Origin of the sequence: Micromonospora sp. NPDC002389 (assembly GCF_040296095.1) — a bacterium.
In the GTDB taxonomy this organism is placed as follows: domain Bacteria; phylum Actinomycetota; class Actinomycetes; order Mycobacteriales; family Micromonosporaceae; genus Micromonospora.
The window spans coordinates 1-53,970 of the sequence record NZ_JBEOWP010000024.1; the positions used below are offsets into that span (position 1 = coordinate 1).

Annotated in this window: 44 protein-coding genes and 2 pseudogenes; 22 read left to right on the forward strand and 24 right to left on the reverse strand. The window is 70.7% G+C overall.

What is annotated here, in order from left to right; all coding sequences use genetic code 11:
* Nucleotides 1-75: 75 nt before the first annotated feature.
* Both ABT008_RS28585 and ABT008_RS28590 read right to left on the reverse strand, forming a co-directional pair.
* The gene (locus tag ABT008_RS28585) at nt 76-783 is read right to left on the reverse strand and encodes an ISAs1 family transposase (RefSeq protein ID WP_350700142.1); all 708 of its coding nucleotides are present in this window, start codon (nt 781-783) and stop codon (nt 76-78) included.
* Between the two features lie 166 nt (nt 784-949).
* Nucleotides 950-1,237: pseudogene (locus tag ABT008_RS28590) on the reverse strand (transposase family protein); the annotation flags it as partial.
* A 128-nt stretch (nt 1,238-1,365) separates the two neighbouring features.
* Here ABT008_RS28590 and ABT008_RS28595 point away from each other — a divergent pair.
* Genes ABT008_RS28595 through ABT008_RS28605 form a run of 3 tightly spaced genes read left to right on the forward strand, consistent with a single transcriptional unit; the run spans nt 1,366 to nt 2,965 of the window.
* The gene (locus ABT008_RS28595; protein ID WP_350700144.1) at nt 1,366-1,647 is read left to right on the forward strand and encodes a hypothetical protein; all 282 of its coding nucleotides are present in this window, start codon (nt 1,366-1,368) and stop codon (nt 1,645-1,647) included.
* Nucleotides 1,648-1,673: 26 nt separating this feature from the next.
* Nucleotides 1,674-2,408 carry an RHS repeat-associated core domain-containing protein gene (locus ABT008_RS28600; protein ID WP_350700145.1) on the forward strand — a complete coding sequence of 245 codons (735 nt, stop codon included), beginning with the start codon at nt 1,674-1,676 and terminating at the stop codon, nt 2,406-2,408.
* Nucleotides 2,402-2,965 (forward strand): hypothetical protein, encoded by a 564-nt coding sequence (locus ABT008_RS28605; RefSeq protein WP_350700147.1) that lies wholly within the window; start codon nt 2,402-2,404, stop codon nt 2,963-2,965. Before ABT008_RS28600 ends, ABT008_RS28605 begins: the two co-directional genes overlap by 7 nt.
* Before the next feature lie 177 nt (nt 2,966-3,142).
* On the opposite strand, the gene ABT008_RS28610 is transcribed toward ABT008_RS28605, so the two are convergent.
* Together ABT008_RS28610 and ABT008_RS28615 are read right to left on the reverse strand one after the other, a co-directional pair.
* Nucleotides 3,143-4,459, reverse strand: coding sequence for an ISL3 family transposase (locus tag ABT008_RS28610; RefSeq protein WP_350700149.1), 1,317 nt, complete (start codon nt 4,457-4,459; stop codon nt 3,143-3,145).
* 212 nt (nt 4,460-4,671) lie between these two features.
* On the reverse strand, nt 4,672-5,649 hold the full coding sequence (locus tag ABT008_RS28615) for a recombinase family protein (RefSeq protein ID WP_350700151.1): 978 nt from the start codon (nt 5,647-5,649) through the stop codon (nt 4,672-4,674).
* 425 nt (nt 5,650-6,074) lie between these two features.
* Here ABT008_RS28615 and ABT008_RS28620 point away from each other — a divergent pair, with 425 nt between their 5' ends.
* Nucleotides 6,075-7,274: an exonuclease SbcCD subunit D gene (locus ABT008_RS28620; protein ID WP_350700153.1), complete on the forward strand. Its 1,200-nt coding sequence runs from the start codon at nt 6,075-6,077 to the stop codon at nt 7,272-7,274.
* Entirely contained in the window at nt 7,274-10,321 is a 3,048-nt protein-coding gene (locus tag ABT008_RS28625) for an AAA family ATPase (protein ID WP_350700154.1), read from the forward strand. The genes ABT008_RS28620 and ABT008_RS28625 overlap by 1 nt, the downstream gene beginning before the upstream one ends.
* Nucleotides 10,322-10,508: 187 nt before the next feature.
* Here ABT008_RS28625 and ABT008_RS28630 read toward each other — a convergent pair whose 3' ends face one another.
* From ABT008_RS28630 to ABT008_RS28640, 3 genes are all read right to left on the reverse strand, one after another.
* Nucleotides 10,509-11,351 (reverse strand): hypothetical protein, encoded by an 843-nt coding sequence (locus ABT008_RS28630; RefSeq protein ID WP_350700155.1) that lies wholly within the window; start codon nt 11,349-11,351, stop codon nt 10,509-10,511.
* Nucleotides 11,352-11,411: 60 nt separating this feature from the next.
* Complete coding sequence (locus tag ABT008_RS28635) at nt 11,412-12,524, reverse strand: DUF6880 family protein (RefSeq protein ID WP_350700157.1); 1,113 nt, start codon at nt 12,522-12,524, stop codon at nt 11,412-11,414.
* Nucleotides 12,525-12,831: 307 nt separating this feature from the next.
* The gene (locus tag ABT008_RS28640; protein WP_350700158.1) at nt 12,832-13,200 is read right to left on the reverse strand and encodes a hypothetical protein; all 369 of its coding nucleotides are present in this window, start codon (nt 13,198-13,200) and stop codon (nt 12,832-12,834) included.
* A gap of 264 nt (nt 13,201-13,464) precedes the next feature.
* On the opposite strand from ABT008_RS28640, the gene ABT008_RS28645 reads away from it, so the two are divergent.
* Nucleotides 13,465-13,851 carry a hypothetical protein gene (locus ABT008_RS28645; RefSeq protein WP_350700160.1) on the forward strand — a complete coding sequence of 129 codons (387 nt, stop codon included), beginning with the start codon at nt 13,465-13,467 and terminating at the stop codon, nt 13,849-13,851.
* Nucleotides 13,852-13,856: 5 nt separating this feature from the next.
* Here ABT008_RS28645 and ABT008_RS28650 read toward each other — a convergent pair whose 3' ends face one another.
* A complete protein-coding gene (locus ABT008_RS28650) occupies nt 13,857-14,033 on the reverse strand; it encodes a hypothetical protein (protein WP_350700162.1) in 177 nt (58 codons plus the stop codon).
* A 385-nt stretch (nt 14,034-14,418) separates the two neighbouring features.
* On the opposite strand from ABT008_RS28650, the gene ABT008_RS28655 reads away from it, so the two are divergent.
* The 7 genes from ABT008_RS28655 (at nt 14,419) to ABT008_RS28685 (ending at nt 25,603) form a co-directional block, all read left to right on the forward strand.
* Nucleotides 14,419-15,654, forward strand: a complete 1,236-nt coding sequence (locus ABT008_RS28655; RefSeq protein WP_350700164.1) for a LacI family DNA-binding transcriptional regulator — start codon at nt 14,419-14,421, stop codon at nt 15,652-15,654.
* 406 nt (nt 15,655-16,060) lie between these two features.
* On the forward strand, nt 16,061-17,104 hold the full coding sequence (locus ABT008_RS28660; protein WP_350700166.1) for a cellulose binding domain-containing protein: 1,044 nt from the start codon (nt 16,061-16,063) through the stop codon (nt 17,102-17,104).
* A gap of 184 nt (nt 17,105-17,288) precedes the next feature.
* Nucleotides 17,289-18,671, forward strand: a complete 1,383-nt coding sequence (locus tag ABT008_RS28665; protein WP_350700168.1) for a non-reducing end alpha-L-arabinofuranosidase family hydrolase — start codon at nt 17,289-17,291, stop codon at nt 18,669-18,671.
* 211 nt (nt 18,672-18,882) lie between these two features.
* Nucleotides 18,883-20,547 carry a glucuronyl esterase domain-containing protein gene (locus ABT008_RS28670; RefSeq protein WP_350700170.1) on the forward strand — a complete coding sequence of 555 codons (1,665 nt, stop codon included), beginning with the start codon at nt 18,883-18,885 and terminating at the stop codon, nt 20,545-20,547.
* 321 nt (nt 20,548-20,868) lie between these two features.
* A complete protein-coding gene (locus tag ABT008_RS28675; RefSeq protein WP_350700171.1) occupies nt 20,869-22,203 on the forward strand; it encodes a glycoside hydrolase family 10 protein in 1,335 nt (444 codons plus the stop codon).
* 504 nt (nt 22,204-22,707) lie between these two features.
* Nucleotides 22,708-24,741, forward strand: a complete 2,034-nt coding sequence (locus tag ABT008_RS28680) for a beta-galactosidase (RefSeq protein WP_350700173.1) — start codon at nt 22,708-22,710, stop codon at nt 24,739-24,741.
* Between the two features lie 529 nt (nt 24,742-25,270).
* Nucleotides 25,271-25,603, forward strand: a complete 333-nt coding sequence (locus tag ABT008_RS28685) for a hypothetical protein (RefSeq protein WP_350700175.1) — start codon at nt 25,271-25,273, stop codon at nt 25,601-25,603.
* A gap of 190 nt (nt 25,604-25,793) precedes the next feature.
* On the opposite strand, the gene ABT008_RS28690 is transcribed toward ABT008_RS28685, so the two are convergent.
* From ABT008_RS28690 to ABT008_RS28700, 3 genes are all read right to left on the reverse strand, one after another.
* The gene (locus ABT008_RS28690) at nt 25,794-26,201 is read right to left on the reverse strand and encodes a hypothetical protein (RefSeq protein WP_350700177.1); all 408 of its coding nucleotides are present in this window, start codon (nt 26,199-26,201) and stop codon (nt 25,794-25,796) included.
* Between the two features lie 279 nt (nt 26,202-26,480).
* On the reverse strand, nt 26,481-26,939 hold the full coding sequence (locus ABT008_RS28695) for a hypothetical protein (protein WP_350700179.1): 459 nt from the start codon (nt 26,937-26,939) through the stop codon (nt 26,481-26,483).
* Between the two features lie 53 nt (nt 26,940-26,992).
* The gene (locus ABT008_RS28700; RefSeq protein ID WP_350700180.1) at nt 26,993-27,685 is read right to left on the reverse strand and encodes a DUF899 family protein; all 693 of its coding nucleotides are present in this window, start codon (nt 27,683-27,685) and stop codon (nt 26,993-26,995) included.
* Nucleotides 27,686-27,777: 92 nt separating this feature from the next.
* Between ABT008_RS28700 and ABT008_RS28705 the strand changes: the two genes are divergently transcribed.
* A complete protein-coding gene (locus ABT008_RS28705; RefSeq protein WP_350700182.1) occupies nt 27,778-29,181 on the forward strand; it encodes an NDP-hexose 2,3-dehydratase family protein in 1,404 nt (467 codons plus the stop codon).
* A 44-nt stretch (nt 29,182-29,225) separates the two neighbouring features.
* On the opposite strand, the gene ABT008_RS28710 is transcribed toward ABT008_RS28705, so the two are convergent.
* From ABT008_RS28710 to ABT008_RS28720, 3 genes are all read right to left on the reverse strand, one after another.
* Entirely contained in the window at nt 29,226-29,657 is a 432-nt protein-coding gene (locus ABT008_RS28710) for an SRPBCC family protein (protein ID WP_174537660.1), read from the reverse strand.
* A 101-nt stretch (nt 29,658-29,758) separates the two neighbouring features.
* Nucleotides 29,759-30,574: an ABC transporter permease gene (locus tag ABT008_RS28715; RefSeq protein WP_350700213.1), complete on the reverse strand. Its 816-nt coding sequence runs from the start codon at nt 30,572-30,574 to the stop codon at nt 29,759-29,761.
* A 5-nt stretch (nt 30,575-30,579) separates the two neighbouring features.
* Nucleotides 30,580-31,584 carry an ATP-binding cassette domain-containing protein gene (locus ABT008_RS28720; protein ID WP_350700215.1) on the reverse strand — a complete coding sequence of 335 codons (1,005 nt, stop codon included), beginning with the start codon at nt 31,582-31,584 and terminating at the stop codon, nt 30,580-30,582.
* Nucleotides 31,585-31,747: 163 nt separating this feature from the next.
* Between ABT008_RS28720 and ABT008_RS28725 the strand changes: the two genes are divergently transcribed.
* The 6 genes from ABT008_RS28725 to ABT008_RS28750 all read left to right on the forward strand — a co-directional run bounded on the left by ABT008_RS28725 (nt 31,748) and on the right by ABT008_RS28750 (nt 38,654).
* Nucleotides 31,748-32,572 (forward strand): SAM-dependent methyltransferase, encoded by an 825-nt coding sequence (locus ABT008_RS28725; protein ID WP_350700184.1) that lies wholly within the window; start codon nt 31,748-31,750, stop codon nt 32,570-32,572.
* A gap of 40 nt (nt 32,573-32,612) precedes the next feature.
* Nucleotides 32,613-33,845: a methyltransferase domain-containing protein gene (locus ABT008_RS28730; RefSeq protein ID WP_350700185.1), complete on the forward strand. Its 1,233-nt coding sequence runs from the start codon at nt 32,613-32,615 to the stop codon at nt 33,843-33,845.
* Nucleotides 33,842-34,594, forward strand: a complete 753-nt coding sequence (locus ABT008_RS28735) for a class I SAM-dependent methyltransferase (protein WP_350700187.1) — start codon at nt 33,842-33,844, stop codon at nt 34,592-34,594. The genes ABT008_RS28730 and ABT008_RS28735 overlap by 4 nt, the downstream gene beginning before the upstream one ends.
* Nucleotides 34,591-36,459 carry a nucleotide disphospho-sugar-binding domain-containing protein gene (locus ABT008_RS28740; RefSeq protein WP_350700188.1) on the forward strand — a complete coding sequence of 623 codons (1,869 nt, stop codon included), beginning with the start codon at nt 34,591-34,593 and terminating at the stop codon, nt 36,457-36,459. The genes ABT008_RS28735 and ABT008_RS28740 overlap by 4 nt, the downstream gene beginning before the upstream one ends.
* Before the next feature lie 219 nt (nt 36,460-36,678).
* Nucleotides 36,679-37,224, forward strand: a complete 546-nt coding sequence (locus ABT008_RS28745; RefSeq protein WP_350700190.1) for a pyridoxamine 5'-phosphate oxidase family protein — start codon at nt 36,679-36,681, stop codon at nt 37,222-37,224.
* Between the two features lie 86 nt (nt 37,225-37,310).
* Nucleotides 37,311-38,654 carry a cytochrome P450 gene (locus ABT008_RS28750; RefSeq protein ID WP_350700191.1) on the forward strand — a complete coding sequence of 448 codons (1,344 nt, stop codon included), beginning with the start codon at nt 37,311-37,313 and terminating at the stop codon, nt 38,652-38,654.
* Between the two features lie 55 nt (nt 38,655-38,709).
* Here ABT008_RS28750 and ABT008_RS28755 read toward each other — a convergent pair whose 3' ends face one another.
* Genes ABT008_RS28755 through ABT008_RS28795 form a run of 9 tightly spaced genes read right to left on the reverse strand, consistent with a single transcriptional unit; the run spans nt 38,710 to nt 51,607 of the window.
* Nucleotides 38,710-39,252, reverse strand: coding sequence for an EF-hand domain-containing protein (locus ABT008_RS28755; protein ID WP_350700193.1), 543 nt, complete (start codon nt 39,250-39,252; stop codon nt 38,710-38,712).
* A 29-nt stretch (nt 39,253-39,281) separates the two neighbouring features.
* Nucleotides 39,282-40,142, reverse strand: coding sequence for a class I SAM-dependent methyltransferase (locus ABT008_RS28760; protein ID WP_350700195.1), 861 nt, complete (start codon nt 40,140-40,142; stop codon nt 39,282-39,284).
* 26 nt (nt 40,143-40,168) lie between these two features.
* The gene (locus ABT008_RS28765; RefSeq protein ID WP_350700197.1) at nt 40,169-40,867 is read right to left on the reverse strand and encodes a copper resistance CopC family protein; all 699 of its coding nucleotides are present in this window, start codon (nt 40,865-40,867) and stop codon (nt 40,169-40,171) included.
* The gene (locus ABT008_RS28770) at nt 40,864-41,427 is read right to left on the reverse strand and encodes a hypothetical protein (protein ID WP_350700199.1); all 564 of its coding nucleotides are present in this window, start codon (nt 41,425-41,427) and stop codon (nt 40,864-40,866) included. The genes ABT008_RS28765 and ABT008_RS28770 overlap by 4 nt, the downstream gene beginning before the upstream one ends.
* 10 nt (nt 41,428-41,437) lie before the next feature.
* The gene (locus tag ABT008_RS28775; protein ID WP_350700200.1) at nt 41,438-41,887 is read right to left on the reverse strand and encodes an acyl-CoA thioesterase; all 450 of its coding nucleotides are present in this window, start codon (nt 41,885-41,887) and stop codon (nt 41,438-41,440) included.
* A 1-nt stretch (nt 41,888) separates the two neighbouring features.
* Entirely contained in the window at nt 41,889-47,678 is a 5,790-nt protein-coding gene (locus ABT008_RS28780) for a type I polyketide synthase (protein ID WP_350700202.1), read from the reverse strand.
* Nucleotides 47,679-47,710: 32 nt separating this feature from the next.
* A complete protein-coding gene (locus ABT008_RS28785; protein ID WP_350700204.1) occupies nt 47,711-48,682 on the reverse strand; it encodes an enediyne biosynthesis protein in 972 nt (323 codons plus the stop codon).
* On the reverse strand, nt 48,679-50,631 hold the full coding sequence (locus ABT008_RS28790) for a CRTAC1 family protein (protein WP_350700205.1): 1,953 nt from the start codon (nt 50,629-50,631) through the stop codon (nt 48,679-48,681). Before ABT008_RS28790 ends, ABT008_RS28785 begins: the two co-directional genes overlap by 4 nt.
* Before the next feature lie 4 nt (nt 50,632-50,635).
* The gene (locus ABT008_RS28795) at nt 50,636-51,607 is read right to left on the reverse strand and encodes a DUF1702 family protein (RefSeq protein WP_350700207.1); all 972 of its coding nucleotides are present in this window, start codon (nt 51,605-51,607) and stop codon (nt 50,636-50,638) included.
* A 412-nt stretch (nt 51,608-52,019) separates the two neighbouring features.
* Between ABT008_RS28795 and ABT008_RS28800 the strand changes: the two genes are divergently transcribed.
* Nucleotides 52,020-52,829, forward strand: coding sequence for a helix-turn-helix domain-containing protein (locus ABT008_RS28800; RefSeq protein ID WP_350700209.1), 810 nt, complete (start codon nt 52,020-52,022; stop codon nt 52,827-52,829).
* Nucleotides 52,829-53,818 (forward strand): adenosine deaminase, encoded by a 990-nt coding sequence (gene add / locus ABT008_RS28805; protein ID WP_350700211.1) that lies wholly within the window; start codon nt 52,829-52,831, stop codon nt 53,816-53,818. Before ABT008_RS28800 ends, add begins: the two co-directional genes overlap by 1 nt.
* Here the strand turns inward: add and ABT008_RS28810 are convergent.
* Nucleotides 53,809-53,970, reverse strand: a pseudogene (locus tag ABT008_RS28810) (AAA family ATPase); the annotation flags it as partial. The gene add and the pseudogene ABT008_RS28810 sit on opposite strands and share 10 nt — an antisense overlap.

The window sequence follows — 53,970 nt, forward strand, 5'->3', positions numbered from 1 at the left end:
ACCAACATCGCCAGAGCAACCCGCCGCGCCAACCGCCGCCCCCATGACCTCATCACCACCGTGACCAGCAGCTACTCAACTACGCAATGACCCTGGGGTGCTGTCGCGGGCGTGATGTCGGTTGGCGGCGGCGATGTTGGTGATCCCGGTCAGGCGTAGGGCGCTGATCGCGGCGTTGCGGAGGGCGGCCATGATTTCGGGGCCGGTGCCGGTGCGGATCTGGCTGCGGTCTTCGTCGTAGGTGACGTCGCGGACCCAGTGGATCTTGTTCTCGATTGACCAGTGCCCGCGGATCCAGCCGGCCAGCTGTGCCGGTTTCGCCTGGTGGGGTCGGAGGTCGGTGATGGCGTAGACGGTTTCGGTAGTGAAGCGTTTCGGCTGGTCCAGGCGGCGTCTGCGGCGGCGGATCTGGATGGCCTGGGTGGCGTGCGGGAAGTCGATGCCGGTGGAGATCGTCAGGATCTTGCAGCTGCGGATCTCGCGGCGGCCGTGTCCGCGGTCGGTGTCACGTGCGGTGTCCGGGACTGCCCGCCAGGGCAGTGCGGTGAGCTGGGCGTGTAGGTGGGGCTGGTTGCCTTTGACGGTGAGGATCCAGTGCGCGCCGCGCTCGGCGAGGTAGGTGACGTGTTCACGCTGGCAGTGCAGGGCATCGGCGGTGATCACCGTATCGCGTAGGTCGCTGATCTGGTCGAGCAGCGGCGCGAACCGGGTGATCTCGTTGGTCTTGCCGTCCACGTCGATGCTGGCCAGGACCACACCAGCGGCCTGGTCGCAGGCGGTCATCACGTGCCGGGCCGGAGTGTCGGTGGTACGGGAGCCGCGCAGGGGCCTTGCCGTCGACGGCGATCGCCCGGCCGGCCGTCGAGGTGGTGGCGGTGGCCCGACCGGCGAGCCAGACACCGATCGCCGCAGTCAGTAGCTGCGGGTCCATGGCCTGCAACAACCGACGGATCATCGCTTCCGACGGGCGCCGATCCGGGGTCATGCCCAAGGCGAGAGCCGTTGCCGCCGGCACGTCGGCGACCCATTCGGCGATCGCCGCATACGAGCGGTAGCCGGCAACCACAGCACACACGGCTGCGGTGACCACGACTGTCAGCCGGTGCCGGACACCTCGCCGGGCCCGTGGATCAGGCAGACCGGCGAGCGCTTCGGGCAGCCCACCAGCGGTTTCGGCAACGGTCAACACCGGTGCGCAGGACAGGGACGAGATCAGCGATGATGGCAGCGCGGGCATGACTCACTTCGGGCGATCAGCATGGCGTAGAGAACCTTGATGATCTTCTGAGCCGGTCATGCCCGTCTTGCTGCCACCACCAACGGCGCTTCTACTCCAAGCCTCACAAATCAGACACCGTCACGACTTTGCCGGGGCCCTGCCGCTACACCAACTCCACCACCGCCAAGACCGCCACCCGCTACTACAACCACGCCGGCGCCACCATCGCCGTACGCACCAGCAACAATCTGCACTGGATCATCGGCGACCACCATGGCACAGCCGAGCTAACAATCAACGCCGCCACCCTGGCGGTGTCCAAGCGCCGCACCCTGCCCTATGGCGAGACGCGCGGGAGCGGCACCGGAACTTGGCCGGCCGTCATGGATAAGGGCTTCGTCGGTGGAATCAAGACCCCACCGGCCTGACCCACATTGGTGCCCGAGAGTGCGACGTGTTCATCAGCCGATTCATCTCTGTCGACCCGGTCATGGACCGAGCAGATCCGCAAAAGATGCATGGTTACGCCTACGGCAACAACTCGCCAGCCACGTACACCGACCCCACCGGACTCTACTTCGAAGAAGGGGGCGGCCAGAACCGCCGTGGATTCGTCACGAAGACTGCCTCGGGGAAGAGTACAATACGAGTAAGCGGAAACTCGAAAAAGAAGAACGAGACTGTCAAGGATCTGCCGAAGCGGACGCCAAACCCTGCGCCTGGCCGCTCCCCATTTGCTGTCGCTCCCTCCCCGCGCAAGGGTGGGGAGGAAAAGGTAAGCCTGACAAAGGCGGTCTTCCAGTTTGCATTTGAGAGCATGGCGAGGATGCATACCGAGGATATTGGCCGGGCTACGCGTTGGCTGGTCACGCGCACCGGCGGACGATGTGAATACGTGTATGATATGTGGGCGTGCGAGCAAGGGCGATTGCCACTTGGCTCGGCAAGCGGTGGAACTATGTATGTTACCACGTTCGTATGGAGAAATAGCCCCCAAAATATGAACGATAAGCTCGCGGCGCACGAGAAGCACCACCGTGATGAGCAGTGGGGCCGGTATGGCCTCCTATTCCCGGCCCTGTACTTTCGAGCCGAGGCGATTGATGTTTGGATTGGCGGCGACGGCTGCAATAGGTTCGAAAAGGCCGCTGAAGTCGCCAGTGGTGGCGGAGGGAGCTACACGTGTTAAGGGCGCGAGTGGTTATCCTTTCGATAGGGATTTCGCTACTGATGGCCAGCTGTGGTGTCCTGCTGCCCAGCCATGACTACTATGCCGTCGGCGTAGCGCGGATCGGCGATCGAATCCACATCTACGCGCCGCTCTGCGACGGTGAGCAGGTGGTGGGGGTCGAGGCGATCGACAACCAGGCGGCTGCGAAGGTGCCGGACTTTGATCCTACGTCAATGCGGTTTACCTATTGGAAGGTCGCGGATCCAACGGAGGCGCCCATCGCCGAGGGGTGGATCACGCTTGGCGACAGCAGCGGCTATCGTACGACGACCATCGAAGCGGGCTCGAACATCGGACTCCCCGAGTTCGTTGGTATCACTCTGCGTCTCAACGTGAAGGGGGGGCAGCACACGGTGGCGGACGTGATAGTGATCTCCGAGGCGCCCGAATACCCGGCTGATGCTGACCCTCAAGTTGTCAAATACACCTATCGCGATAAGAGCGGCGGAGAGGGTCCGCGTAACGCACAGGAGATCCGTGAGGATTCCGGGTGCGCTGCAAACTATCCAGCGTGACGTGACGGGAAGGTGCGGAGGACTCCAGTTCCACTTCTGTGGGCCTCCGCACTTTCCTGTAGCGGGACTCGCCTAGGCGGGTGTTAATAGGCGGTCCCAAGACACCATCCGCATCTACCGCCTATCCGCTAACGCCCTCGAGGACGTCGAACACCTCGGCAAACCGGCTCTTCGAAGTTAAGCGGGGTAGAGGTGTCCGCGGTGGCGTCGGGTGGTGGCGGTGCGGGTGCGTAGTCGTTGGTTGGTGGGGTTTCGGAAGCCGTAGGCGTCGCGGGCGACGGTCTTGATGACCCGGTTGGTTCCTTCGGAGCCGGCGTTGGTGATCCCGGTGGTGAGGAACGCGTGGATCTGTGACCACCAGGTCTCGATGGTGGTGGCGAGTCGGTGGAGTTCGGGCAGTTCCGAGGCGGCGCAGCGGGTGTAGAAGCGGCGTAGCAGCTGGTGGACGTGTTCCCGGTCGGGGTGGGTGCGGGCGGTCGCGAGCAGGTCGAGCAGGTCTTCCTTGGCGTTCCACGCGGTGAGGATCGGGGCGCCGATCGTGGCAGGCAGGGCCTCGAGAGTGTCCACCAGGCGGTCGACGTGCTTGCCGGACATCCGAGCGGCCGAGCGGGTCAGCCGGTTACGCATCCGCCACTCGGGGTCGCTGCCGCGACCTCGACGCCCGCGCTGGCTGAGCGTGACCCGGCGGCGGACCTCGGTGACGGCCCGGTTGGCCAGCTGCACGACGTGGAAATGGTCCACGACCAGCACCGCGTGCGGCAGAACCTGCCGGATCGCGGCCTTGAACACGGTGCACATGTCGATCGCCACCGCCCGGATCTGCTCGCGCCAGGCTGGTGAGCGGGCGGTCAGCCAGCCGGTGACAGCAGCGGTGGTACGGCCTTCGACCTGCGCGAGGAGTCCTTGGCCGTCGGACAGATCCACGAAGCCGACGTGCCACCGGTCCGCGGTCGTGGTCCACGAGGCGGCCTGCTCATCCCAGCGCCAGTGCGGCTTGCCCCGGCGGACCTCGTCGATGCCGAGCACCGCGACCGGCTCCGGCTCGGTCGGCAACACCGCGGTGGCGTGGGCGGTGAACGCGGCCGCGACGACCGGCCACGAGACGCCGTGATCGCGGGCCGACTGCACGATCGTGCGGCCGCCGTCGGCGACCGCCGCACCCGCCGTCTGTCGCAACCGTGTGGTCAACCGGGCACGAGCCGGGACCTGCCCGACCTGCTCGGTGAACGACCTGCGCGGACAGGCCGGCGTCGGGCAGTACCAGCGTCGTTTACGCCAGCACAGCCGCACCGGCCGCCCGCCGACCGGCAGGTCCCGCGGCCGAGTCGTGGCCCACTGCTTCACCCGGACCGCCCGCTGCCCGCACCCCGGGCAGCATCGTGCCTGCTCACAACCAGTGGACAGGTCCACCACCGAGACACCGGTGGCGTCCAACTCGACCCGCTCCACCACCAGGCCGTCCAACCCCAGCAGCCGGGTCGTATCGTTGACCATGCTCGCAGCTCTTCACTTGTGACCATCCGAACTCGACACTCAGATGATCACCGATGAGCTGCGAGTCCTCTATATCCGGGTCGCCATCAGCCGCGAACCCCGCTCAACTTCGAAGAGCCGGCAAACCCCGACCGATCGACCCGCGAGGCGCACTGGAGATCTAGGAACCCCCAGTGAACACGGAAACCCAGGAGGTCCCGAACCGCAAAATGCTAACTAGACCGGCAAAGTAGACTGCGAGACAGGCGGATAAACATCAACGCCTGGCTATTTTCGGTGTGCTGCCGGTTCCAGACCTGCCGGCCGGTGTAGCGAGGGTTGGCGAGGATCGCCGCCACCGTGCGTAGCGTCCATCCCGTGCCGCTGCGGTGCGGGTTGCGGCCGGGATCGACGCGGGACGGGCAGGGCACATGCCGATCGTTGAGGTCGCGGGCGATTCCGGCGATGCTGCGGCCGGCGAGGCGCTGGGCGAACATCCAGTGCACATGCGGTGCAGCGGACGGGTCAGGTTCCAGCCGGTAGGTCATGCGTCCCCATTTGGCGTGTGCCCGGTTCGGGTGCGGGCCCGCGCCGGCCAGTCGGTAGCCGTAGGGCGGTCGGCCACCGAGATGACGGCCTTGCTCGACCACCTGGGCGCGCATCGCCGCCTTGGCCCGAAACCGGGAGCGTTGGACCTCTCGTTTCGAGTGCACGCCGAGCAGGGCCAGCAGCGACAGGTGGAACTCGTTGCTGGCGTCGACCGGCCCGTTGAGTTCGGGCAGCCACAGCTGCACGCCGTACAGGTTGAACAGCGGCGCTAGGTCGCGGAACTGGTTGCCGTAGAACGCTCGCTCGAACTCGCCCACGACCACCGCGTCGAACCCCCGGCCAGGGTCCGCGAGAGCTGCCAGTAGTCGTGCGGCTTGCGGGCGGCGCGTCCAGGGCACCTGACGGGACTCGCCGACGTCGAAGAACTCGGCCACGATTACGCCCCGGTCGTCGATCACGTCCTCGGCGAAGTCGCGTTGCCACCGCGCCGACGACAACCGGTCCTGGAACTCCCGCGTCGACATCCGGCCGTAGAACGCGAATGGGATACCCAGCGGCTTTGATGTTGCCTGGTACCGCGTCCGGGGGCGGCCCCGCCGGGGCGACTGCCGTATCCACCAGCCGAGCAGGTCAGGGCCGTCGAGTTCCGGCGTGTACTGCATCAGGGCCTCCCATACCGAGGCTTACGGTCAGCCCTCGGTATGGATGGAAAACGATGTAGTGGTTTGTTGGACTCGGCCACTCACCACACCCGTCGGCGCGGAGGAAGGGTAAGGCTATTACTCGCCTGGCGCGGTGCCAGTGTCGGCCGTGTGTCGGTATCCCCGCCCGAACTTGGTGGAGTCCTCTCTCCACCGAAGTGGAGGTAGCTCACCGCATGGTCCACACCGGGCGACCCTTCACCCGAGGTGTCCCCGCCGAAGTGTGAGACAGTGCGACCGGTCGGCTGTGGTGGTATGGCACGGGGCCCTCCAAGGCCAGTGGCGCCGACGGTGCCAAGTGGACTGCCCCGCCGGTCCTCCAGCCATGCCATATCAAAGGTTTCCCGTACGGACTGCCGGGACACACCCGATCTTCGTCCGGAAGTGTGGTCGGCTGGGGTGATGTGCCGCGGTCAATGGATGTTCTAGCGTCTCGGCTCGTGCGTCTTCTTCACACCTCGGACTGGCATCTGGGCCGCCATCTGCACGGCATCAGCCTGCACGACGCGCATCAGGCGTTCATCGACCACCTCGTCGAGGTCGCTCGGAGCGAGCGGGTCGATGCGGTGCTCATCGCGGGTGATCTCTACGACCGGGCAGTGCCGCCGCCGGACGCGGTCGGTCTGTGGGATCAGGCGCAGACCCGGCTCGTGCTGGAGGCGGGAACCCAGGTGGTCGTCATCGCCGGGAACCATGATTCGCCGGCGCGGTTGGGTGTCAGTTCCCGGTTGCTGGAGCGGGCCGGTGTGCACGTGCGGGTGGGCACGGGTGCGGTGGGTACGCCGGTGCTGCTGGAGTATGAGGACGCGAGGGTCGCTTGCTACCCGGTGCCGTTCCTCGAACCGGCGTCGGCGGTGGCCGCCTGGGGGGTCGAGGATCGGAGTCACGCGGCGGCGCTGCGTGCAGCGATGGGTAGGGTTCGGTCGGATCTGGCCCTTCGTCCCGGCTATCGGTCCGTTGTCATGGCGCACGCCTTCGTGTCCGGCGGTCAGGGTTGTGACACTGAGCGGGACATCAGCGTGGGTGGGGTGCAGCATGTGCCCGGTGCGGTGTTCGAGGGCGTCGACTATGTGGCGTTGGGTCACTTGCACGGGCGTCAGCGTCTGGCCGACGGGTTGCGGTACAGCGGTTCACCGCTGGCGTTCAGCTTTTCCGAGGCCGCGCACGTCAAGTCGTCCTATCTGGTGGATTTTGGTGTCGACGGGCTGCGCGGTGTGGAGGAGGTTCCTGCTCCGGTGCCGAGGCGGATGGCCCGGCTCACCGGCACCGTGGAGGAATTGTTGAACAGCCCTGCCTACAGCGCGTATGAGCAGTGTTGGGTCGAGGCGACGTTGACCGATGCGGTGCGTCCGTTGTCGCCGCACGAGCGGCTCAAGCGTCGGTTCCCACATCTGCTGAAGCTCGTGGTGCCGAGCCTGGCCGTCGAGGTGGGCGGCCGGGATCTCGCCGATCTGGATCGGCTGTCACCGGTGGAGGTGGCGCTTGACTTCGTGACCGAGGTGCGTGGTCGGCCGGCGGACAACGACGAGGTCGCGCTGCTGCAGCGGACCTTCGACGAGCTGCGCCGGGTGGAGGTGACCCGCTGATGCGACTGCACCGGCTGACCATGACCGCCTTCGGGCCGTTTCCTCACACGGTGAGCGTGGACTTCGAGGCGCTCACGGCCGACGGCCTGTTCCTGATCCACGGGGATACCGGCGCGGGGAAGACCACGATCCTGGACGGGATCTGCTTCGCCCTGTACGGGTCCGTGCCCGGTTTCCGGGACGATGCCAAGTCGCTGCACTCGCAGCATGCCGCCGTTGGTGTCGGCCCCCGGGTCGAACTGGACGTCACCCTGACCAACCGACGGCTGTTGATCAGCCGCAGCCCGGAGTGGATGCGTCCCCGTAGACGCGGCAGCGGGACCACCCGGCAACAGGCCGTTGTCGAGATCGTCGAACAGCTCCCGGACCGGACCGAGTTCGTCACCAGGGACCACCGGGAAGCCGCCGACCTGATCAGGGCGGAGACCGGCCTTGACGTCCAGCAGTTCTGCCAGGTGGTCCTGCTGCCCCAGGGCGGGTTCGCCAGGTTCCTGCAGGCGTCTGCCGACGACCGGCAGGGGCTCCTGCGGCGCCTCTTCGACATCGAGATCTTCACCCGCGCCGAGGGATGGCTGGCGGAGCACCGGACGCAACTCGGCCAGCAGGAACGCGCGGCCCTCGGCACGATCCGTGACCTGACGCAGCGCTTCGCCGAGGTGGTCAAGGTCGAGGTGCCCGCCGATCTCGACAAGCCTGACACCTTGAGTGAGCTGGACGCCTGGGCCGCCGTGCACCGAAACCGGGCCGCTGACCTGGTGGAGGCCTTGGCCCAGAACATGGCCGTGGGTACGGCGGAGGAGCAGCGCCTCGACCAGGTTCGGCAGGCCGCCGCGACCCTCGCCGGGCAGCAACGGGAGTACCAGGCGGCGGTGCAGCAGCGCGATGAGCTGACGACACGCAAGCCGCTGCGTGACCGCTGGAAGCGCCAGCTCGACTCCGCCCGCGCGGCAGCGACGCTGAAGCCGTACCTCGACCAGGTCGACCGGCGGCACACCGACCTCGACCTGCTCCGCCGTACGACGATCGAACACCTCGCCTCGCTGCCCGCTGACGTGGCGGTGCTGCCGGACCGTATTGCGCTGACTGTCCCGGACGGCGGGGAGGCCGTCGACGTGGCCGACCTCGACGTCGACGCGCTGACCCGGGCGGAACAGACCCGCACCACGCAGCTGCGTGCCGCCGAGGCCGCGATCGACAGCGAGGCGCGACGGACCACGCTGCGAGGGCAGCGGACGGCGGTCGGCAAGAAGCTCGAAGATCTGGCCAGCCGGAGCGAGAAGGTCAACGCCCGCCTGGTCGAGCTGCCGGTCGAGCATGCCGAAATCACTGGCCGGCGCGAGCAGGCCCTGGCGGTGGCCGCCGACCGGGAGGCCGCCGAGCTGCGGCTGGACGAGGCGCAGAAGCAGGCCAAGGCGTGCAAGCGCCGCGACGACCTCACCGCGCAGCTTGCGACCGCCGAGGAGGAACGGCGTACTGCCGTCGACCGCCACCAAGCCGCCGAGGCCCGGCACCTCGACGTACGGCAGCGTCGGCTGGCCGGCATGGCCGCGGAGCTCGCCGGTGAACTGCGGCCCGGTCAGCCCTGCGGGGTCTGTGGCTCCCCGGAACACCCCGAACCCGCGCAGGCAGCCGCCGACGCCGTCTCCGCCGCTGACGAGGACCACGCCAAGACGGAGGCGGGCGAACTGCTCGACGAACGTCGCAGCGCCGAGATCACCGTCGAGCGCATCAACGCCCAGCTCAACGAAGTTACCGAGACGGTCGGTGGCCTGACCGCAGCCCATGCGAAGTCGACGGTCACCGAGGCACGCAAGGCGGTGCGGGCGGCGACCGAGGCGACGAAACTGGCCGACGAACTCGGCGCCCATCTGGAAACCCTCGACGTGATGCTGGCCGATCAGCACCGCGAAGCCGCCGACATCGGCCGCGACGAAGCGGTGGCGAACGCCCAGCAGGCCGCCCTGACCGCGCAGATCACCGAACTCGACGAGACCATCGACGCCGTCCGTGGCCAGGACAAGACCCTGCGGGTGCGGGTGACCCGCCTGACCGGGGAAATCGCCGAGGTCAGGACTGCAGCGACCAACCTGGGGCAGTGGCTACAGGCAGGAAGGGAACTCGCCGACGCCCACCGGGAGGCGCAGCACCACCTGCACCTGTCGGAGTTCGCCGACGCCGTGGCAGCGCGGGCCGCAGCCCTGACCGACCCCGAGATCGTCGACCTGCAGGAGCGTATCGACGCTTTCGACGGCGAGTACCACCAGGCCGCAGGACGAGCACAGGACCCCACCCTGCTCGCCGCCGCACACCAACCATCACCGGACGTTGAGGGCAGCGAACAGACCTACCAAGCCGCCCGACTGCGGGCCACGGAGCTGCACGCCCAGCATGGCCTCGCCGTCGAGCAACACGACCGGCTGAAGCAGCTGGGCCCGGATCTGGTCAACGCCCTCGCTCAGTGGAGACCCATCCGCGCCGAGTACGAGATCGCCAACCGCCTCGCCCAACTCGTCGAGGGCAAGAGCAGCGACAGCGGTACCCGGATGACCCTCTCCACCTATGTGCTGACCCACCGGTTCCGGCACGTCGTCACGGCGGCGAACACCCGACTCGGGCAGGTCACCCACAACCGCTACCTGCTGCGCCATGTCACCGAGTCGGACACCGGCCGCCGCGCCGGCCGCAATGGGCTCGGCTTGTCCGTCGTCGACGCCTGGACCGGCCAGGAACGCCGCCCGGCCACCCTCTCCGGCGGGGAAACCTTTCTGGTCTCGCTGTGCCTTGCGCTCGGCCTCAGCGATGTCGTCCTGGCTGAGGCTGGCGGCACCCAACTCGGCAGCCTCTTCGTCGACGAAGGCTTCGGGACTCTCGACCAAGAGGCACTCGACCAGGTACTCGACGCCCTCGACGGCCTGCGCTCAGGTGGCCGTACCGTCGGACTGGTCAGCCACGTCGCGGAACTACGTCGGCGGATTCCATCCCGCCTCTACGTCCGTAAGGCAGCCACCGGCTCCACCGTGGCCGTCGAAACCCAAGCAATCGACTGAGGACACTTTGTCTACGCCTGTTCCTCCCGGTCAAGCTCAGCTACCAGGGCTTTAACGACTCCGGTTGGTCAAGCCACTACCACCAAACAACGATCGACCTGTAGGGGCCGGCAGTAGCCCCGCCGCCGGTGCTTGCCGGGCGGCGTTGCCCTGTCCTGCGGCGGGCGGCACAAGCATCGCGCGATGATCAGCAACCGGCCGTACCAGCCATTCCTACGGCGTGCTCAGCGAGGAGATCGGCGTAGATGTCAACGTCCACGGTGTCGTAGTGGCAGCGCGCAAGGAGCCGGTAGAGTCGCTGGGCGATCTCGTCCGAGGCGAGGTCGAGGCGTTCACACAGGTCACGGTGCGCGCCTACGAGCGGCTCGGCGATCTCCTGCGGTTCGGTGCGGGTGATGTCGTAGGCGTCGCGGAGATGACCGGACAAGTCGTCCCAGACGAGGATTGCTTCCTCGACCAGGTCGAGCGCGGCAGGGGTCGCGGGGCGGGCGCAGAGGATCTCGACTTCGGCGGCCAGGCGGTGCCCCGTGGTTTCCACGTCGGAGATCTGCCACTTGCTGCCGGCGGTCACGGTCGACGCGTCCCGGACCGCAGTGCGGAAGTCGGCGAGGCCGGAGGTGTCGGCGGCGTCGAGCATGCCGGCCTCGCCCAGCAGCAGGGTGGCGAAGAGGCGGTCCCGGGCCGCGTGCCCCGCCACCAGTTCGGCGAGTTGGCGGGGCGACAGCCGCTGCACGGCTTGAAGGTAGCGGGCGTGTTTGGGCGCGCTGGGAGCGGCGCCGGGCGGGGTGGCGGCGCCGGAGAAGGTGGCGCCCGCGTGGAACGCGGTCAACGCGGTCGCGACCGCGTGTGCGCACAGGTCGTCACCGCTGATCCCGCAATCGCAGTCCCCGGTGAAGATCCCGTCGACGATGCCCACCCAGGGCTGGAAGGTGGCGTCGTGGTCGCGCACCAAGGCATGGACACCGCCCCCGGCGGACTCCAACTCACCGACGTTGCCGTCGGCCAGCAGTCGCGCCACATCCTCATCCACCGCCGTGGGGACCGAATCACGAAACGCTTCTATGTCGATGCGGACCGCCACAGGCACACCCTATCGGCCGGACTGGAAGCGGGCGGCGTCGAGCTTGGCCAGGAACGTCGGCCGGCGGCGGTGTTCTGCGCGCAACGCCTCCAGGTACGCCTCGAAACGGGTGACCTCACCGGTGGCCACGTACGCCTCGCGCAGGTTGCGCAGCAGCGTGATCGCCCTGTCGTAGCGGCGTTTGTCGTAGGAGTCCATCAGTTGGGCGTCGATGAGCGCCTGGTAGGGCTCGCATACCTCGGCCGGGTGGGTGCGCCGCCGCAACTCCACCAGTTCGACGCGCTGCCGGGCAGGAACCTCGTCCCAGCGCGCGAGCCCGGTGCACCAGGCCTCGTTGTCACGACCGGCGAGGATCAGCACGTCGATCAAGTGGAGAAGGTATCCCGCCTGCCCTGCGGCACGCTCGCGTACCACCGTCAACGCCCGTTCGGTGTGCGCGGCGTCCTGATCGGTCTCGGCTACCGTGGCCAGCAGCGACCGGAAGTTGTCGATCGTCGGTTGGACATCGAACGCCGCCCGGCGCTCGGCCACCGCCGCCTCCGGCTCACCGGTCTCGATCAACAGCCGTACGAGTAGGTCACGTAGCGCCACGGCCTGATAACCCGACGGGTGAGCGACGAGTCCGCGTCGGGCCCAGTCGATCGCCTCGGCGGGGCGCTGCGCCTGCCCCAGTACCGTGACGATCCGTCCGTACTGGTCGGCGCTGACCAGACGCTCCGCCAGGACCTGTACGTGGCGGTCCACGTCGCCGGAGACCTCAACGATCTGCTCCCGCAGGTACCGCACCGCCCATTGCCGATGCCAGTCATCGGGCTCGGTCTCTGCGGCACGCTCGTCGACCAATCGCGCGACCTCGGCAAGGCCCTTCGGCCCCAGGGCCGGAGCCCACTCGCGCAGCACCACGTCCGGCCAGCCCGGGCCGTCGCACACCAGCTTCACCAGCCACGCCGCCAACCCTGCCAGCCGAGGCGGCGCGGCCCGACACGCCCGGGCGTAGACCTCCATCAGGTACGCCAGGTCGTTGCCGAGCACGCCAGAGGAGCTATCCATGTACATCAGGGTGCCCGTCATCCGATCGACCGCCTTGCGCAGCAACGGCACCGCGACCGACGCCTCACCCACGTCGATTAACCTTTCGCAGCGGTCGGCGACCTCACGCGCCGTGCGCGAGTAGGAGTCCCGGCCGGAGTACGGGTCACGGCGACGATCCCGCCGCAACCGATCCACCAGCACCGTCAACTCGCTATCGCCCTGCACCCTCACCGGTACATCACACCAGACACGCAGGCCGCCCCGATGGGCTGACCCGACACGGCCGCGAGGTCAACCGACCTGCCAGCGATCACCGTCGAGAAGACCTTCCTGGATCCGAAGCGGGGCTCGGGCCGACGGCCCGAGCCCCGCTCCAGACCAGTAGGGTCAGATCAGATCAGCTGAGCGGGATGACGCCGATCAGGCCCAATCCAAGCTGGGTATCGGTTCGTGTCGATCCTCGGACACCAACCATTTCCCCATGAAAGTCCGCTACAGGCTGTGCCTGTACGCGGACTTTCTGTTTTCCGGGGTCGTAGGTCAGGCGTAGCCCGATCTGCCGGTATACCTCGGCGCGGTCGGCGGGGTCGGCCTCTCGTAGCACGGTGACGATGTCGCCCAGGGCGGTGACAAGATCGCTTATCTGCTGTCGTGTCAGGTGATGGTGCGCCTGCTGAGGTCGGGCTCGGGTGAGCACCGCCAGGATGGCGCGGCGTTCGGTTTCGACCTCGGCGATCCATCGTCCCTCAGCGGGAAACTCGACCAACTTTGTCGTCTTCTCGATTGCATCCTGACTGAGAGTCGCGCTCGCATGCACTCCCTGTTAGTTGACAGGCAGCGTCACAGACTGCGCTGCCTACAACCAAGATCACAAGGGTGATGCCGTGCGTGCAGCATGAGTGAACCCTCCGAGCAGGGGCGCGGCCCAAAATCAGGCATCCGTGGCCACCTCACCTCTGCAGTGTTCGCGGGCGGTGCCGCGATAGTCTGCAACGGATGAAGCCGCCGGCTCGAAGGTGAGGCTTGCCCAATGGGTACCAGCTACGAACCGATGACTCTGACCAGGTTGGCCACCCATCTGGCATCCGCTGACACCGACCAGACTCGCTGGAAGCTCGTATGGGAGTTTCTGGAGGAGTACCGCTGGGAGCCCGCCGACACCAGGGTCGACCTGTTGCGAGATGAGCCCGGGCTAACCGAGGACCCACGGTGGGACGCGCTGCTTGCCGCGCTCGCGGAGCACCTGCTAGCTCAGGCAGATCTTGCTCCGCCCGCATGGGTCGACGCACGTGTGCTGCGCCGGGCATGGTTCCCGGCCGAACTGGCCATCCACCGGGCCGACGCCCTGGCGTGGGCCCCGGCTGCATTCCGGAAGCACGGTGTGTACCTATCCGTTCACGACCTGGCCGCGGCATGAGCGGATCAGACGGCGTCCTCATGGGGCGCGCGGAACTCGAACGCGCTTTCGCTCACCTGGGCGACCGGCTTGTCCGCCGCGGAGTCGTCGCTGACATCTTCATCGTGGGTGGTGCCGCGATGGCGCTCGCCTACGACGCGAAACGGGTTACCAGGGACGTCGACGCGATGTTCGTCCCGCACGGAGTCGTCCTCGATGAGGCGCGTGCAGTGGCTGACGAACTGGGCCTACCGCCGTGGTGGCTCAACGAGCAGGCTAGCGTGTATGTATCCGGCAAGGACGACCCTGGCAAGCGGCGAGTCTTCGACCACCCTGGCCTGCGCGTGATGGCCGCCTCTCCGGAGCACCGACGACGGCTGGACCTGGTGACTTCATGGAGCCTCTTACCTGCTCCATACAATCCTCACCAGATAGCTCCATGTAGCTCCACGACGGGGGTTACGGGTGGAGTCCGGTTGCCGCTCCGGCGTGGAGCCAGTGAGTTGACGTGGAGCCACCCGTCACTACGGTGTCGGCATGGCGCGTGGCGAGATCGAGCGACTCCCGAGCGGTTCGCTTCGAGTTCGGGTGTATGTCAGTACCGATCCGGTCACGCGCAAGCGACGCTACCTGGTGGAGACGGTCCCGGCCGGTCCCACTGCCGAACGTGACGCCGAGGTGGTGCGCGTACGGCTGCTCAGCGAATCCCGCGAACTCCGTGCGCGCACCAGGCGGGCACAGACGCAGGCGCCGGACGTCGGTGTGACAGCCGCACCTGCGGTGAACGGCGGTTCCATCGGTCAGCGGCGTGGGCGGCGCCGCGGCGATCTGACGGTGGCCACCATCGCGCGGATGGCCGGGGTGTCGGCGCCCACCGTGTCAAAGGTGCTCAACGGCCGTCCGGGAGTGGCATCGGACACCCGGCAGCGGGTGGAGGCTGCATTGCGTGAGTGCGGCTACCGCCGACCGGAGAACCTCATCCGGGCGGCGCATCTCGAGGTCGTCTTCTATGGCATGCAGACCAGCATCGCCGTGCACATCATCCACGGTGTGGAGCGGGTGGCCTCCGGTCAGAACCTGGCCGTCGGCGTGACCGACGTCCGCCAGCTGACCAAGGTGGGGCGCGACTGGGCGCGACACCTGCTGGCTCGCCGGCCCAGTGGCGTGATCGCGGTGCATCTCGGCTTCACTCCCGAGCAGCACGCTTTGCTTGAGACCAGCGGCATCCCGATGGTCATGCTCGATCCCAGTGGTGAGCCGGCCCATGCCACTCCGTCAGTGGGAGCCACGAACTGGTCCGGCGCGATCACCGCGACCAGGCATCTGCTGGATCTGGGGCACCGGCGCATCGGCGTCGTCGCCGGGCCGACCGACCACCTGTCCGCGAGGGCCAGGCTGGAAGGTGCCCGGGCGGCGATGGAAGCGGCCGGGCTGGCGCTGGACAATCGGCTGGTACGCGTCGGCCAGCGGTTCGCCTTCGAGGACGGCGTGGTCAGCGGGCGGGAGATGTTGCGCCTAGACGACCCGCCGACCGCGATCCTCTGCGGCAACGACATGCAGGCGTACGGAGTCTATGAGGCGGCTCGCCAGCTGGGTGTGCACATCCCGCACGAACTCAGCGTGGTCGGCTTCGACGACCTCTCCTACAGCAGGTGGTGCGGCCCGGCGCTGACCACGGTGCAGCAGCCCTTCACCGACATGGGAGCCGCTGCGGCTGACCTCGTTCTTGCGGTGGCAGCGGGTCACACGCCCAGGCCGGCCCGCTTGGAGCTGGCCACCACCCTCATCCTGCGCGACAGCACGGCGCCCCCGGCCGCACGGTAGCGGCACCGGCGCGAGGCCTTGCCAACCGAATCGTTTTCATCGATACTCGGAAATGGTTCAGGTTGGAACGGGTCGGCTGTGGGCAACACCCGACCAGGGAGGTGTTGGCCTCCAACGCGTCCAGCGAACCGACACCCTTGAGCCGGGTGACGTGTAACGCACCGACCCGTCGACAACGGTAACAACGGGCCGGGATCGCCGCAGGTACGACGAGGTTGTGTCCTCACGCTCGACGGCCTGATCCGGACGGTGCGCAGTACCGCGTGGACCCACCACCACCCACCACGCCTCCAGCCCCTCTCGGCCGCTACAGCACCCGCCGTCGCGTCCGCCGCCTTGGGCTGCGCAGCCGGTGCGACAGCAGGAGAAACAGATGCGACAACGTTGGATAGCAGCAGCTACCGTCATGGCCGCAGCACTCACCGCTTTGGCCCTGCCAGCCTCCGTCCAAGCGGAATCGAACGGCGGAACCCGGATCATGCCGCTGGGCGACTCGATCACGGATGGCCTCACCGTGCCCGGCGGGTACCGGATCGAACTCTGGCGAAAGCTCGTCGCCTCCGGGCACCGGATCGACTTCGTCGGATCTCAGTTCAACGGGCCGGCCAGCCTAGGCGACCGCGACCATGAAGGTCACTCAGGCTGGACCATTTCGCAGATCGACGCCAACGTGGTCAACTGGTTGAGGGCGACCACTCCCCGCACGGTTCTGCTGCACATCGGCACCAACGACATGTTCGGCAACTCATCCGGAGCTGCCTCCCGGCTGTCCGCCCTGATCGACCGAATCACCTCGACCGCCCCGTCCGCGGACGTGTTCGTGGCGACGATAATTCCGCTCAACGGCGCCCAGAGCCAGGTGCAGGCGTTCAACGCGGCGATTCCCGGCATCGTCAGCAGCAAGGCTGCCGCCGGCCGCCGCGTGCATCTGGTGAACATGGGATCCGCGCTGACCCTGTCCGACCTCGCCGATGGCGTCCACCCGAACGCTGTCGGCTACCGCAAGATGGCCGACGTCTGGGACCGGGCGCTGCGGGCTGTGCCCGGCAGCATCGGGGACAGCAATCCGCCGACAACCCCGCCTACAACTCCGCCTTCGACACCGCCGTCGACCCCGCCCTCCACGCCGCAGGCGGGCTGCCGGGTGGCCTACGCGGTGAACGCCTGGAACACCGGGCTGACCGCCTCGGTCACCATCACCAACACCGGCAGCACCGCCATCAACGGCTGGACCCTGGGCTTCCTGCTACCGGACGGCCAAGCCATCACCGGTGGATGGAATGCCGGGTACACCCCGACGAGCGGTGCGGTGACCGCCCGCAATGTCGCCTACAACAGCGGCATCGCGCCAGGTGCATCGGTCGATATCGGGTTCCAGGCGACGCACTCCGGCAACACCGCCAAGCCCTCGGCCTTCACCCTCAACGCCGCGTCCTGCTCAGTCGCCTGAACAGGAGCGGCTCGGCCGGCCCCCACACCACCACTGAGCCATCCGCGGGAGCCATGTCGTGTTCCGGCGCCCGGCCCCGCGGCCACGGGTACCTCAGCCTCGGCGTGGCCAGGGGCGTCGCGCCCAACCGGGCTTAGCCGCGAATCCGCGTCAACCTGAGCCCCAGCCCCACAGGAGAGAACTCATGACCAGATCCGGATTAGCCAGAGTCGGTTTCGTGTCGGCCGGCGTCGCCCTGATCGCATCGACGGTGGTCGTCGTAGCCGTGCCTGCTGGGGCAGCGGCTGCGGGCTGCTCGGTGAACTACGCCGTGTCGTCGCAGTGGCAGGGCGGTTTCGGCGCCAACGTATCGATCACCAACCTCGGCGATCCATTGTCCAGCTGGACGCTGACGTGGTCGTACGGCGCCGGGCAGACGGTGACGCAGGCGTGGAACACCTCGTTGACGCAGAACGGTGCGGCGGTGACCGCAAGGAACGTCAGTTACAACGGCACGGTCGCGACCAACGGCGTGGTGTCCTTCGGTTTCAACGGATCGTGGAACGGCACCAACCCTGTCCCGACCACCTTCGCCTTGAACGGCGTGACGTGCAACGGCACCCCGACGCCCACCACCCCACCGCCGACCACACCAACCCCGACCACACCACCGCCGACCACATGCACTCTGCCGTCGTCGTACCGCTGGACCTCAACCGGAGCGTTGGTCAACCCGAAGTCGGGGTGGGTCTCCCTGAAGGACTTCACGAGCGTCATCTACAACGGCAAGCACCTGGTCTACGGGTCGACCGTCAACGGGTCGTCGTCGTACGGCTCGATGAACTTCAGCCTCTTCACCAACTGGTTGGACATGGCCACGGCCACCCAGAACACGATGAGCCAGGCAACCGTCGCCCCCACGCTGCTCTACTTCGCCCCGCGCAACATCTGGGTGCTGGCCTACCAGTGGGGCCCGACCTCGTTCAGCTACAAGACGTCCACCGACCCCACCAACGCCAACGGCTGGTCGGCGGCCCAGACGCTGTTCACCGGGACGATCACCGGCTCCAGCACCGGAGTGATCGACCAGACACTCATCGGTGACAGCCAGAACATGTACCTGTTCTTCGCCGGCGACAACGGCAAGATCTACCGGGCCAGCATGCCGATCGGGAACTTCCCGGGCAGCTTCGGCGCCTCGTACACCACGATCATGAGCGATACCCAGAACAACCTGTTCGAGGGCGTGGAGGTCTACAAGGTCGCGGGCCAGAACCAGTACCTGATGATCGTCGAGGCGATCGGTAGCCAGGGACGCTACTTCCGCTCCTTCACCTCATCCAGCCTGAACGGTACGTGGACGCCACAGGCCGCGACCGAGAGCAATCCGTTCGCCGGCAAGGCAAACAGCGGTGCCACCTGGACCAACGACATCAGCCACGGCGATCTGGTCCGCAGCAACCCCGATCAGACCAAGACCATCGACCCCTGCAACCTGCAGATGCTCTACCAGGGCAAAAGCCCGAGCGCCAGCGGCCCCTACAACCTCCTACCGTGGCGGCCGGCGGTTCTCACCCTGCAACGCTAGTCACCGCACCGTGCAAGCGGCCTGACCCGGTGTGATCGGCGGAAGGCAGAGCACACCGGGTAGCCGAGACCGGCGGTCCACAAGGTTGGTGCGGCAACAGCTTCTGGACACCTCCGACACCTATGGCCGACATCAACGGGGACCGACGTAATCACCGAATTCCGCAGGACAAGCGCCACACACCACACACCACCTCACGAAGGAGTGCCCCGTGAACCTCAACTCGGGCCGCGGCCCACTGCGCTCAGCGGTCGTCGCGCTGGCGACAGCGGCGCTCGCGGCCGTCGGAACGGTAGCCGCCCTGGCGGCAGATACACCCAAGGGCCCCGAGCCGGCAGTCCGTAGCGCCGTTGCGGTCGCCTCGGTGGAGGACGAGGGCGCCGACTGTCCGGTGGCCGCACCCGGCGCGCTGACCGCCAACACGAAACTCCCCGATCCGTTCAAGAAGATCAATGGCACCCGGATCTCCAGCAAGTCCGACTGGCGATGCCACCGAGCAGAGATCAAGAAGCAGGCCGAGAGGTACGTCTACGGCGAGAAGCCCGCGAAACCGGCAAGCGTCACGGGAACCGTCTCGAACTCCAACATCACCGTGAACGTGTCGCACAACGGGAGAAGCTCCAGCTTCTCCGCGAGGGTCGAACTGCCCAGCGGCCCGGGCCCGTTCCCGGCCGTCGTCGTCCTGGGCGGCTTCGGAGCCGACACCGCGACCATCAAGGCAGCCGGTGCCGCCGTCATCAACTACGACCCATACGCCGTCGGAAGGGAGGGCACCCCGCGAAACAACAAGCAGGGCGCCTTCTACAGCATCTATGGATCATCTAGCAGTACCGGGCTACTGGTCGCCTGGTCATGGGGTGTGAGCCGGATCATCGACGTCCTCGAGCAGGCCAACGGCAGCATCCTGAAGGCCGACTCCACAGGCGTGACCGGCTGCTCCCGCTTCGGGAAGGGTGCCTTCGTCATCGGCGCGTTCGACCAGCGCATCGCCCTGACCATGCCCATCGAGTCAGGTAGCGCCGGTGCGCCCATCTTCCGCGGCATTCCCGGGGAAGGCGCCCAGAGCCTGAGCAGTGCCTACGGCGAGCAGCCGTGGCTGGGCGACGCCTTCGGCTCCTTCACCGGAAACCCGAACAACCTGCCGATCGACACGCATCAGACCGTCGCCATGGTGGCACCGCGCGGACTGTTCATCATGGACAACCCGCACATCCCCAACCTGGGCCCCCGCTCCGCCAGCGTGGCAGCCCTGGCCGGCGCCGAGGTCTACAAGGCGCTCGGCGCCGGTGACAACATCACCTACTGGTCAGCAGTGCAGGACGGTAGCCACTGCGCCAACCGGTCGGAGTGGCGAACCCCGCTGCAACAGCACATCCGCAAGTTCCTGCTGAAGACCGGCAACGACCCCGGCACCATGCAGATCGCCAGCAAGGCCCAGGGCCGGTTGGCCGACTGGCGGGATTGGCAGACCCCGACTCTGACCGACGGCCCCACCACCCCGCCCACCACGCCACCGACCACCCCACCCACGACTCCGCCGACGACGCCGCCCACCACGCCGACGACGACACCACCGCCCACCGGTAGCGGCTGCTCGGCCTCAGTATCGATCAACCAGTGGACGGGTGGTTTTGTCGCCACCATCCGGGTAACCGCCGGCTCCTCACCACTCAACGGCTGGAGAGTCGCCGTCGCTCTTCCATCGGGCGCCAGCGTCACCAATGCCTGGAGCGCTGACCGGAGCGGAAACACCGGCACGGTCCAGTTCACCAACGTCAGCTACAACGGCTCGGTCGCCGCCGGCCAGTCGACCGAATTCGGCTTCCAGGGCACCGGCACCGGTGCGGGGACCGCCCCCACCTGCTCAGCCAGATAGCAACCACGCTCGACTCGCTACCAGGGCTCGGGTGGGCAGGCAGCCAGCCTGCCCACCCGAGCCCTGACACCGACTCAACCGTAGTGAGCGTCACCGCCGGTGCGGCCACCCTGCCCGTCGCACTCGACCGGCGCCTTCCGGTCAAACTCGCGAACCGCTTCAGGCACATCGGCGCCCCCTCGGGCCACCGGGCGTACGCGCGACAGCGGCGCTCGATGCGCTGGCCGTCCTACCCAAGTCTGTCCCACGACCTCCACGAAGAACGGAAGCGAATCCATGAGGCATCCGAAGTTGAGGGCGACTTCGCGCGTCGCGCTGGCGATGACCGTTACGGCGGTAGTCGCCGCGGGAATGGCGTTGCTCGCGATCGCACCGGCCAGCGCCGGCACCACGCTCGGGGCCTCAGCGGCCGAGAAGGGCCGCTACTTCGGCACGGCGGTCGCCGCCAACAAGCTCAGCGACAACACCTATGTGACGATCCTGAACCGGGAGTTCAACAGCGTCACGGCCGAGAACGAGATGAAGTGGAACGCCACGGAGCCGCAACAGGGCCAATTCAGTCACACCAACGGCGACCGCATCGTCAACCATGGCCGCCAACGTGGCATGCTGGTACGCGGTCACGCCCTGCTTTGGCACCAACAGCAGCCCGGCTGGGCGCAGAACATGTCCGGCAGCGCGCTGCGCAGCGCCGCGATCAACCACGTTACCCAGGTCGCCACCCACTACCGAGGCAAGATCCACTCCTGGGACGTGGTCAACGAGGCGTTCGCCGACGGCACCGGCGGTGGGCGCCGTGACTCGAACCTGCAGCGCACCGGAAACGACTGGATCGAGGCCGCCTTCCGGGCCGCCCGCGCCGCCGACCCCGGCGCGAAGCTCTGCTACAACGACTACAACACCGACGGGATCAACGCAAAGTCGACAGGCATCTACAACATGGTGCGCGACTTCAAGGCCCGGGGCGTACCGATCGACTGCGTCGGCATCCAGTCCCACCTGACCAACACGGTCCCCGGCGACTACCAGGCCAACATCCAGCGGTTCGCAGACCTAGGCGTCGATGTACAGATCACCGAACTCGACATCACCGGCTCCAACCAGGCCAACGTCTACGCCAGCGTGGTCCGCTCCTGCCTCGCCGTGGCACGCTGCACCGGCATCACCGTGTGGGGTATCCGGGACAGCGACTCCTGGCGTACCGGCCAGAACCCGCTGCTCTTCGACAACTCCGGCAACAAGAAGGCCGCATACACCAGTACCCTGAACGCCCTCAACAGTGGTGGCACCCCGGTCCCCACGACACCGGGAACCAATCCGACCACGCCACCGCCCCCCAGCACGCCGCCACCGACCAGCGGGCCGGGCGGCTGCACCGCCACCATGTTCCTGAACTCCTGGACGGGTGGCTTCGTGGCGACGGTGCGGGTGACCGCTGGCGCGTCGGCCATCACCTCGTGGCGGGTGACGATCACCCTGCCGTCGGGTGCGGCGGTCACCAACGCCTGGAGCGCCACCAACACCGGCACTACCGGCACCACCCAGTGGGCGAACGTCAGCTACAACGGCACCGTCGCCGCCGGCCAAACGACCGAGTTCGGCTTCCAGGGCACCGGCACCGCCACAGGCCCCAGCCCGACCTGCACCGCCAGCTGAACCGGCACCACTGGCCTGTGTGAGGAGGAGGAGGCTAGCCATCCACCTTCTCCCACACCACCCCGATCGCATCAGCCCGGATAGGTGTCGATGCCTGCTCTGCCTCATGGTCCCCCAGATCGTCGACCCTCCACTCCCACAGCGTGAGGTGTTCGAGGAACAGGACGCGTCGACCGCGCTTTTCTACGACAGGATCGGCTCTCTCGCCCACCGCCAGATCCAAGGAAACCGCCTACCAGCGGCATGCCTTTCACAGCCCGCCTCGGCGCCGAGATCCCGATCGTGAGCGAGGTAGCACGCAGTTCCCGGCAGTTCGGCTGGTGATCGTCACCCTGTTCCGCATCCGGACCCGCGACGTGCTCCGGCTGGCGAAGCTACGAATCGGCGACCCGATGATCGACATTATTCGGAGGACCTTCACCTCATGAGCGAACGCAGCGAGACAATCAACGAGTTCTGCTCCTGGGTGCCTCGTGGCGGCGGGCAACGCAGCGAAGTGCTGTCATGAGTCTGCCCGGCACCGCCAAGGTGCCCTTCGGCGGGGACTACAACCCCGAGCAGTGGCCGCAAGACGTGTGGAACCAGGACTATCGCCTCTTCGATGCCGCCAGGATCGATACCGTGACGCTCGGCGTGTTCGACTGGGCGCTCACCCAGCCGGCCGAGGATCGCTACGACTTCGCACTGCTCGACCGGATCGTCGACCGGGCCCGAGCCGAAGGACGCCAGATCTGCCTGGCCACGGGGACCGGCGCGCACCCACCGTGGCTGGCCCGGGCGTACCCGGAGGTGACCCGGACCGACTTCGAGGGCCGGCGGCACCGCTTCGGGCAACGGCACAACTCCTGCCCCAGCTCGCCGGTGTTCCGGCGGCTCTCCACTGAGCTGGCCCGCCGGGTCGCCCGGCGGTACGGCGGCAACCCCGAATTGGTGGCCTGGCACGTCGGCAACGAGTACGGCGGCGCCTGCTACTGCGATCTCTGTGCCGCCGGCTTCCGGGCCTGGCTGCGCCGCCGGTACGGCAGCCTCGAAGCCCTCAACACCGCCTGGTACACCACCTTCTGGTCGCACACCTTCACCCACTGGGACCAGATCGAGGCCCCGTCGGCGCTGACCGAGCACTGGCGCGGCCCAGACCACACCGCCTTCCAAGGCATCACCCTGGACTACCTCCGCTTCATGTCCGACGCCATGCTGGCCAACTTTCTCGACGAGAAGGCGGCCATCCGCCAGTCCAGCCCGGACGTCCCGGTCACCACCAACCTGATGGGCATGTACAAGCCGATCGACTACCATCGCTGGGCACCGCACCTGGACTTCGTCTCCTGGGACAACTACCCACCCGACGACACCTCGGCGGCCCGGATGGCGCTGACCCACGACCTGATGCGCGGGCTCAAGGCGGGCCAACCGTTCTGGCTGATGGAGCAGACCCCGAGCGTCACCGCCTCCCGTGACGTCAATCCACTCAAGCGACCCGGACTGATGCGGCTGTGGAGCTGGCAGGCGGTGGCGCACGGCGCGGACGCGGTGCTCTTCTTCCAACTGCGGGCGTCCCGGGGCGCCTGCGAGAAATACCACGGCGCGGTCATCGGCCACGCCGGACGATCCGACACCCGGGTGTTCCGCGAGGTCGCGACACTCGGCGCCGAGTTGGACCGGGTCGGCCCGGCGACGCTGGGCGCACGGACCCCGGCCCGGGTCGCGCTGATGTTCGACTGGGACAGCTGGTGGGCGCTGGAGATCTCCGACGGCCCGTCCCGGCTGGTCCGCTACCAGCAGGTCGTGATGGCGTACCACCGGGCGCTCTGGGCTGCCGGGGTAGACCTGGACGTGGTCGCGGTCACCGCCGACCTCACCGGCTACGACGTGGTCGTCGCGCCGGTGCTGCACATGCTCAAGGATGACCTGCCGGAACGGCTGGCGGCGGTCGCAACCCGCGGCGGCACGGTGCTGACCACCTTCCTGTCCGGGCGGGTGGACACCTGCGACAACGCGTTCCTGACAGACGTCCCAGGCCCGCTTGGCGAACTGATGGGGGTACGCGTCGACGAGTGGGACGCCAGAGAGTTCGACGTGGTCAACCCGGTACGCCTCGAATGTGGCAAAGACGGGCTCGACGTCGAGTCCCGACTGATCTTCGAGCTGGTAATCCCGCAGGGCGCCGAGGTGCTCGGCCGGTACCAGGCCGACTTCTACGCCGGCACCGCCGCGGTGACCCGCAACGCGTACGGCGAGGGGCACGGCTGGTACGTGGGCGCCGGGCTGGACCAGGCCGGCATCGACTGGGTGGTCTGGCGGATCCTGGCCCGGCACGAACTGTTCGGGCCGTACCCGGACGTGCCGGAGCTGGAGTCGGCCGCCCGGATCGCCCCCGACGGCGCCCGGCTGCTGTTTTTGCTCAACCACCGGGCCGAGCAGGTCGAGGTGACCGCCCGCGCCGATGCGGTCGACCTGCTCACTGGTGACCGGATCGAGGCCGGCGGGTCGTTAAGACTGCCGGAGCGGGGCGTCGTGGTGTTGCGGGAAGAACATTGAGCAAGGTCAACACCGCCTGGCTGCACCCGTCGCGCCACGTGCTGGTGCACGGTCACGGCGTACTCGTCGACACCGTCATCGACGAGGTGACACGGGGCCAACGACGGCTACGGCGCGCGCACCCGGCGGACCGACGACCGGCTACCGAAGAAACCTCCAGAACCGACGACCGCCGAGGTTGAACTGGCACTCGCGCTGCACCCCACCGGGTCAATGCCAGCCCTGCCGGCGCAGCCCGACGACGCGCCCGGCGCCAAGGGCTCCCTGCTGACCCGGACCGGTAGCGTCCCGACGCTGCTGGCCGACACACCGGCCGGCCTACTCCACGGGTTCTTCCACCTGCTCCGGCTCCGTGAGTCGGCCTTCGACACCCACCGATCGCCTCGACGATCTCCCGCCGAACTGCTGACCGTCCCGCTTATCAAGGCCAGCCCACCTGCCGCACACAGACAGACTGCCGAGTTCCTCATCTCGCATGCAGAAGATTTCAGCCCGCCTCCACAGACCCTGACGACGAAGTGACGACGCCGTGGACCGGACCGCCGGCGCCCAACTCGACGGTACCGTCGTCCGCGTCGCACACGGCCGAACCACTCGCCAGGCGGTGCTCGCTGCCCTGGATGCTCTGCGTGACTTCCCCGACGTCCAAGTGGTGTCCGACGACGAGCCGACGGTGCACGGCTGGTGGAACGGGCGCCGCCTGCTCCTGGTCACGAAGTCGAGCAGCGGTTGGCGGGCCGAGCGCTGGGAACGCCTGATCACCGGCATCGCGGCCTACTCACGCGGCACCCCGCTACGCCCGCCGGACCGACGCTGGACACCAGCCGGACCCGACGATGCCTTCGACTCGACGGGCACCTGACGCGAGGCTGGCGCCCCGCCGGTGCGTGTTCGAACTGGGCACCGACTTACGAGGACGCCGCCCGGATTCGCTCGGGTCTGCTGCACGGGCTGTTGGCGTGTGGCTCCATCGATTCGATCGCGCCCACTGCGGTCAGCCGGCCAGGCGAGCAGCCGCATCTCGGGAGGCGCGCCGAGGATTTCGCTACCAGTCAGCGCGTCGACAGCGTGTCTCCTCGGACGACGTGCAGTCGCTGCGTGTGCGGCGAGTCGCGTAGGAGCATCGTGAAGGCGGGGCCCGGCCGGGAGGACCGCCAGCCGGTGGCCAGTGCCTGGCGGACACCGAGAGCCACCGTTCTGGGTGAAACGGGTTGGCTCGGCAATCCGAACCAGTTGCCGGGATGGGCGCAGGGCAGCGATGCCACCAATAGAGCGCCTGGTTGTTCCGCCTGCTCGGCGACGAAGGTCAGCGGCGACCAGCCGTTGGCTTGGCAGTAGGTCGGTCTGCGGCGAACCGCCCAGCGGAAGGTGACGCCATCTACGGTGATCCGTCGTGAACCCTTGATAGCCAGTGTCATCGGTACCTCTGCCGGTTCCCACCGCACGTCCGCGAGCACCATAGCTGGGATCCGACGCCATCGCGCTATCGACTTGCGGAATCACGACGACGCTCAGGGCGACCTTGCCGTCCCCGGCGGACCGGGCGCGTGCCGCGTCGATGCGGATCAGGTCCTCGTCGAGGGTGCCTTGATCGTGGTCTACCTACCTTGATGCGGCATCTGCAACAACACGTGGAGGAACGGCCGGCCGTGCCGACGGCGCCGCTGTTGCGTTTCCGCACCGGCAAGCCGATCACGTATCGCCGCTACGACCACCTGTGGGAGCGCATCGGCAGACACCTAACCTGGGTCGCACAGCGCCGGCAGGCCCGCTCCGACGGACACGAGCAGAGCCAGGGGTACGCCGACCGCGCGCCGCCGCGCGTACCGGACCAGGGCGAGGCAGGCCGCCGCGAGCGCGAGCGTTGCGGCGGCGGGGGCGTCCACGCCCAGGCCGAGGGTGAGCAGGTGCGCGACGGCGGCGGTCACCACCGTGGGGGTGAGGTGCCGGGGCACCGGGGCGGCGAGCGGTCGCAGCAGCACCAGTCCTGCCGTGGTGGCCGTGGCGGCGAAGGCGAGCAGCGCGGCGAACCCGGTGGCGGCCGGCGCGACGCCGCCGCCGTCCGTGGCGTGGCCCGGCCCCGCCGGGAGCAGCGTGGTCGCCACCCCGGTGAGGACCGCGCCGACGAGCCGCCCGGCCGGGCCGGGTACGCCCCGGCGACAGTCGGCGGTACGCGGTGTCGTGGTGCGGTCGGGCACTCGTGGCTCCTCGGCTGTCACACGGGTTGATCGGCCGGGGCGGCGACCCGGGGTTACGTGTTGGCGGCGTACCAGTCGCCCCGGCCCCGCGGCAGCAGGTCGAGCACGTTCCACACCGGGGAGAGCAGGTCGATGCCGCGCTCGGCGCCGTCGACGAAGTTGGCCGGCTGGCTGTAAAAGTGCCGGATGCCGTCGCCGTCGCGGACCAGCACGCTGACCATCGGGCGCTGGTCGCCGTTCGGGTGCTCGGCGCGCAGGTCGGCGTTGAAGTCGGTGCCGTGGCTGGAGAGCAGCCGCAGGCCGGCCCAGCCGCGCCGGGCGCCCCAGGCGCGCAGCTTCGCCGCCGGGGCCTTGCCGACCACCACGAACGCGGTGTGCTGCTGGAGATGGTGGGCGACGCCGTGGAATCCGTCCACCCACAGTGAGCACATCGGGCAGGCGGCGTCGGCCTCCGGGTGGAACATCAGGTGGTAGACGACGAGCGTGCGGTGCGCGCCGAAGAGTGCGGAGAGCCGGACGGGGCGCAGCGGGCCGGGCGCGGTCAGGTCGGCTGGTCCCTCGGTGAACGCGACGTCGGCCACCGGTGCGCCCAGCGGCAGCTCCCGCCGGGCGGCGGCGACCTGTTCGACCTGGTCACGCAGGCGGCGTTCGGCCTCGGCGAGGCGCTGCCGAGCCGCCACGTACCCGGCGTCGGCGCCGTCCGGCCACATCGGCAGCGGCGTCGACCCGCTCGCGTCGTCAGTCATCCTCTCGTCCTTCCTCGACCCGCGCTAACGCTGGCCATTCGCTATAGAATATAGAAGTGAACAGCGGGTAGGTGTCGACAAAGGGGGTACGCGTGACGGAGACGACCGCGCCACCGTGGCTGCCGCAGCACGACCGGCTCGCCACCGCCGACCCCGACGCCGACGTCCACAAGTGGCTCGCCGGCTGGCGTCGCCGGGCCCCGATGCGCGTGGACGTCGTGCCCCTGGCCGGCCTGCGCGCCTGGCGCCAAGACGCCGACACCGGAGTCCTGGCCCACCGCAGCGGCCGGTTCTTCCGGGTGGAAGGGCTCTCCGTGGAGGTGCCGGGCGCGGCCGTGCCCCGCTGGGACCAGCCGATGCTGCACCAGCCGGAGGTGGGCATCCTCGGTATGCTCGCCCGCCTCGACGGCGACACGCTGCGGGTGCTGGTGCAGGCCAAGGCGGAGCCCGGCAACCAGGACGGCCACCAGCTCGCGCCCACCGTCCAGGCCACCCGGAGCAACTGGACCGGCGTGCACGGCGGCCGCCCGGTGCCGTTCCTGCACCACTTCCGTGACCCGGACCCGCGCCGGGTGCTCGTGGACGTCCGTCAGTCCGAGCACGGGTCCTGGTTCCTGCGCAAACGCAACCGGAACATGGTGGTCCTCACCGACGAGGACATCGTGCCGCCGCCCGGGTTCCGCTGGCTCAGCCTCGCCCAGCTGCACCGGCTCCTGCGCCACGACGACCTGGTCAACATGGACATCCGTACCGTGCTCTCGTGCCTGCCGGCGGAGCTGACGGCCCGGGCGGCCGGACCGGCCGGGGACGCCTTCACGGCCGCGCTGCGTCGCTCCTGCCGGCCCGGGCCGGGCAGCCGGCACCACACCGGCGAGCTGCTGCACTGGATCACCGACGTCCGCAGCCAGACCGAGGTGGGCGCCGACCGGACGGCGCTGCGCGGACAGGCGGCGTGGCATTTCGGTGAGGTCTCCCTGCGACACGCCAGCGGGCTTTTCTTCGAGGTCATCGGCGTGGACGTGGAGGCCGAGGGACGCGAGGTGGCGAGCTGGTCGCAGCCGATGCTGCGGCCCTGCGGCCAGGGGGTGGTGGCGTTCCTGGCCACCCGCCTCGACGGCGTGCTGCACGTGCTGGTGCACGCCCGGGTCGAGCCGGGCTTCGTGGACGTGGTGGAACTGGCGCCGACGGTCCAGTGCACGCCCGCCACGCTCGACTACCTGCCCGCGGCGGCACGTCCGCCCTTCCTGGACCAGGTGCTCGGCGCGCCGCCGGAGCGGGTCCGGTTCCGCGCGCTCCTGTCCGAGGAGGGCGGACGGCTCTACCGGGCCCGCAGCAGCTATCTCGTGGTGGAGACCGACGACGCGGACCTGGAGAGCGACCAGTACCGCTGGGTGACGCTGCACCAGCTCTCGGAACTGCTGCGGCACAGCAACTACGTGAACGTCTCGGCCCGCAGCTTGATCGCCTGCCTGCGCGGACTGCTGGACGCCGGCTGAGCGGGCGGACCCGGCCGCTCCCGGTCCGCCCGCCGCGTCGGCCCTCAGTCGCCGAAGCCGCTCGGGTGGGCGTCGCCGACCGCGTTGAGCAGCACACCCTGCTCCAGCAGCGCCTTGCAGGCGCAGAGCACCATGGTGAACCCGCCCATGGAGTCGATCGCCTTCGCCACGGCCTGGTCGGCGCTGCCGGCGAAGCCGGTCTCGGTGACCCGGACCAGCGTCGTGTCACCCTCGCCCGGCAGGAACCGCCATTCGAGCTGGGTGGGGGACTCCGGGTCCCACTCGGCCAGGATGCGGCTGTTCTCCTCGACGTCCTTGACCGTGACGACGGTGGAGACGCCGTACATCTCCCAGTCCCAGGTGACGGTGGCGCCGGGTTCGAGTCGGCCGCTGCTCCTGGTGAACCAGAACTTCGTGGTCACCGCCGGGTCCACGAACGCCTGGAAGACCTCGGCGGCGGGCCTGCGGATGAGCATCTGCGCGGTGACGGCAGGCGGTTGAGTCAAACGGTCGCTGTCCACGGGGTAGCCGTGTTCCCTTCTCGTGTCATCGGCACTGCGTACAAACGGTGGCGGGGTCAGGCCCGCCGGCGGTACAGGAACATGGAGAGCGGCGCGAAGATCGCCACGAGTGCCGCGCAGCCGGCCAGCGCCGCGCCGACCTCACCGGCGGTCGCCGTGCCGTGGGCCAGGCCGCGCGCGGCGGTGACCGTCAACGCGAACGGGTTCAGGTTGACCACCGCCTGCAGCCAGCCGGGGAGCGTCTCCTGCGGCACGAAGAAGTTGCTGACGAACGACACCGGGAAGACGATCGCCTGGCACGCGCTCAGCGCGGCGGTCGGTGACTTTAGGGCGAGCCCGAAGACGACGTACACCCAGGAGAAGGAGAAGACGAACACCAGGGTGATCAGGATCGTGGCGAGGACGCCGAGCACGCCGCCGTCGGGCCGGAAGCCGACCGCGAGCCCGACCGCCACGGCGACCGCGCAGCCGACGACGTAGAGCACGTTGTTGCCGAGCAGGGTGCCGACTATCGCGGCGGGCCGCCAGATGGCGAGCGCGCGGAAGCGGTCGGTCACCTCCCGGGAGTTGTCCAGGTTGACCACCGCGCCGATCCGCATGCTGATCATGATCCCGGTGAACACCACGATGCCCGGGATGTAGAACTGCATGTAGCTCGACGTCGAACCGGCCAGGGCGCCGCCGAACAGGAAGCCGAAGACGAGCGTGAACATGACCGGCACGCCGAGTGCCTCGAGGATCTGCGTCGGGTCGCGGCGTACCTTCTGCACCGCCCGCCACGCGAAGGTCAGCGTGGACGACAGCGCGCCGGGACGCGCCGGTCGCGCCGCGGCTGGCGTCGAGGCGCCACGGCCGGTGCCGGCCTCCACCATGCTACTCACGCCGCCTCCTCCGTCTCGGTCCGCGAGCCGTCCGCCCGATGCCCGGTGAGGGCGAGGAACACCTGGTCCAGAGTGGCGTGACCGAAGGCGTACTCGGTCAGGCCGACGCCGGCCCCGGTGAGGGCTGCCAGCGCCCGGGTCGCCTCCTCCTCGGCCGCGACCTGCGCGGTCAGCTCCATCCGGTCGGAGCCGGCGTGCACCGCCGTGCCCAGCGCCTCCGCCAGCATCCGCTCGGCCGTCTCCCGCTGCCCGGCGTCGCGCAACCGCACCCGCAGCACGCTCGCGCCGATCGACCGCTTCAGCTCCACCGGCGTGCCCTCGGCGATGACCCGGCCGTGGTCGACGACCGCGATCCGGTCGGCGAGCTGGTCGGCCTCGTCGAGATACTGCGTGGTGAGCAGGACGGTGGCGCCCTCGCCGACCATGCCCCGGACGAGTTCCCACACCTGGTTGCGGCTGTGCGGGTCGAGCCCGGTGGTCGGCTCGTCGAGGAACATCAGGTCGGGTGTCACGATCATGCTGCTGGCGATGTCGAGCCGCCGGCGCATGCCGCCGGAGTAGGTCCGGACCAGCCGGGCGGCCGCCTTCTCCAGGCCGAACGTGGCGAGCAGTTCCTCGGCGCGGCGGCGGGCCGCGCTCCAGGAGAAGCCGCGCAGCCGGGAGAGCAGGACGAGATTGTCCCGGCCGGACAGTTCCTCGTCGACCGAGGAGTATTGCCCGGTCAGCCCGATCCGGTCGCGGATCGCCCCGGCCTCGCGCACCACGTCGTGGCCGAGCACGCGGACCTCGCCGCTGTCGGGCGGGACGAGCGTGGCGAGGGTGCGGACGATTGTCGTCTTTCCGGCGCCGTTGGGGCCGAGCACACCGAACACGCTTCCGGCCGACACGCGCAGATCGATCCCGTCGAGCGCGCGTACCTCGCCGTAGGATTTGCACAATCGAGTGATCTCGATGGCGAGAGTGTCGGTCTGCTGTGCGGACAAGCCAGCCGTACGCGACATTGTGTTCACAAACACATAGTAGCAGGACGTTTCGCCTCGGTCACGCCTCTTGGTCCGCCCGCCACGCGCGTGCCGTGCCACGTGATCGTCGCATGGACACCCGTCGGTCGATATCTATATCATTCTCAAGCAGCGACGTGTCGCCGAGAGTGGAGGAGCGGACGTGTCCACACGCGAGCTGACCGAAGTCGACGAGGTAGCGGAGATCTACGACGACGGCGCCTGGGCCGTCGAGGTGCTTGGCGGGAACATCCACTTCGGATGGTGGGAGGACGACGACGACCCCACGCCCTTCCTGGAGGCCATCAACCGGTTCACCGACATCGTCGGCGACCGCCTCGGGCTGCGCCCCGGCGAGCGGCTGCTGGACGTCGGCTGCGGCGCCGGTGAGCCGGCCATCCGGCTCGGCCAGCGCAGCGACGCCGACATCACCGGCATCACCAACAGCGCCGAGCACCTCAAGCGGGCCCGGGAACGGGTCAACGAGTCGGGGCTGCGCGGCCAGGTCCGCTTCGAACTCGGCGACGCCGCCGCGCTGAGCTACCCGGACGCCTCCTTCGACAAGGTGCTCGCCTTTGAGTCCCTGGTGCACGCGCAGGACCGCCGGCAGTGGCTCGCCGAGATCCGCCGCGTGCTCAAGCCCGGCGGCCGGCTCGTGCTCACCGACCTCGCCGAGGACGCTCCGCTCACCGAGCGGGACCGGCAGATCCTCACCGATTTCGCCCTCGCCCCGCCCGGCCCGCCGATGGCCGCGTTCGACCTGGTCCGCGACGCCGGATTCGTGGTTGACGAGTTCCTCAGCTGCGGCGACAAGATCAGCCGTTCGTTCCCCGCGTACCACGAGCGGGTGCAGCAGCGCCGCGACACGCTCGCCGCCGCGCACGGCGCCGAGAAAATCGACGCCTTCCTCGCCGAGATGCCGGCCGTGCTGGACGTCCTGCGCACCAAGGTCGGCTGCGTCGTCATCGCCACCCACAAGCCGCGCTGACCCGCCCGGCGGCGCACCGGCGCCCGGAAGGAGTAGGCAGATGACTGCCCCCGCCGTCACCGGCTGCCGGATCTGCGGCGGCCCGGTGACCGAGATGCTCGACCTCGGCCGCCAACCCCTCTCCGACGCGTTCCCCCGCCCGGCCGACCTCGACGACGAGTTCTTCTACCGCCTTGCGGTGGGCCGGTGCGCCGCCTGCACGATGGTCCAGCTCGTCGAGGAGGTGCCGCGCGAGCGGATGTTCCACCACGACTACCCGTACCGCTCGTCGCTGTCGTCGGTGATGCGCGCGCACTTCACCGGCACCGGGCGGGAACTGCTCGCCACCGAGCTGACCCGGCCCGGCGCGTTCTGCGTCGAGCTGGGCAGCAACGATGGGGTGATGCTGCGGACCGTGGCCGCGGCCGGCGTACGCCACCTCGGCTTCGAGCCGTCCACCGGCGTGGCCGAACTCGCCCGCCGGCAGGGCGTACGGGTGCGTACCGACTTCTTCGAGGAAAAGACCGCCGCCGACGTGCTCGCCGCCGACGGGACGGCAGACGTCATCTACGCCGCCAACACGATCTGCCACCTGCCCTACCTGGACTCGGTGCTACGCGGCGCGCGGCTGCTGCTCGCCCCCGGCGGCGTCCTCGTCTTCGAGGACCCGTACCTCGGCGACATCCTCGCCCGGACCGCCTTCGACCAGATCTACGACGAGCATTTCTACTACTTCACCGCCCACTCGGTGAAGGCCGCCGCAGCCCGCTTCGGGCTGGAGTTGGTCGACGTACGCCCGCTGCCCGTGCACGGCGGCGAGGTGCGCTACACGCTCGCCCACGCCGGGGCGCGTACCCCGTCCCCGGCCGTCGCCGACCTGCTGCGCCAGGAACGGGAACAGGGCGTGACCGGGGTGGAGGCGCTGCGCCGGTTCGCCGCCGCCGTCGCGCGTAACCGGGCCGATCTGGTGGCGCTGCTGCGCTCACTCAAGGAGGAAGGCCGGACAGTCGCCGCCTACGGGGCCACCGCGAAGAGCGCCACCGTCACCAACTACTGCGGACTCGGGCCGGAGCTGATCTCGTACGTCTGCGACACCACCCCGGCCAAGCAGGGCCGGCTGACCCCGGGCGCGCACATCCCGGTCCGCCCGCCCGACGCCTTCTCCGACCCGTACCCGGACTACGCGGTGCTCTTCGCCTGGAACCACGCCGACGAGATCATGGCGAAGGAGACCGGCTTCCGGGCCGCCGGAGGCTGGTGGATCCACTACGTGCCCACCGTGCGCGTACGGTGACGGCATCGGTGGCGCGCGGCTTCTACCGCGCCGGATTCCCGGAGATCTACGACCTGGTGATACGGCACCGGGGCCGCGACCACACCGCCGAGGCCGCCACGCTTGCCCGGATGGTCCGGCGCTGGAACCCGGCCGCCGCCTCGCTGCTCGACGTGGCCTGCGGAACCGGGCTGCACCTGGAACACCTGCGGACCCACTTCGCGCCGGTGACCGGCGTGGACCTGTCCACGGAGATGCTCGCCCGGGCCGGCGCCCGGGTGCTGGGCGTGGCCCTGCACGAGGGCGACATGCGCGAGCTGGACCTGGCCGCCACCTTCGACGTGGTGGTCTGCCTCTTCGCGGTGCCGCACCTGCGCGGCGCCGACGAACTGGACCGGACCGTGGCGCGGCTGGCCGCCCACCTGACGCCGGGCGGCGTGCTGGCGGTCGAGCCCTGGTACACGCCGGAGACGTTCGTCCCCGGCTACGTGGCCCGCGACATGGTGCAGGAGCAGGACCGGGTGGTGGTCCGGCTGTCCCACTCGACGTGGCTCGACGGCGCATGCGACCGGATCCGGATGACTGTGCACCAGGCGTACGCCGACCCGGAGGCGGGCATCCGGCACGACACCGCGACGACCGAGCTGACGCTGTTCCGGCCGGAGCACTTCGCCGCCGCGTTCGCCCGGGCCGGGCTCGCCGCCGCGCACGTCACGGCGTCGCCGTTCCGGTGGGGTCTGTGGATCGCCCGGCCCGCGGGTGCCCGGTGACCGGCGGCCGGCCACGCGCGGTCGTGCTGGGCGGCACCGGATTCGTCGGCCGTCACGTCGCGGACGCCTTCGCCGGCCGCGACGTGCTCCCTGTGGCCCGCCGCGCCCCGGCCAGCCCGCTTCAGCACCGGTTCACCGCGCTCGACCTCGGCGGCACCGACCCGGGCACGCTGGCGCGGCTCCTGGACGCCGAGGACCCGGTCGCCGTGGTCGACTCCATCGGCAGCAGCTGGGGACTGGACCCGGGCCGGATGGCCGAGCGCTGCACCCGGCTCAGCGCGCTGCTGCTCGACGCCCTGCGCCGCGCCGCCTGCCGCCCCCGGCTGGTCCATCTCGGCTCGGTGCTGGAATTCGGCCCGCAGCCGGCCGATCCGCGCCGTACGCCCGCGCCGGACACCGCGTACGGCCGGGCGAAGCTCGCCGCGACTCGCGCCGTGCTGGCGGCGGCCGACGCCGGTGACGTCGACGCGGTGGTGCTGCGCCTGGTGAACGTGTTCGGGCCGGGGCTGCCCGCGCGGCGACGCTCGGCCGGCGGCCCCGCCGCGACCTGCGCACGGCGGTCACCGACGTCTGGCACGACGAGCTGCGCCGGCACTCCGGCGACGGGTAGCCGGCGGCGGTGGGCCGCCGCGTCGACGGGCGCCGTAGCGCCGGTCCGGGCGGCGAATCGACAGGTGGCGCGACCGGCGTCACCGGCTCGGCGGTACGGCGTCGGCCGTACCGCCTCGGCGATAGGGAGGGCAGGAGTCATGCGCGTACTGTTCATGCCGGGCCCGGCCATCGGCCACGCGTTCCCGCTGGTACCGCTCGGGTGGGCGTTCCGTGCAGCCGGGCACGAGGTCGTCTTCGTCACCGCCGGTGACGCGCTGGCGGTGGCCCGGGCCGGGCTGCCGGTCCTGGATGCCGTGCCTGGGCGGACCACCTCGGACATGCAGGCGCAGTTCGTCCGGGACGTGCCGCGCCTCTTCGAGCCCATCGGCGCCGACCCGATCGGTGAGATGGAGGAACGCAAGCCGTACATCGTCGCGGCCTGGGACCCGTTCGTCGACGCCCACGTCGCGCTCGGCGAATGGGTCCAGCCGGACCTGGTCGTGTACGACCCGATCTTCGCGGTCGGCCCGGTCGTCGCCGCCCGGCTGAAAGTGCCGGCGGTGGCGCACAGCCTCGGGCTGGCCCGGTTCACCCCTGACCTGCTGCGCGAGCTGCCCGGCGCGGTGGCGATGCGCCGGCACGGGGTGACGCTGCCCGAGGGCATCCGGACCGTCGACATCGCACCGCCCAGCCTGGTCGAGGGCGGGCCGGCCGAGATCTCCATGCGGTACGTGCCGTACAACGGCGGCGGGGTCCTGCCCGAGTGGTTGCGGGAGCCGGTCGCCCGGCCCCGGATCGCTGTCACCTTCGGCACGCTCGGCGGGCCGGACCGGTTCGTCGCCGGCATCGCGCGGGTGCTCGCCGCCGCTCCCGGGCTGGACGCCGAGTTCGTGCTGGCGATCGGGGAGTCGGCCGCTCCGGCCGACCTGCCGCCGAACGTGCGTACCACCGGCTGGGTGCCGCTGAACCAGTTGCTGCGCGGCTGCGCCGCCGCGATCCACCACGGTGGGGACGGCACGACGCTGACCTGCGCCGCGCTCGGCGTCCGCCAGTTGGTGCTGCCCGGCTCGCCGGACGAACTGGTCACCGGCGAGCTGCTGCGCGCCCGAGGGCTGGCGCACGTGCTGGACTCGGTGGACGAGCTGGACGCCGCCGCGATCGGCCGGCTGCTCACCGACGCGGAGCTGGGCCGGGTGACCGGCGAGGTGCGGGCCGAGATCGCGGCGCTGCCGTCCCCGGCCGAGGTGGTGCCCCGGCTGGCCGCTCCGGCGTGAGCCCGGCGGTCCGGGCCCGCCGCGTACGGTCTCCGCGATTGCGGTTGCAGGTCCTCGCGCAGCGCGATGCCGTGCGGGTTGGTGCAGGTCGGCACCGGCAGCACCGGCTGGTCGGGACAGGAGACCGGATCCTGAGGGCCTGGTGACGCTCCGAAACGGGCACCGCAAGAATTGATAATCATATAGCAAACTGCGCTCGCGGGGATCTACCATCGCGGCATGGAGCCTTCCACATTCAGCACCCCGGTCGGCGACTTCGCCGACCTCCGTGACGACTTCCTGCGGCTCACCACAGAGATCGGCTGGTGCGCGGTTGCCACTGTGGACGGACGCGACCGGCCGCGCAGCCGGATCATGCACGTCTCCTGGGAGATCGGCGACGCCGGCCCGACCGGCTGGGTCAGCACCACCCGCACCCCGGTCAAGACCGCCCACCTGGCCCGCAGCCCGTACGTCTCGTGCAGCTACTGGACCCCCGCGCACGACGCCGTCTTCGTCGACTGCCGCGCCACCTGGCTGGAGCCGGGCGACACCAAACGCCATGTCTGGGACATGGTCGCCGCCGAGGCGACCCAGCGTGGCTTCGACCCGTACGCGGTCTGGCCCGACGGCCCCGCCGACGCCGGCTTCGAGGTGCTCCAGTTCGACCCCTGGCGGGTCCAGATCACCCTGCAGGACCTGGCCAACGGCCAGACCATCGGTTCGTCGCGGGTCTGGCACGCCGCCGGGCGGCCCGCGTCCACCGGCGCGCTGCTCTCCCGCTGATCCCGACCGGGCCGCCGCCGCACGACGGGCCGGCCCGGCACCGCCGGCGCGGCGAGCCGCGCGGCCCGACACCGAGGGAACGCACCATGACCACCACTTTGCGCACACCCGCGTCGGCGCCCGGCCGTCTGCCCGTGCTCGGGCACGGCCTGCAGATGAAACGACGACCCGCCGAGTTCCTGCTCGAACTCCAGTCCGGGGAGCCGGTCGTCACCATCGCGCTCGGCAAGCGCCCGGCGTACGTGGTCAACGACCCGACCCTGATGCGGGAGCTGCTGCGCGACGGCGACACCTTCGTCCGGGGCGGCCCGATGACCGACCGCTTCCGGTCCATGTTCGGCAACGGCCTGGGCATCTCCGAGGGCGAGTTCCACCGCCGGCAGCGGGCGCTCATCCAGCCCGCCTTTCACCGCAACAAGGTCATCCACTACACCGAGCTGATGAGCCGGACGGTCGCCGGCAAGCTCGACTCCTGGCGCGACGGCCAGCGTCTCGCGGTCGAGAAGGAGATGGACGAGCTGGCCCTCACCAATGTCGTCGAAGTCGTCTTCGCCGGTGACCGGCGCCTGGACCGCGCCCGGTTCATGGCCGCGACCACCACCGTGCTGGGCGGACTGTTCCGCCGGATCACCGACGTGACGGGCGTGCTGACCCGCCTGCCCACCCGGGCCAACCGCGACTACGACGCCGCGGCCGAATACCTGCGGTCCACCATCCGCCGGGTCATCGCCGAGTACCGCGCGGCCGGCACCGAGCACGGCGACCTGCTGTCGATGATGCTCTTCGCCCACGACGAGGACGGCCGGCCCGCGATGAGCGACGAGCAGGTCCACGACGAGGTGATGACGTTCTTCATCGCCGGCAGCAACACCATCGCCAACACGCTCTGCTGGGCGCTGCACCACGTCGGCGCGGACCCCGAGGTGCAGCGGCGGCTGCACGCCGAGGTCGACCGGGTGCTCGACGGACGGGCCGCCGGCTACGCCGACGTGTCGGCGCTGGAGTACACCCGCCAGGTGCTCTCCGAGACGCTGCGGCTGCGCACCCAGGGCCTGTTCAACAACCGGGTCACCGCCCGCGACGCCGAACTGGGCGGCTACCTGATCCCGGCCGGCTCGGACGTGCTCTACAGCTTCCACGCCGTGCACCACAACCCGCGCATCTATCCCGAGCCCGGGCGCTTCGACCCGGACCGTTGGCTGCCGGAACGGGCCCGGGTGCTGCCCCGCGGCGCGTTCATGCCGTTCGCCACCGGCGTGCACGGCTGCATCGGCGACCAGTTCGCCTGGACCGAGATGATCGTCTCGCTGGCCAGCATCGCCGCCCGCTGGCGGCTGGAGCCGGTGCCCGGCCACGAGCCGAAGCCCGTGCCGGCCATGACCATGCCCGTCGACGCGCTGCCGATGACCGCGCGCCGCCGTACCCGCTGAACGGCTGACGCCCGGCCACCGGCCCACACGGACCGGCGGCCGGGCGTCCGGCCGCTCAGAGCTCCCCGGCGATCACGTTGCCCGGCGCGTCCGGGTCGGCGCTGAGGTAGAACTCGTGCGCCGCCCGGCCGTACTCCTCGCTGGTGAGGTAGCCGTCCCGGTCGGTGTCGAGCCGGTCGAAGATCCGCTGCGTGTCCTCCGAGCGCATGCCGTTCTTGCTCTGCGCCGCGAACATCTCCGCGTGGTTGATGCGCCCGTCCCGGTCCGCGTCGGCCACGTCGAACACGGCCAGGCTGAACGGCACCGCCGCGTTCGTCACGAACTCCGGGAACTCCGGCTTGTCGGCCCACGCCACCCACTCGGAGACCGTGACCCGCTTCTCACCGTCGGGCCCGTCGCTCCCGCGCATCCCGCGCCACATCCGGGCCGCCGCGCCGTGGATCCGCCGCCAGCCCGGCGAGTACGGCGCGACGCCGTACGTGTCGCACCAGATCTGGGCCATCGCGGTGATGTCCAGTCCGTCGATGACGCCGTCCCCGTCGGCGTCGTACGAGTCGAAGACCTTCTCCAGCTTGCGGCGTTGCAGTTCGGTGGTCATCTCGGTCCTTTCGTGGCGATGGATGGGGGTCAGGCCGGTGCGACCGCGCGGACGGTGAGCGCGGTCGAGGTCAGGTCGACCAGGCCGTCCGGGCCGGCGCGTCCCTCGGCGGCGGCGGCCACCTCCGCCCAGAGCGCGTCCCGCCCGGCCGAGTCGAGCGCGTCGACCCGGCGGCGTACCGGAGGCGGGGCCACCGCCCGGGTGAACCGCGCGTACTCGGCCGGGTCGTGGAACCGGAACGGGACCGGGTACTCCTCGACCGTCACCTCCCGCAGGCCGGCTTCGGTCAGCCCGGCCCTCAGCGCCGCCGGATCGCAGAGGCGGTACGGGCCGGGGGCGTCCGGTGGCCCCGACGGCAGGTCCAGCCGGCGCGCGAGTACGCCGTACCCGAGCGACATCAGCGGCACCTGCGGCGGTGGCGCCCACACCGACGCAGCGAGCACGCCGCCCGGGACGAGCAGCCGGGCGATCCGGCGGAACGCGGCGCCGGGGTCGACGGCGAACATCAGGCCGAGCCGGCTGAGCACCACGTCGAACGCGTGCGGCGGCAGCTCCACGGTCTCCAGGTCGGCGACGAGGAAGTTGACGTTGCGCCGGCCCTCGGCCCGGCGGCGGGCCACGGCGAGCATGGCGGGGGAGAGGTCGACGCCGGTGACGGTGCCGGCCGGGCCGACGGCCTCGGCGGCGCTGAGCGCTGGCTCCCCCGGGCCGGTCGCGACGTCTAGGACGCGGTGCCCCGGCCGTACGCCACCCAGGGCCAGCAGCCGCGCGGTGAGCGCCGCGCCGCCCCGCTCGAACGTCTCCCACTCGCGGGCCCAACCGTCGCTGACGGCGTCCCAGGTCCGCCGCTGTTCGGCCTTCACGGCGGCGGCATCTGTCGATACGGGCATCGCTCCTCCTCCTGTGGTCCGTCAGGTCACCCGCCCGGCCGGGCCGGTTCGCGGTCGGCGGGCCGGTCGCCGGCGTCCTCGGGCTCCCGCAGCATCCAGGCCCGCTGTCGCCTGCCCGTCCCGGGACCAGCCGACGAGCCGGGCGGGCCACCGGCGAGCCGGTCACGGCGTCCCCGCGCCATCAGCACGAGCAGGACCGCTCCGGTGACCACCGGCACCAGCAACAGGGCCAGGCCGGCCGCTCCGCCCGTACCCCCGTGGTGGCCGGCCCCGGCAGACCCGTCCGGCGGCGCGGTGGCCGGCGGGGACGCGGCCGCGGTGGCCTGCGGCGGTGCGCCGAGCCCGGCGGCGACGGTGAACGGAACCCCGCCGGTGGCGGTCTGCCCGGTGGCGAGCTGGGCGTGGTAACCGACCCGATAGCGCCCGTCTCCCAGTACCGTCACCGGCACCTCGACGCCGTGGTCGCGGTAGCGCGGCGCGCCCGTCGCGCCGAACGCGCCGCCCGGGCCGATCAGCCAGACATGGGTCCGCTCGGCGTCGAGCGGGCCGTTGAAGGTGAGCGTCACCGCCGCCGGCGCCGTGGTCAGCCGGGCACCGGCCGGCGGGTCGGTGGTCACCAACCGCGCCGGCCGCAGTTGCGCCGCCAGGGCCAGCGCGGCCAGGCCGAGCGCGAGCAGCGTGAGCAGTCCCGCCGCCAGCCATCTCAGCCCCGGCCCGCGCCTCACCGGACTTCGGCCACCCGGCGGCAACTGCACCGCATCCGGGCCAGTTCGTCGGCGAGCGGCGTGCGGTGCAGGTACATCGCCACCACCATCGGCAGGAACACCACCGCGTTGTAGAACAGGTGTAGCTCCACCCGGGGCGCCACCAGTTGCAGCAGGCTCGTCGGCACCGGCTGTCCGGCCAGGTTGCTGCCGGTCAGCGACTGCACCAGCAGCAGCAGGTGCTCCAAGTGGTGCCACACCTGGATCAGCAGCGCCGCCGTCCACCAGGTCCGGGCGCGGCCGACGAAGCCGCCGCGCAGCATCCAGAAACCGGCGAGCATGACCACGGCGTACCCGTAGTGCAGCCATTCGCTCTCCACCAGCCACGGGAACGGCATGCCGAGCACGCCCCGGGCCTCCGGCCGGGACCAGCCGAACACCCAGATCTGCGCGGCCTGCGTCAGGTGCTCGGCCCAGTGGGCGATGACGACGACGAGGAAGATCTGCAGGGCCGCCCGGTGTCGGCTGCCGTTCAGATCGAGCCCCGAAGCGCCGGTGTCGCGCTTCTCCGAGAGAGTCACTGCGCCTCCTTCAGGAGCGGTTGGATGTGCCGGCGGCCGCCCGGTACGGCGCCAGCGCCCGCACCAGCGGCGTCGGCACGCGGGTCGGCAACACCTGCCCGGCGACCTCCCGCATGCAGGCGATCCGCTGGTGGCCCCGAGCCACCGGGACCAGCCCGCCCGGGCCGTCGCGCAGGTAGTCGAAGGCCAGGCCGAGCTGCGTCTGGGTCAGCTCGGTCAGGCTCATCCGGATGCGCAGCTCGTCGAAGGCGTCGAGTTCGGCGAGGTACTCGCAGTCCACCCGCAGCGTGAACAGCTTCAGCCCGGCGCGCAGGTCGTCAACCACCGCCGGGGCGTGCTCGCGCAGGAACATCTCCCGGCAGCGGCCCTGCCAGCGCAGGTAGTTGACGTAGTAGACGTTGCCGACGAGGTTCGTCTCCTCGAACCCGACCACGTGGCGGTACTCGTACCAGGCGGACATGTCACACCCCCGTCGCGGTGAGGACGGCGACGACCACCGGCTGTGGCTCGCCGGTCAGACGGACCGGGCCGGTGGCCACCGTGACCCGGCCGCTGCGCACCAGCACCCACTCGCCGTCGCCGCCGGCCACCGTGAGCGGGGCGTCCACCGGCAGCCCCGCCTTGACCAGGCACTCCTTGGCGCACCAGACCCGGGTGGCGGCGACGTCGGCGTCCTCGCCGAGGTCGGCGGCGATCTGCCCGGCCAGCCCGGCGTGCCGGCCGAGCAGGTCGGCCCACACCTCGGCGGGCCGGGGCCGGACCACCTCCAGGTCGCAGGCGAGCGGCCCGGCGCCGGCCACCAGCAGGCTGGCGACCTCGCTGTGGGCGGCGGAGACGTGCCGGCCGTTGACCTCCTCGGGCCGCCCGTCAGGCCGGTACCGCAGCCGCACAGACCGTCCCACGGCCCGTCCGACGGCGACGGTGGTGACCTCCCGGCGCGCTCCGCCGGTCCGGTCCGGACGCGGTTCCACCACCACCGCCAGGTCGGCGTCGAGCAGCCGGCCCAGCCGCCGCTCCAGCGCCGGTCCGAGCAGCGCCGGCGGCCACGGCAGGGCGGCCGGGCGGTGGCGCACCGCACGCAGGCGCAGACCGAGCCAGCGTTCCACCACCGTCCCGGCCGCGCCGAGGACTGTCACGTCGTACCGGTAGGTGTCGTCGCGGTGCTCCCGCTCCACCGCCACGAAGCGGACCTGCTCGGTGGCGGCGAGCTTCGGCCCGGCCGGCTCCACCCGGTCCACCGCGACCGGCAGCAGCGTCGCGTCCGGCACGCAGACCTGGATGCCGTGCAGGAAGGCGTCCCGCGCGCCCGCGTCGCCGAGCAGCAGCCGCTGCGGCAGGAACGCGTGGAACCAGCGCAGGTCCTCGGTGGTGGCGACGTCCGCCTCGGCCCGCCGGGACGCGACCCGGTGGTAGCGCACCAGCCGGCGGAACCGGTCGCCCTGGAAGAGCAGGTCACCGTAGAGGTCCCGGCCCGGATCCAGCGGCACCGGCGGCAGCCCGCTGGTCACGCCCGGCGCCTCCCGGTCGCTCTCGTCCGGCTCGAAGCGGACGGTGCCCCGGAAGTGGTCGACCGCGAAGCCCGTCTCGTCGCTGCGGATCGCCACTTCCACCACGCCCGCCTCGGCCTGCACCGCGGCGATCCGGACGGTGACGCGCCCGCCGCGGGCCACCACCACGGGCCGGGGGAAGCTGACCCCGGTCAGCACCGGCACGCCGGTGGCGCCGGCGAGCGCGGTGGCCACCTGCGCCATCGACTCCATGCCGAGCACCGCGGGCAGTAGGAGGTTGCCGTCGAGGTCGTGCTCGGCGAGGTACGGGTCGCTCTCGGCCGACAGGTCCGCCTCGACCACCAGCTCCACGCCGTCATACTGCACCAGCGGGCGTTCCAGGAAGCGCAGCAGCGGCAGCTCCCGCCGCTCGTGGCGCAGCGTGTCCAGCCCGTCGGTGCGGCCGGTGACCACCACCAAGGCGGGCAGCCGGGGCAGCGCCAGCACCTGGCGCAGCAGGCGGACGCCCTCGTCCGGTGGGATCGGGGTGATGCCGGCCCGCAGCAGCGACTCGACAGCGGAGAGCCGTTCACCCATGCCGACGCCGGACCAGACCGACCACTCCAGACAGACCGTGCGGCATCCGGGAGAACGCCGCCCGGCCTCGGCGGTAAGCCGGGCCAGCCAGTTGTTCGCCAGCGCGTAGTGCGCCTCCCCGGGCAGGCCGCCGCGCCCGATCACGCTGCCGAACGTCACCAGCAGCCGCAGCTCGTCCGGCTCGACCGCGGCGAGGACGTGCGCCAGGCCGTCCACCTTCGGCGCGAGCGTGGCGCGCAGGGTGTCCAGGTCTAGCGCGCCGAGGGCGGCCGGCCGGTTGACCCCGGCGCCGTGCAGGACCCCGGCGACCGGACCCAGGTGCTCGCGCACGTGCGCCACGGCGGCGCGTACCGCCTCCGGGTCGGTGACGTCGGCGCGTACGTACCGTAGGCGCACCCCGGCCTCCCGCATCCGGGTCAGGTTCGCGGCCAGCTCCGGGTCCGCGGCCGGGTCGGCCCGGCCGAGCAGGGCCAGCCGCGCCCCGGTGTCCCGGGCCAGGGCGAGCGCGCACTCGGCGGTGATGCCCTTCCCGCCGCCGGTCACCAGCAGGACGTCGTCCGGCCGCAGCGGCGGACCGGCCGGACCCTGGCGCGCCGGGCCGGGCGGCGGCAGCGGCCGCAACAGGGGAACCCGTCGCCGGCCGTCCGGGCCGAGGTGCGACTCGGCGTACCCGTCGGTGGCCGCCACCTCGCGCACCACCCGGTCCACCAGGTCGTCGGCGGGGGCCGCCTCGACCAGCGTCACGTGCAGGCCCGCGCCCTCCAGCCGGGCGGTACGGGCCAGCCCGGCGACGCCCCGGCCGTGCTGGACTACCACTAGGCGGCTGCCCGGCGGTTGCGCCACCGCCGCCTGGACGGCGCGCAACGCGAGGTCCAGGTCCACCTCCTCGCCCGGGCAGAGCAGCACGCCGCCGCCGACGCCCGCACCGGCGAGCGCGTCGCGCAGCGCCTCCGCGTACGGGTGCCCGGCCGGCGCGTACAGCCGCCAGCCCCCCGGGCCGCCAGGACCGGCGGCGACCCGCTCCACCGGTTCCTCGACCAGCTCGACGGTGAAGCCGCGCACCCACGGGGCGACGCCGTCCACCCGGTGGTCGGCCGGCGGGGCGGCCGGGTCCAGCTCGCGCAGCGCGTCGGCGATCTCCCGCAGCGTCGCGGTGGCGAAGTTCGTCGGCGCCTGCACCGCCGGCAGGCCCAGTTCCCGGGCGGCCTCGTTCACCAGCTGCCCCACCGCGATCGAGCTGAGGTGCAGGCCGTCGAGCAGCCGGGTGTCCGCGCCGACGCTCTCGGCCGGCAGCTCCGCGCGGGACGCGGCCAGCCGGCGCAGCACGGCCAGCGGATCGGCCGCCGGTCCGCCGCCCGCCGGGGCCGCCTCGTCGCCTGTCGCCTGTCGCCCGGCGTCACCGGGCGCCGGTCGGCCCGCGGCCTCCGGGGAGGCCCCGGCGGGGGACGCCACCACCACAGCGGGCGCGGCCTCGCACGGGTTGGCGAAGAAGCGCCGCCGCACGGCCAGGTCGAGCGGACGGATCGGACGGTCACTGACCAGGGCGGCGTGGTCGACGGGCGCGCCCAGCGCCCAGAGCGCGCCGACAGAGCCGAGGAACCCGGCGAGCGTCGGCGCGTCCGTGCCGGTGGCGAACACCGGCACGTCGACCAGTTCCCGGGCCATCCGGGCGAGCACCTGGCCGGGACCGACCTCGACCAGCGCGTCCACCCGCCGGCCGGCTTCGGTGACCGCCGCGGCGAAGCGCACCGGCTCGGTGATCTGCCGGCGCAGCAGCGCCGCCAGGTCGGTGCCGAAGGTCAGCTCCGCGCCGGTGACCGTGGAGACCACCGGCCGGCGCGGCGGGGCCAGGCGGACCCCTTCCAGCCAGTCGCCGAACTCGCGGGCGGCCGACGCCATCAGCGGGGAGTGGAACGCGTGCGAGACGGCCAGGTGCGCCCCGTGCGCACCGGCCTCGGTGGCCCGCTCGCACACCCGCCGGACCGCGTCGGACGGGCCGGCGACCACCGTCTGCCGGGGCCCGTTGTAGCCGGCCACGACCACCGGTTCGGCGCCGATTAGCCGGGCGGTGACGGTGTCGTCGGCGGCGATGCCGGCCATGGTCCCCGGTTCCCGGCATCCGGCCATGACCGCGCCGCGCGCCGCGGCGATCCGCAGCAGCGCCTCCGCGTCGACGGTGCCGGCCCAGTGCAGCGCGGTGATCTCGCCGAGGCTGTGCCCGACCGCCACTCGCGCCTCGACGCCCAGTTCGGTGAGCACCCGCAGACCGGCCAGGGAACCCGCGGCGATGCGCGGCTGGGCCACCTCGGTGGCCACGGGGTCCGCGTCGGCGGGCAGCGCCGCCAGGCGGTGCACCTCGGCGGCGGCCGGGAAGCGCCGAGCCAGCGCGCCGCCGTCGACGCTGTGGCCGGAGCCCTGACCGGGGAAGAGGAACCCGAGCCGCGCCGGCCGCAGCGTGCGCCGCAACGCCAGACCGTCGGCGAACAACTCCTCCTCGCCTCGGTCGAGCGCCGCCAGGGCACGCTCGAACCGGTCCACGGCCTCGGCGGGGGAGGCGGCGACCACCGCCAGCCGCATCGGCCGGCCGCTTACCTCACCGGCCAGGGCACCGGCCAGGTCGGTCAGCTCGCCGTACGACAGCCGGGCCAGCGGATCCAGCAGCGCGGCCACCCGTTCCCGTAGCGCCACCGGGTCGGCCGCGTCGAGCAGCAGCAGCTCGGCGTCCTGTGTGTGCCGGGCCAGCCGTAGCTGCTGCCGCCGGACACGTTCCGGCACGGCGGACGGGCCGGCCTCCAGCACCAGGTGGGTGTTGATCCCGCCGAAGCCCATCGCGGTGATCCCGGCGCGCAGCGGCGCACCGTCCGGCCACGGCTCGGCCACCGGCGCAGCGCGCAGTATACGGTCCGCGGCGGTCAGCTCCGGGCGGGGACGGGCGCACCCGGCGGTGGGCGGGACGATGGCGTGCCGCAACGCCATCGTCGCCTTGATCAGCCCGGCCACCCCGGCGGCGGCCTTGGTGTGCCCGATGAGCGCCTTGATCGAGCCGATGGCGGCCGGAGCGGTGGCCCCGGCGTCGCGCCGGGCGGCGGAGAGGGCCCGCAGCTCGGTGGCGTCGCCGACGGCGGTGCCGGTGCCGTGCCCCTCGAAGAGCGGGACCGTGCCGATGCCGAAGCCGGCCCGCTGGTACGCCCGGTCCAGCGCCAGCCGGTAGCCCTGCGCCTCGGGCCGGGTCATGCCGCCGCGCCCGTCGGAGGAGACGCCCCAGCCGGCGATCGTCGCGTGCACGACGCGCCCCTGCGCCACCGCGTCGTCGTGGCGCATCAGCACGACCATGCCGCAGCCCTCGCCCGGCCAGAAGCCCTGCGACCGCTCGTCGTACACCCGCATCTCGTCGCGGGCCAGCGCGCCGGCCTTGGCGAAGCCGACCATCTCGAACGGGTCGATGGACAGGTCCACCCCGCCCGCCACTGCCACGTCGAGCTCGCCGTCGGCCAGGGCTCGCGCGGCGGTGACCACAGACAGCAGGCTGGAGGCGCAGGCGGCGTCCACTGTCCAGCCGCCACCGCCGAGGTCGAAGTGGTTGCAGATCCGCCCGGCGATGGTGTTCGAGAGGCCACCGGCGAGCGTGTCCTCGTCGATCGGCGGGAACGGGCTCTTGTACCGCTCCTCGGTCACCGCCAGGAACTCCGCGATCCGCCGGTCGGGCCACCCCTGCTCCCGCAGCCCGGCGGCCAGCACCCGGCGCACGTACGGCCAGCGCAGCCGCAGCACGTTAGCGCGGGAGAACTCGCCGGTGAGGGTGTTGCCGACCACCACGGCGGTACGGTCCCGGGGCAGCCCGGCGCCGTCCGGCCAGCCGGCGTCGGCGAGCGCCTCGCCGGCCACGTCCAGCGCCAGCCAGTGGGTGAGGTCGGTGGAACGGTAGGTGCTGCCGGCGATCCGGTGCCGGATCCGGTCGAACGTGTACCCCTCGATGACGGCGGCGTGCCGGTTGTAGAACCGGTCCGGGGTGGCCGGGTCGGCGTCCCAGTAGTCCTCCAGGCTCATCCGCTCCGGCGGCAGCCGGCGGAACGCGCGGCGTCCGCTGAGGGCGTTGCGCCACAGGTCGGCCACCGAATCGGCTTCCGGGTAGCGGCAGCTCATGCCGACGACCGCGATTCTGCTCATGTCGTCACTCCTGGGGTTGTGCGATTCGCGGATCAGGCGGGCACGGGCCGCTTGCCGTTGTCCGCGGGAACGGGACCGGCGGTGGCCGGTGTCCCGGGCGTTGCGGGCGAGACGGGGTGGTCCCGCTCGCGGCGCCGCTGCTCGCGGCGCGAGGCGTGCAGCGACCAGAGGAAGCTGCCGCGGACCAGGCAGACGATCGCGGTGGCGAAGAAGAGTCCGTACGTCACCGAGGCGCCGGTCAGCACGCCGTACACCAGTGCCACGCCGCCACCGAACGCGAACTGGGCGGCGGGCCGGCTCGGTGTGGTGCCCGGATCGGTGATCATGTAGTTGGTGAACAGGACGAACGCGGTGCCGGTCATGGTGGCCAGCGCGGCCGCGATCGACGTGTCCAGCACCAGACCCCGGACCACCGACTGCACTACGAAGATCGACAGCCAGCCGGCGATCAGCCACATCCTGTGGGTGAGCTTCGCGTTGAGCATCGTGCCCAGGACGAGGATCACGGCCACGATCGCCCAGTCGGCGGGGCCGGAGAGGTTCTCGGTGAAGTGGTACGGCGGCGCGATGGAGACCCACGGGAACAGCAGCAGCAAGATCGCGATGCCGAAGTTCGACGGGTTCATGAAGTGCCGCAGCCGCCCGTTGACCGGCGCCCGCAGCAGCCACTTGCCGCTGATCGCCACCAGCACGCCGAAGAGCATCACCAGCAGCCGGTCGTTGGTGTAGAGCAGCATGTTTACCGCCAGCGCGGTGATGTGCGCGGGGAAGAGGAACTCGATCAGGTTGCGCACGCCGCCGGCGTACCGGGGGGCGCGGCCCTCACCCCGGGCGCCCACCGCCTCCAGCAGCAGCTCGGCGGCGTACGCGGTGAGCACGGCGTACACCGGCCAGAGCGCGGGCTGCTCGAAGCCGAGGACCGTGTAGCCGAGGATGTTGAGGACGCTGATCGAGATCGCGAAGCGGCGCAGCGCTGTCACTCGCGGGTCGCGTGGCTTCGTCATGAACTCGCCTCCTGTGCCTGCGTGCCGAGGGTGAGCGCGTGCCGGCCGGGGGTGAGCGTCACCGTCTGCGCGCGGGGCGCGCCGGTGCGGTCCCGCCAGGCCAGGTCGACCTGGACCGGCCCGGTGACGTCGCCGAGGCCGATGTGCACCTCGAAGCTGCGCCGGCCGGAGTGGCCGCTGCCGCCGTCGACCCGGCCGCGCAGCACACGGCCGTCCTGGGTGCGGACGGTGACGTCCGCGCCGATCACCGGGGAACCGGTGACGGCGTCGCCGGCCGGCGGCCGGTTCAGCTTCAGGGACAGCTGCGATCCGGTGCCGGGGCTGTCGTTGCGGTAGAACACCGGCGCGTCCCACTGCCGGGCCACCGCCATGTCCAGCCGGCCGTCGCCGTCGGCGTCGCCGAGCGCGATGCCCCGGGTCGGGATCGGCACCGCCAGGCCGAGCTGGCCGGCGATGTCGGCGTAGGCGCCGCCGGGCATCCGGGCGTGCAGGCGCAGCGGCTGGCCGCCGGCGAGGTCGTCGCCCTCCCGGACCCGTGGCCACGACCAGGGGTGCTCCAGCAGTGTGTCGTTGGCGGTGGCCAGCTCCTGGAGCTGCGCCCACCGGTTCACCTCGCCCTTGACGAAGCCGCTGGTCTGCACGATGTCGGGCCGGCCGCTGTTGGTCAGGTCGGCGATCTTGACGTCCCAGCTCCAGCCGCTCCAGGCGAGGTTGAGCGGGGCGCTGCGGTCGACGAACGGCGCCCGCCCGTCGGCGAGTCGCTGCCGCAGGTCGTCGGTGTCGCGGGCCTGGTTGACGAAGGCGAAGTTGCTCTCCTGGATGCCGAACGAGGTGGTGATGTTGCCGACGTACATGTCGTAGAGGCCGTCGCCGTCCAGGTCGCCGACGTCCACGCCCATGCCCTTGAAGGAGTCGTGTCCGAGGATCTTCGACTTGGGCACCGTGAGCCGGCTGCCCTCGCCCTCGACGAGGGCCAGCCGTACCCGGCCCGGCGTGGAGCGGTTGTGCAGCAGCCGGTCGGGGCCGAAGTCGTTCGCCACGTACAGCTCGGGCAGCAGGTCGCCGTCGAGGTCGGTGGCGGTCGACGCGAGGGCCCAGCCGCGGGAGACGTCGTCGTCGAACAGGTCCGGCACGTCGGCGAAGGTGACGGTGCCTGCGGTCGCGCCGGTCCAGCGCAGGATGTGGTCGCGCCCGCCGTTGTATGCGGCCGACATGGACCGGTTCATCGCCACGCCGCCGCTGACCGTGTGGTCGAGCACCGGGCCGTCGGGAAAGTAGTTGCCGACGAACACGTCCTCGTGACCGTCGCCGTCGAAGTCCGCCACGCTCACCGTGTTGGTGTTCCATAGCGGCCCGGTGTATCCGCCGTCGGCGGCGGCGGGCCGGGGAACCAGCTCGACCGGCTGGAACGCCGCCGCGGACAGGCCGGTGGCGTCCGGGCGGGCCAGGAAGATCACCGGCGTCCGGCCCCACCAGTAGACCAGCAGGTCGGTGCGGCCGTCCTCGTTGAAGTCGCCGGGCGCGCAGCCCATCGGCGCCATGTGCGGCCCCATCGGCAGCGGCGCTGGGTCGAGCACGAACGGTTGGTACCGCTCCTGGCGCGCCCCGGGCGTCGGGGTGACCACCACCCGGTCGATCCGTGGGTCGGTGACGCAGAGGTCGTTGGCCAGGCCGTCGCCGTCGATGTCGTTCATGGCGACCCCGGCGCCCACCGAGGAGATCCACGCGTCGATGTGCGTGTACTCCTTGTTGACCCGGCGGATGCTCTGCTGCGGCAGGCCACCCGGGATCGCGATGGACAGCGGCGTGAACCGGTAGCCCGCTGCCACCCGTCGCCGTTCCTCGTCGGTAGCAGTGGCCGGCTTGGCGATCAGGAACAGGCCGACGATCAGCAGCAGGGCGGTCAGCCCGGCGAGATGACGTCGGCCCCAACCCAGGATCATGGACACCCGGTCAGCACCTCCCCAGCAGAACGAGATGGTCGGCGATCCGCTGACGCCACACCGCGAAGGCGGGCAGCGACGCCGAGTCGGTCAGATCGGTCAGGGCGGCATCGGTGATCGCGGCGGCCTGCTCGATGCTGGTGACGCAGAACGCGCCGACCGCGACAGCGGTGTGTTTCGGCACGTGTCCGGCCCGCATCCGGGCCTTGGCCGCGAACGCGGCGCCCTGGCCGAGCGCCGCCCGGTGCTCGCCGGCCGCCTCCCGGAGCGTTCGCAGTTCCGTCAGATCGGCGCCACCGGCGTAGCTGGCGGCCAGGCCGACCCCGCTCCACAGGTCGGAGCGCCGGTCGGCGGGGAACCCGTGAAGCAGCCGGACCAGTTCGGCCGGGTCGGCGCCGGCGCCGAACCACAGAGCCCGGCCGATGCCCTGGTCCATCGCGTGCGGCGCGTAGTGCCGCAGCTCCGCCGGCCAGATGTGCGCCGGGTCGCGGTGCTGTTCGTGGACGTACCGGCCGGTGTGGAAGTAGGCCTGGTGGAAGCCGTAGCCGTCGAGGGCGAGCCAGCGCAGCAGCGGGTCGGGCGGAAGGATCGCCGGCCGGCGCCAGCGGGGCAGCCGGGCCATGGCCCAGCCGACGCCCACGTGGGCCATGTAGACGTGCGCGGCGCCGCGCCCGGCCAGGAAGCGGGCCAGGCCCCGGCCGCCGCCCGGTCGCAGGCCGTCCATCAGGGCGTACGCCATCGCGGCGCCCTCGTAGGCGAAGCCGCGCAGCGGCGCCGCCCGGCGTTCCAGCAGCTCCTCGGCGGCCCCGGGCGAGGGGGCCCCGGCGGCGTCACCGAAACCGCCTATGAAACTCTGCCCGGCGCTCTCCAGGGCCTGCCGCGCGGCGTCGTTCTTGACATGGAAGCCGCGTATGTCGAACAACGCCTCGCGCTTATCCGGAGTCAGGATTCGTTGTCGCAGTGCCAACAATATTCGGGCCATGGCAAGTCCAATTCGCCGTGGGTGTACGCATGCGGATCCTGCTCGCCTGCAAAGAAGTCCTTCGATTGGTGTGCCCGCTCTTCCAATACTCGCGGAACGCCTCGGCAACTGTCTTCTCGCAGGTTGCTGTGTTGCCTCAGGTGACCGCCCATGTCGGTCCGGCGGGCGCGTGAAGCCGGTCGCGTGCAGGCCGGGAAGCTTGTCCCGTACCGGCTCCGGCCAACGCGTATCGACCCTCGTCGGGAGCGCCGGAGCGGCCCGCGGGCCGCAAATCAAGACTCGCTCAAGAGTCGCACAGCACTATTGGTGACGGTTTCCGGGTAGCGATGGAGGGGCCATGGGGCAGTTTTCAGGTGTCGACTGCAAGGAACATGACGGCCGGAAGGCTGCCATTGTCCGAGTGATTGAGCACATGAAAAGAGAGCTCAGCAGGCCGTTGCCGCTGGAAACACTGGCGCGCCTCGCCCCGTTCAGCCCCTTCTATTTCCATCGCGTGTTCAAGCAGGCTACCTCGATGACACCGGCACGTTTCCTGGCGGCCCTGCGGATGGCTGAGGCGCGCCGGCTGCTGCTGCGTTCCTCGCTCACCGTCACGGCGATCAGCGCCCAGGTCGGGTACTCCAGCGTCGGCACGTTCACCACCCAGTTCCGGCGCTGGGTGAGCCTGCCCCCGGAGCGGTTCCGCCAGCTCGCCCGGCAGTTGGCGGGCGTGCCGGTGGCGGCGCTGCTGCCGGTGATCCGGAGCCGCGCGATAGTCGCCGGCCAGGGGCCCCGGGCGCTGATGAACCTCGACACCGTGGACCTGCCGGGACTGCTGCTCGCCGTGGTGGCACCCCACGACGGGGGACGCAACGAATGGTGGACGGCCGCGCCGCGCCCACTGCCGGCCGCGTTGCCCGCCACCGTGCCGCCGGGCGAGCACCGCGCCCGGGTGCTGCTGCTGCGCCCGGACCGGGACACCACCTCGGCGCTCGTCGACGGCACGCCGGACAGTTTCCTGATCGGTGACGCGGATCTGCGGATACCGGCCGAGGCGGGCGGCGCCCAGCCCATCCTGCCCGCCGCGCGGTCCACGCTCACGGTGCCGGTGCGGCAGGTGCGGGTCACCGATCCGCCGTTGCTCTCGGCCACGCCGTTGCGCTGGCTGCTGGGCGTGTCGCAGGCCGGCTGGCGGGGCCGGACGCCGGTGACGGCCGAGCGGCGTTCGCTCCGAACCGCCTGATGGCCGCGCCGGAGGCCGGGCCGGCCCCGAAGATCGAGCTGCACGTCCACTTCGAAGGCACGGTACGGCCGGAGACGCTTCTGGTCATCGCCCGGCGCAACGGGGAGCGGCTGCCTGCGGAGACGGTCGAGGGTCTGCGTCAGCTCTACGAGTTCACCGACTTCGACCACTTCGTCCGGACCTGGGTGTTGACCACCAACTGCCTGCGTACGGCCGACGACTTCCGGCGCGTCGTGGTGGCGTACGCAGCCGAGGCGGCCACGCACGGCGCTGTCTACCTGGAGGGCATCTTCTCGCCGGCCGAGCGGGTGCGCCGGGGCGTCGGCTGGGCGGACATCTTCGAGGGGTACGCCGACGGCGCTGTCGAGGCGTACGAGCGGCACGGCGTACGGGTGTTGTTGACGCCCGACGTGGATCGTGAGCTGGCGCCGGCCGACGCGGAGGAGTGTGCCCGCCAGGCCGTGCGGTTCCGGGACCGGGGCGTGGTCGGGTTCGGTCTGGGCGGGCCGGAGCTGGCCGCGCCGGCGAAGACGTTCGCCCGGGCGGTGGCGATCGCGCGCGACGGCGGTCTGGCGTTCGTCCCGCACGGCGGCGAGGCGGGCGGCCCGGATTCGGTACGCGACCTGCTGGAGCTGGCGCCGGCCCGGATCCGGCACGGCATCCGGGCCGGCGAGGACGACGACCTGCTCGCCGAGCTGCGGGACCGGGGTGTGGTGCTGGACGTGTGCCCTACATCGAACCTGCGGACCCGGGTGGTGGAGTCCGAGGCGGCGCATCCGTTGCCCCGCCTCGTCGCCGCGGGCCTGCGCTGCTCGGTCGGCACCGACGACCCGGCGATGTTCGGTACCGATCTGGGCCGTGAGCACGAGTTGGCGGCGCGTCTCGGGCTCGGGCCTGAGCGGGCGTACGCCGCCGGGGTGGCCGGGGCGCTCTGTGACGACGCGACGCGTGATCATCTGGTGGCGGTGGGTCGGCGGGCCTACGGCTGAGCCGTCGACACCGGCTTGCCGGCTCGGAAGGCGAGTGTGGACGTGTCGGTGTCGTTGGGGTCGCCCTCGCAGTCGACCACCACGATCTGACCGGGGGTCAGTTCGTTGAACAGGATCCGCTCGGACAGGTTGTCCTCGATGTCGCGCTGGAT

Excerpts from the sequence above, each read along its gene's own strand:
- ABT008_RS28775 (WP_350700200.1), bottom strand. The coding sequence starts at position 41,887 with ATGTCCGCCTGGTACGAGTACCGCCACGTGGTCGGGTTCGAGGAGACG.
- ABT008_RS28750 (WP_350700191.1), top strand. The coding sequence starts at position 37,311 with ATGACCACCACTTTGCGCACACCCGCGTCGGCGCCCGGCCGTCTGCCC.
- ABT008_RS28660 (WP_350700166.1), top strand. The coding sequence starts at position 16,061 with ATGGCCGCAGCACTCACCGCTTTGGCCCTGCCAGCCTCCGTCCAAGCG.
- ABT008_RS28780 (WP_350700202.1), bottom strand. The coding sequence starts at position 47,678 with ATGAGCAGAATCGCGGTCGTCGGCATGAGCTGCCGCTACCCGGAAGCC.
- ABT008_RS28720 (WP_350700215.1), bottom strand. The coding sequence starts at position 31,584 with ATGTCGCGTACGGCTGGCTTGTCCGCACAGCAGACCGACACTCTCGCC.
- ABT008_RS28625 (WP_350700154.1), top strand. The coding sequence starts at position 7,274 with ATGCGACTGCACCGGCTGACCATGACCGCCTTCGGGCCGTTTCCTCAC.
- add (WP_350700211.1), top strand. The coding sequence starts at position 52,829 with ATGGCCGCGCCGGAGGCCGGGCCGGCCCCGAAGATCGAGCTGCACGTC.
- ABT008_RS28700 (WP_350700180.1), bottom strand. The coding sequence starts at position 27,685 with ATGACTGACGACGCGAGCGGGTCGACGCCGCTGCCGATGTGGCCGGAC.
- ABT008_RS28710 (WP_174537660.1), bottom strand. The coding sequence starts at position 29,657 with ATGCTCATCCGCAGGCCCGCCGCCGAGGTCTTCCAGGCGTTCGTGGAC.
- ABT008_RS28610 (WP_350700149.1), bottom strand. The coding sequence starts at position 4,459 with ATGGTCAACGATACGACCCGGCTGCTGGGGTTGGACGGCCTGGTGGTG.
- ABT008_RS28585 (WP_350700142.1), bottom strand. The coding sequence starts at position 783 with ATGACCGCCTGCGACCAGGCCGCTGGTGTGGTCCTGGCCAGCATCGAC.
- ABT008_RS28760 (WP_350700195.1), bottom strand. The coding sequence starts at position 40,142 with ATGCCCGTATCGACAGATGCCGCCGCCGTGAAGGCCGAACAGCGGCGG.
- ABT008_RS28800 (WP_350700209.1), top strand. The coding sequence starts at position 52,020 with ATGAAAAGAGAGCTCAGCAGGCCGTTGCCGCTGGAAACACTGGCGCGC.
- ABT008_RS28680 (WP_350700173.1), top strand. The coding sequence starts at position 22,708 with ATGAGTCTGCCCGGCACCGCCAAGGTGCCCTTCGGCGGGGACTACAAC.
- ABT008_RS28755 (WP_350700193.1), bottom strand. The coding sequence starts at position 39,252 with ATGACCACCGAACTGCAACGCCGCAAGCTGGAGAAGGTCTTCGACTCG.
- ABT008_RS28675 (WP_350700171.1), top strand. The coding sequence starts at position 20,869 with ATGACCGTTACGGCGGTAGTCGCCGCGGGAATGGCGTTGCTCGCGATC.
- ABT008_RS28730 (WP_350700185.1), top strand. The coding sequence starts at position 32,613 with ATGACTGCCCCCGCCGTCACCGGCTGCCGGATCTGCGGCGGCCCGGTG.
- ABT008_RS28795 (WP_350700207.1), bottom strand. The coding sequence starts at position 51,607 with ATGGCCCGAATATTGTTGGCACTGCGACAACGAATCCTGACTCCGGAT.
- ABT008_RS28690 (WP_350700177.1), bottom strand. The coding sequence starts at position 26,201 with ATGGTGCTCGCGGACGTGCGGTGGGAACCGGCAGAGGTACCGATGACA.
- ABT008_RS28615 (WP_350700151.1), bottom strand. The coding sequence starts at position 5,649 with ATGCAGTACACGCCGGAACTCGACGGCCCTGACCTGCTCGGCTGGTGG.
- ABT008_RS28745 (WP_350700190.1), top strand. The coding sequence starts at position 36,679 with ATGGAGCCTTCCACATTCAGCACCCCGGTCGGCGACTTCGCCGACCTC.
- ABT008_RS28715 (WP_350700213.1), bottom strand. The coding sequence starts at position 30,574 with ATGGTGGAGGCCGGCACCGGCCGTGGCGCCTCGACGCCAGCCGCGGCG.
- ABT008_RS28665 (WP_350700168.1), top strand. The coding sequence starts at position 17,289 with ATGACCAGATCCGGATTAGCCAGAGTCGGTTTCGTGTCGGCCGGCGTC.
- ABT008_RS28785 (WP_350700204.1), bottom strand. The coding sequence starts at position 48,682 with ATGACGAAGCCACGCGACCCGCGAGTGACAGCGCTGCGCCGCTTCGCG.
- ABT008_RS28645 (WP_350700160.1), top strand. The coding sequence starts at position 13,465 with ATGGGTACCAGCTACGAACCGATGACTCTGACCAGGTTGGCCACCCAT.